General features: G+C 40.7%; 29 protein-coding genes and 2 pseudogenes. 23 read left to right on the top strand and 8 right to left on the bottom strand.

From position 1 onward, the window contains the following. Positions 1-400, bottom strand: a 400-nt coding sequence (locus tag HT723_RS06335; protein WP_172934859.1) for a helix-turn-helix domain-containing protein, incomplete at its 3' end; no start/stop codon positions are given. A gap of 382 nt (positions 401-782) precedes the next feature. Here HT723_RS06335 and HT723_RS06330 point away from each other — a divergent pair. Genes HT723_RS06330 through HT723_RS06320 form a run of 3 tightly spaced genes read left to right on the top strand, consistent with a single transcriptional unit; the run spans position 783 to position 3402 of the window. Then, positions 783-1841 carry an AAA family ATPase gene (locus HT723_RS06330; protein ID WP_000730556.1) on the top strand — a complete coding sequence of 353 codons (1059 nt, stop codon included), beginning with the start codon at positions 783-785 and terminating at the stop codon, positions 1839-1841. Between the two features lie 9 nt (positions 1842-1850). After that, positions 1851-2630: a nicotinamide riboside transporter PnuC gene (gene pnuC / locus HT723_RS06325; RefSeq protein WP_172934858.1), complete on the top strand. Its 780-nt coding sequence runs from the start codon at positions 1851-1853 to the stop codon at positions 2628-2630. A gap of 1 nt (position 2631) precedes the next feature. Further along, the gene (locus tag HT723_RS06320; protein ID WP_023936782.1) at positions 2632-3402 is read left to right on the top strand and encodes an NUDIX hydrolase; all 771 of its coding nucleotides are present in this window, start codon (positions 2632-2634) and stop codon (positions 3400-3402) included. A gap of 73 nt (positions 3403-3475) precedes the next feature. Here the strand turns inward: HT723_RS06320 and HT723_RS11590 are convergent. After that, positions 3476-3705: pseudogene (locus HT723_RS11590) on the bottom strand (hypothetical protein). 287 nt (positions 3706-3992) lie between these two features. Between HT723_RS11590 and HT723_RS06315 the strand changes: the two are divergent. Beyond that, positions 3993-4691, top strand: coding sequence for a hypothetical protein (locus tag HT723_RS06315; protein WP_050223153.1), 699 nt, complete (start codon positions 3993-3995; stop codon positions 4689-4691). Between the two features lie 70 nt (positions 4692-4761). On the opposite strand, the gene dusB is transcribed toward HT723_RS06315, so the two are convergent. Both dusB and hslO read right to left on the bottom strand, forming a co-directional pair. Beyond that, a complete protein-coding gene (gene dusB, locus HT723_RS06310) occupies positions 4762-5742 on the bottom strand; it encodes a tRNA dihydrouridine synthase DusB (protein WP_000183307.1) in 981 nt (326 codons plus the stop codon). Beyond that, on the bottom strand, positions 5729-6601 hold the full coding sequence (gene hslO / locus HT723_RS06305; protein WP_050223154.1) for an Hsp33 family molecular chaperone HslO: 873 nt from the start codon (positions 6599-6601) through the stop codon (positions 5729-5731). Before hslO ends, dusB begins: the two co-directional genes overlap by 14 nt. A 164-nt stretch (positions 6602-6765) precedes the next feature. On the opposite strand from hslO, the gene HT723_RS06300 reads away from it, so the two are divergent. After that, the gene (locus tag HT723_RS06300; protein ID WP_050223156.1) at positions 6766-8193 is read left to right on the top strand and encodes a helix-turn-helix domain-containing protein; all 1428 of its coding nucleotides are present in this window, start codon (positions 6766-6768) and stop codon (positions 8191-8193) included. A gap of 133 nt (positions 8194-8326) precedes the next feature. Here the strand turns inward: HT723_RS06300 and HT723_RS06295 are convergent, their stop codons facing one another. The 3 genes from HT723_RS06295 to HT723_RS06285 are packed head-to-tail and all read right to left on the bottom strand — an operon-like array spanning position 8327 to position 11456. Continuing rightward, the gene (locus HT723_RS06295) at positions 8327-9616 is read right to left on the bottom strand and encodes a DUF6161 domain-containing protein (RefSeq protein WP_023934039.1); all 1290 of its coding nucleotides are present in this window, start codon (positions 9614-9616) and stop codon (positions 8327-8329) included. Positions 9617-9625: 9 nt separating this feature from the next. Continuing rightward, on the bottom strand, positions 9626-10612 hold the full coding sequence (locus tag HT723_RS06290) for an adenine-specific methyltransferase EcoRI family protein (RefSeq protein WP_023936772.1): 987 nt from the start codon (positions 10610-10612) through the stop codon (positions 9626-9628). 4 nt (positions 10613-10616) lie between these two features. After that, positions 10617-11456 (bottom strand): EcoRI family type II restriction endonuclease, encoded by an 840-nt coding sequence (locus HT723_RS06285; RefSeq protein ID WP_023934038.1) that lies wholly within the window; start codon positions 11454-11456, stop codon positions 10617-10619. Positions 11457-11773: 317 nt separating this feature from the next. Between HT723_RS06285 and glpK the strand changes: the two genes are divergently transcribed. The 13 genes and pseudogenes from glpK (at position 11774) to HT723_RS06220 (ending at position 26013) form a co-directional block, all read left to right on the top strand. Continuing rightward, positions 11774-13282, top strand: coding sequence for a glycerol kinase GlpK (glpK, locus tag HT723_RS06280; RefSeq protein ID WP_023939036.1), 1509 nt, complete (start codon positions 11774-11776; stop codon positions 13280-13282). Positions 13283-13323: 41 nt separating this feature from the next. Continuing rightward, positions 13324-15150, top strand: coding sequence for a type 1 glycerol-3-phosphate oxidase (gene glpO, locus HT723_RS06275; protein ID WP_000395969.1), 1827 nt, complete (start codon positions 13324-13326; stop codon positions 15148-15150). A gap of 69 nt (positions 15151-15219) precedes the next feature. Next, on the top strand, positions 15220-15924 hold the full coding sequence (locus HT723_RS06270; RefSeq protein ID WP_023941164.1) for an MIP/aquaporin family protein: 705 nt from the start codon (positions 15220-15222) through the stop codon (positions 15922-15924). 332 nt (positions 15925-16256) lie between these two features. After that, complete coding sequence (locus tag HT723_RS06265) at positions 16257-16388, top strand: teichoic acid D-Ala incorporation-associated protein DltX (RefSeq protein WP_000813667.1); 132 nt, start codon at positions 16257-16259, stop codon at positions 16386-16388. A gap of 20 nt (positions 16389-16408) precedes the next feature. Beyond that, positions 16409-17959, top strand: coding sequence for a D-alanine--poly(phosphoribitol) ligase subunit DltA (gene dltA, locus HT723_RS06260; RefSeq protein ID WP_172934857.1), 1551 nt, complete (start codon positions 16409-16411; stop codon positions 17957-17959). After that, the gene (gene dltB / locus HT723_RS06255; protein ID WP_138705896.1) at positions 17956-19200 is read left to right on the top strand and encodes a D-alanyl-lipoteichoic acid biosynthesis protein DltB; all 1245 of its coding nucleotides are present in this window, start codon (positions 17956-17958) and stop codon (positions 19198-19200) included. The genes dltA and dltB overlap by 4 nt, the downstream gene beginning before the upstream one ends. Before the next feature lie 13 nt (positions 19201-19213). Next, complete coding sequence (dltC, locus tag HT723_RS06250) at positions 19214-19453, top strand: D-alanine--poly(phosphoribitol) ligase subunit DltC (RefSeq protein WP_000351967.1); 240 nt, start codon at positions 19214-19216, stop codon at positions 19451-19453. Beyond that, positions 19446-20714, top strand: a complete 1269-nt coding sequence (dltD, locus tag HT723_RS06245; protein ID WP_172934856.1) for a D-alanyl-lipoteichoic acid biosynthesis protein DltD — start codon at positions 19446-19448, stop codon at positions 20712-20714. The genes dltC and dltD overlap by 8 nt, the downstream gene beginning before the upstream one ends. Positions 20715-20867: 153 nt before the next feature. After that, a complete protein-coding gene (gene adcR, locus HT723_RS06240) occupies positions 20868-21308 on the top strand; it encodes a zinc-dependent transcriptional regulator AdcR (RefSeq protein ID WP_001249308.1) in 441 nt (146 codons plus the stop codon). Further along, on the top strand, positions 21308-22012 hold the full coding sequence (locus tag HT723_RS06235) for a metal ABC transporter ATP-binding protein (RefSeq protein ID WP_138700283.1): 705 nt from the start codon (positions 21308-21310) through the stop codon (positions 22010-22012). The genes adcR and HT723_RS06235 overlap by 1 nt, the downstream gene beginning before the upstream one ends. Next, positions 22005-22811: a metal ABC transporter permease gene (locus HT723_RS06230; RefSeq protein WP_000950038.1), complete on the top strand. Its 807-nt coding sequence runs from the start codon at positions 22005-22007 to the stop codon at positions 22809-22811. The genes HT723_RS06235 and HT723_RS06230 overlap by 8 nt, the downstream gene beginning before the upstream one ends. Positions 22812-22820: 9 nt before the next feature. Further along, positions 22821-24326: a zinc ABC transporter substrate-binding lipoprotein AdcA gene (gene adcA, locus HT723_RS06225; protein WP_016399376.1), complete on the top strand. Its 1506-nt coding sequence runs from the start codon at positions 22821-22823 to the stop codon at positions 24324-24326. Positions 24327-25047: 721 nt separating this feature from the next. Beyond that, positions 25048-26013, top strand: a pseudogene (locus tag HT723_RS06220) (DUF3644 domain-containing protein). Between the two features lie 1084 nt (positions 26014-27097). Here the strand turns inward: HT723_RS06220 and HT723_RS06215 are convergent. Then, positions 27098-27955, bottom strand: coding sequence for a 5'-nucleotidase, lipoprotein e(P4) family (locus tag HT723_RS06215; RefSeq protein ID WP_023937667.1), 858 nt, complete (start codon positions 27953-27955; stop codon positions 27098-27100). 241 nt (positions 27956-28196) lie between these two features. Here HT723_RS06215 and HT723_RS06210 point away from each other — a divergent pair, with 241 nt between their 5' ends. The 5 genes from HT723_RS06210 to HT723_RS06190 all read left to right on the top strand — a co-directional run. Beyond that, entirely contained in the window at positions 28197-29096 is a 900-nt protein-coding gene (locus HT723_RS06210; protein ID WP_000963957.1) for an SPFH domain-containing protein, read from the top strand. 275 nt (positions 29097-29371) lie between these two features. Further along, on the top strand, positions 29372-35632 hold the full coding sequence (locus HT723_RS06205) for a ZmpA/ZmpB/ZmpC family metallo-endopeptidase (RefSeq protein WP_172934855.1): 6261 nt from the start codon (positions 29372-29374) through the stop codon (positions 35630-35632). A 237-nt stretch (positions 35633-35869) separates the two neighbouring features. Further along, positions 35870-39658 (top strand): sugar-binding domain-containing protein, encoded by a 3789-nt coding sequence (locus HT723_RS06200; RefSeq protein WP_172934854.1) that lies wholly within the window; start codon positions 35870-35872, stop codon positions 39656-39658. A 1-nt stretch (position 39659) separates the two neighbouring features. Beyond that, a complete protein-coding gene (locus HT723_RS06195) occupies positions 39660-41348 on the top strand; it encodes an alpha-L-fucosidase (RefSeq protein ID WP_172934853.1) in 1689 nt (562 codons plus the stop codon). A 100-nt stretch (positions 41349-41448) separates the two neighbouring features. Continuing rightward, the coding region (locus tag HT723_RS06190; RefSeq protein WP_240154953.1) for an Rpn family recombination-promoting nuclease/putative transposase at positions 41449-42388 on the top strand (940 nt) is incomplete at its 3' end.

The raw sequence follows: 42388 nt of genomic DNA, 5'->3' as shown, positions 1-42388 counted from the left end.
ACAATCCTAATTTTCCATGATGGATCCAGTAGTAGATGGTAGAAATTCCCACGTTAACGCCCTTAGCCTTGACCATCATTTCAGGCGAAAATTTTTGGTTATGATAGTGGAGAATCTTTTCCTTCAGCTCCTTGTTCAATCTTGATTTCTTGACCGAGCGCTTGCGATTATTTTCATAAGACTGTTGAGCATAGTCGGCAGAATAAACCTCTTTAAAGCGTCCTTTTCCAAGACATTGTCGGACTGTCCCACGCTTGATTTCATTGTGAATGGTTTGAGGAGCTTTTCCAAGTAAAGAGGCGATTTCTCTATTTGATTTCCCTTCCTTTTTCCATCGTTCGATTAAACGACGGCTATCGATTGTCAAATGTTTGGCTTTTGTAGTATAATGGTTTTTCATCTCTGTGCCTTTCTTGTGTTTGTGATTGAACAACAAGTATAACACAGAGGTGTTTTCTTATGCCTAGAAGAGCTTTCATTTGACAAGAGGAACCCTTGAAGCAGTTTTGTCAGCTAAACCAAGGCTAATCTTAGCCTTGGCTTGTCAGCCTAACAGCATCAAGCCTCTTATCAAATGAAATCGAGGGCTAGCTATCAGCTAGTTGAACCATCTAATTTTTAGGAGGGCTGGGTGGCTAACTTCATTATAGAACTTTCACTTGGTTCTCTTTTTCGCAATGTTTTTATAAAAATGATAAAAACTATTGACAAAACAAAAATATAGTTTATAATAAAAACATAGATAATAAAAATATCAAAAACTATAAAAAGGCAATGCGTTTATGAAAAAGAAAACAGCAGTGATATTTGGGACATTTGCTCCGCTTCATCAGGGTCATATCGATCTGATCCAGCGAGCCAAGCGGCAGTGTGACCAGGTCTGGGTTGTCGTTTCAGGCTATGAGGGAGATAGAGGGGAGCAGGTAGGTTTAACGCTTCAAAAAAGATTTCGATATATCCGAGAGGCCTTTGGTGATGACGAGTTGACCTCGGTTTGTAAGTTAGATGAGACCAATCTTCCCCGTTACCCTATGGGTTGGCAGGAGTGGTTGGACAAAATGTTAGCGGAGATTTCTTATGATGAAACCCAACAAGAACTGATCTTCTTTGTGGGAGAAGCAGACTATCAGCAAGAATTATCAAATCGTGGCTTTGAGACTGTCTTGCAAGAAAGAAAGTTTGGTATCTCAGAGACTATGATTCGAGAAAACCCAAGCAAATATTGGAAATATATTGCTCAACCCTTCCGACGTCAGTTTACAAAGAAAGTGTTGATTATGGGAAGTGCTAGCAATGGGAAGACCACTCTGGCAAAGGATTTGGCTAGGTATTACGATGCACCAGTCAGCTTGGAATATGCACGTGAGTACCAGATCAAAAACAATGTCCGCGACGATGAATTGACTCCAAAGGATTACTATTATCTCCTGTTGTGGCAGTATGACCAGACCTCTAAGTTAATTGACAGTAATGCCAATAGGGGACTGGTGATAGCAGACACCAACTCCTTAGTAACCAAGGGCTACTATGATTATTACATGGAGTCAGAGGATCAAGGGGACTTATCGGGAGAGACTTTTGATAATCTCTTTGCCTCGATCTTGGCTAAGGAAAAATGGGACTTGATTTTCTTTGTGCAACCTATTGGCTCCTATGTCAATGACGGATTTAGAGATATGACTATGGCAGAAGACCATATTCGTCATAGTTTTTCCCAGCATTTGGACCAGATGAAGGAGCGCTACTTAGCAAACATTCCACTAGTTTATCTAGCTGAGGATTATCTAGGAAATTATGAAGCAGCAAAAGTGGCTATTGATACCATTTACCAAGCAGATTAGGAGAAACATATGAAAAAACTAACTGAAAAAATCACACAATTTATCGAAAACTTTAAAAATGTTCATGCAGAAGCTCGCAAAATCGGTTTTGCAGGAATCATGCACTTGCTCTGGAAAGATCTCTTTGTCGGTCGTAGCCTCTTCCAGTGGTTGTATCTCATCGCCTTGTCAAGTGTTCCCTTTATCTTGGAATTCACTCAAAATATAGATAGTCATGATTGGTTAAGCTTGTTTGCATCTTGGACTGGGATTGTCTGTGTTATCTTGGTAGCAGAAGGTCGTGCAAGCAATTATCTCTTTGGGGCTATTAACTCTGCTATCTATTTGATTTTGGCCATGGATGGGACTTTTTATGGCGAAGTCTTGACGACCGTTTACTTCTTTGTCATGCAGCCGATTGGCCTCTATGCTTGGCTGTCCAACCGTATTAATGACCAAGGAAAAGCAGAAGAATCGCATTTTGAAGCTAAGAAATTATCTATTTTTGATTGGCTCAAGTACTTGGCCTTGACTGCTATCATTTGGATTGGTATGGGCTTGGCTTATCAAAGTATCCATAGTGCTCGCCCTTTCCGTGATAGTGTTACCGATGCGACCAATGGTGTCGGTCAGCTCTTGATGATCCGTCTCTATCGTGAGCAATGGATTTTCTGGATTGCAACCAATCTCTTTAGTATTTATCTCTGGTGGGGTGAAAATATCCACATCCAAGGGATGTACTGGGTTTACACTCTCAATAGTCTAGTAGGTTGGTACCAATGGACCAAGGCAGTTCGTAAGGAGGCATAAAATGACGGACACGATGATTCCAGCAGGGATGGAAAAAGAATATTTTGAAATTCATGCAAGTCAGGAGGAGTTTTTAGATTGGTACTACAAGCAGGAACTCCCTCAATACGAAAAACCAAGTGTGACGGTGGATATGGTAGCCTACTGCTTTGTTGAAGGAAAAATCAAGCTCTTATTAATTCGCCGCAAGGCTCACCCTTATCAAAATTGTTTGGCTCTGGTTGGAGGATTTATGGACAAGGGCGAAGATGCTGCGCATGCCTGTCAGCGTGAGGTGAGAGAAGAAGTCAATCTCGATCTTCCTTTGGAAAAAATCGAGCAATTGATGACCGTATCGACCCCCGGCCGTGACCCACGGGGCTGGACAGTGACCATTGCCCACTTGGTTTATTTGCCTAGTCGTGTATTAGAACTTGTTCAAGCAGGAGACGATGCCAAGGATGTTGTTTTTGTAGATGTCGATTTTCAGACAGGCAAATGCTACCTAGAGGGAGTGGAGTTGGAGGAACAAGCCTTCGCTTTTGACCATTATGCCATTATTCAAGAGTCTATCAAACGAATCCAAGGCCGTCTCGACTGGAATCCGACCTTCCTTTATCTGCTGGAGGAGGAGTTCACTGTCTACGAAGGGACTGAACTGGTCAATCTCATCAACCCCGGTCGTCCAATCGTCAGCAATAACTTTCTCGTAAAATACGGAGAATATGTAGAAGAAGTTGGACTCAAACGAGTGCCTAAAAAGAAACCAAGAAAAACCTATCGATTGAAATAAAAAACGAGGTCGGGATAAAGTTCCTGACCTCTTTGTTTGCCTTTATTAGTTTGCTTTGCTGTTGCGACTGTTTTTAGGGATAGTTATCTTTCTTAGAATTGCTCAACATGTGAGTAAAAAGTCTTTGTATCGATACTTGAGATATTTTTCGTGTAGGAATAACAAAGCTATATAGAAAATCATAAAGACTGTGGTCAGATAGAAGATATCAAACGAAGTTTTGCCATAGTGAGTTGCGGATTTATAGGAACCAATTGCTCCCAAAATCAACCAAGGAAGATACTTGAAATACTTATTTAGTATAAGAGTGCACTTCCTATATTCTATTTCACTGTTATTATATTCCTTTGCAGCTAAATATGTAAGCGATTAAATAAGAGCGATTTAAAAAATTTTAAACAAAATAGGAATTTTTCTCTGTTTTTTCTATTAGATTACGAATAGAAGAGTAGGAGGAGTAAAGGTGTTTAAATTATGTGAGATTTTTAAAATAGTTTAAACAAATTATTGACATATTTAAATCTAAATGTTACAATTCCATTACAAAAAGATTTCTTTATATTTCTAAAATATTACAAAGGAGTAGAAAAATGAAAAAGAAAACCTATATCAAATTGATGGTAGCAACTGTATTGGCTTCTACCTTGCTACTGGGAGCTTGTGGAAATAAAAAGGAAACAACTCAAGCAAGCAGTTCTGCTAAGATAAGCCAGTCATCAAGCTCTAAAGCAGCCTCTTCTAGCAAAGAAAGCAAGACTCAGAAGTCCTCAACTTCAGCTTCATCTGAAAAGGCCAAGTCGTCTACTGATCAGTCTTCAGCAAGTGCAACACCATCACAAGCGATATCTGCACCAGAACAAAGACAAGGTCAAGAAGTGACTAATCAACAGGTAGCTAGTCAACAAACTCCTGCTCAGGCTCCTTCAACTCAACAAGCTCCTCAAGCTCAATCTAACCAATCAAGCTATGATCCTACAACTGATCGCAAACTTCAAGACAAACAAGCAGAGCAAAATAAACGCTACAAGGGTGTTTTAACCATGGTAGATGGTGATTTTTCAGCTGCAGCGGGCAATTGGAAGGGAGCCAATGGTGAAACCATTACAGTTTCATCAGGAGGTCAATTCACAGTAGAATCTTCTGATGGAAAGAAAGAAAATTACTCTATCAAAGGCTATTCTTATACTCTTGATGATGGTAAGTATAATGCCAAAATTGGTGGAGGAAAAGTCATCCAAATTACAACAGGAGCGGATGGCAAGGTTTCCAGTGTTGCTTTGAGTCAATAATAACTCGCAGTATTTGAATTTTTACAGTCAAAAACCCGTAACCTTTAAGAGAGTTACGGGTTTTGGTCTATTAAGCCTTATCCAATTGCAAGAGGGCTTCAATCTCTGCTAGGGTGCTAGCTTGCGAAATGGCTCCACGGAGTTTGGCAGCGCCAGATGTTCCACGGAGATAGTGAGGAGCGAGGCCACGGAATTCACGAACTGCGACGTTTTCTCCTTTGAGGTTAATCAATCGTTTCAAGTGTTCGTAGGCGATTTTCATCTTATCTTCAAAGGTCAAATCAGGTAGGATTTCTCCTGTTTCAAAGTAATGGTTGATTTGGTTGAAGAGGTAGGGATTTCCTATGGCAGCGCGGCCAATCATGACTGCATCAGCACCGACTTCTTCAATGCGTTGTTTGGCTTCTTGAACTGTACGGATGTCACCGTTGGCGATGAATGGAATCTTGGTCAGAGCTTGGGCAACCTTGTGCAGGGTCTCAAGGTCTGCGTGACCTGTATACATTTGCTCACGGGTACGGCCATGCATGGCGAGGGCAGAAACACCTGCTGCTTCAGCAGCGAGGGCATTTTCTACTGCAAGAGACGGGTCAGCCCAGCCGGTACGCATCTTGACAGTAAGTGGAATATCAAGGACAGATTGGACCTTGTTGATGATAGAGTAAATCTTATCTGGATCCTTGAGCCACATAGCGCCAGCTTCGTTCTTCACGATTTTATTAACTGGACAGCCCATGTTGATATCGACGATATCGGTCTTAGTGTTTTCTTGGATGAATTCTGCTGCGCGTGCGAGGCTGTCTTCATCGCTACCAAAAAGTTGGATAGAGACAGGGTTTTCGCCTTCATCGATATGAAGCATGTGCAGGGTTTTTTCGTTGTTGTATTGGATTCCCTTGTCAGAGACCATTTCCATGACAACGAGTCCAGCTCCGAGCTCTTTTGCGATGGTACGAAAGGCTGAGTTGGTGACACCAGCCATAGGTGCTAAAACGGTACGATTGGGAATCTCAACATTGCCAATCATAAAAGGTGTATTAAGATTTGTCACGAATGAGTTCCTCCAGGTCGTTTTCATCAAAGTTGTAAGTTGTCTGGCAGAATTGACAAGTGATTTCTGCCCCGTGGTCTTCCTCTTTCATTTCCTGCAAGTCTGAGCTTGGAAGGCTTGCAAGAGCGTTCATAAAGCGCTCATGGCTACAGTCACATTGGAAACGGATTTCTTCTTCAGAAAGACGCTTGTAGGCCTCGTCACCGTAGATAGCCTTGAGGAGGGCTTCGATATGGTCGTCGCTTTCGAGAAGAGTAGAGATAGCTGGCATTTCTTGGATGCGTTTTTCAAAGCGAGCAATCTCTTCTTCCTTGGCTCCTGGCAAGACTTGGACTAGGAAACCACCTGCAACCTTGACCTTGTCTTCCTCGTCCAAAAGGACATTGAGGCCGACTGCTGAAGGTGTCTGTTGGCTTTCTGTTAGGTAGAAAGCCAGGTCTTCCCCAATCTCTCCAGAGATGAGTGGGGTCAAGGAAGTATAAGGATTTCCAATGCCGTAGTCTGTGATAACGAGAAATTGACCATTTCCAACAAAAGGTCCGACTAGAACTTCACCAGTTGCAGTCTTTTTGATGTCGACACCGGGATTTTGAACGTAACCTTTGACATTCCCCTTGGTATCAGCGACCGTGATGATAGCACCTAGGGAGCTAGAACCCAGCACCTTAACTGTAAGTTTGGTATTTCCTTTTTCATTGGCTGCGAGAATCTGGCTAGCGATAAGAGTTCGACCAAGCGCTACAGTTGAGCTGGCTTGGGTTTGATGTTTTTCTTGAGCAGTGCGGACGGTTTCTGTGCTATCAAGGACAAAAGCACGAAAGGCTCCGCTTTCTGATATAGTTTTAATAATTTTATCCATAGCTACTATTTTAGCATAAAAATGCCCAAAGGGGGAGCCGTGTGTTTGCTGATTTTCAGGATAATGGACTAGGAAATCAGCAGGTAAATAAAAAGAGAAACAGATTATTTCAGCATTTGTAAGATTTATGCTATGCTTAAGGTAGAAAATGAAAGGGGTAACAAATGTATTTAGGAGATTTGATGGAGAAGGCCGAGTGTGGTCAATTTTCAATCCTTTCCTTTCTATTACAAGAGTCTCAGACGACTGTCAAGGCTGTAATAGAGGAGACAGGATTTTCAAAAGCAACCCTAACCAAATATGTCACCCTGCTCAATGACAAGGCTTTGGATAGTGGTTTAGAGCTGACTATTCACTTAGAAAATGAAAATCTGCGCCTGTCGATCGGTGAAGCTACCAAGGGGAGAGATATTCGGAGCTTGTTTTTGGAGAATGCTGTTAAATACCAGATTTTGGTTTATCTTCTCTACCACCAACAGTTTTTGGCCCATCAGCTGGCTCAAGAATTGATGATTAGTGAGGCTACGCTTGGTCGCCACTTGGCTGGTTTAAATCAGATTTTGTCAGAATTTGATTTATCCATCCAGAATGGACGTTGGCGAGGTCCAGAGCATCAGATTCGCTATTTCTATTTCTGTCTTTTTCGCAAGGTCTGGTCTAGTCAGGAATGGGAAGGTCACATGCAGAAATCAGAGAGAAAACAGGAAATTGCTACACTAGAAGAAATCTGCGGTGCAAGTTTGTCTTCGGGGCAGAAATTGGACTTGGTTCTCTGGGCTCACATCAGTCAACAACGTCTTCGGGTCAATGCCTGTCAGTTTCAAGTGATAGAAGAAAAAATGCGAGGGTATTTTGACAATATTTTCTACCTTCGTTTGCATCGAAAGACTCCGTCCTTTTTTGCTGGGCAACACCTTCCTCTAGGGACTGAAGATGGTGAGATGATGATTTTCTTCTCTTTCCTCCTATCTCATCGCATCCTTCCTCTTCATACTATGGAGTATATCCTTGGTTTTGGAGGGCAGTTGGTAGATTTGCTGACACAATTGATTCAAGAAATGAAGAAGGAGGAGCTGCTGGGGGACTACACAGAGGACCATGTCACCTATGAACTTAGCCAGCTTTGTGCTCAAGTCTATCTCTATAAGGGTTATATTTTACAGGATCGCTACAAGTATCAGTTAGAGAATCGTCATCCATATTTACTGATGGAACATGATTTTAAAGAGACAGCAGAGGAGATTTTTCATGCTCTACCTGCCTTTCAGCAGGGGACAGACTTAGATAAGAAAATTCTCTGGGAATGGCTGCAGTTAATCGAATATATGGCTGAAAATGGTGGCCAGCATATGCGGATTGGTCTGGATTTGACATCTGGTTTTCTTGTCTTTTCAAGGATGGCAGCCATTTTGAAACGGTATTTGGAATACAATCGTTTTATTACCATTGAAGCCTATGACCGAACTCGGCATTATGATTTGCTGGTTACCAATAACCCTATTTATAAGAAGGAGCAGACACCAGTTTATTATTTAAAAAACGACTTGGATATGGAAGATTTGGTAGCGATTCGCCAGTTATTGTTTAGTTAAAGAAGATGGCAAAAAAACTCAATTTTAGGAGAAAAAGAAGTAAAATTTTCTGCAATAAAACGCATATTATCGAGTCTTTTCAACACTTGACAATATGCGTTTGTTTGACTTTAAATTCTTTTTGCTCAGCCTTTTATTTTATATTCTTAGACAAAATTGCTAGAATTACCTCGTTATCATTTGTGTTATCTACTTTAATAAGACCTGTATCAATTCTACTAAATAATGAATTAATAATGATTAGTCTTTCCTCTTTATCAATATTTGTACCAGCATAAGTCAAAGATTGATAAAATCTAGTTAAAGCTGCTTTCTGTTTGTATTCGGTGGCTAAATGATGATTTGACATTACGATTTTTACCAGTATTCTAATTATATAGATAAAGAAAGAAATAACAGAAATAAATACGAATGATTCTGAAAGAAAAGGAATTTCTTTGATGATATCTAAAGAATAATTATGTATAACTGTAATTAATTTTGTCGAAGTAAAAATTAAAGCTAGTACAGTTACAATAAGGATGATAGTCCAATTTCTAGCCTGCTTTATATATTCTGTAGCACGTTTATTCCAGAGTTGTTCGGGTGCCTCCAATGATAGTTTATTCTTATAAGTCTCCTCTAAATGTTCAAGTTTATCTTTCTTTTCCTTTTGCCAACGATTTATTGAGCTTTGAAACTCTTTTAATTCTATGGCCTTATCATCAAATTGTTGTTGAATATCATTGTATCTGTTTTCGATAAAAGAGGTAATTTCTTTATATTGTTCATTAGAATTATCAGAAATTTCTTGTAACTTACTGGTTAATGGATATATAATATTTTTTTCAAAGTCGAATATATTTTCCCTAATATTAGAGAACTGTTTTCTAAGTAAATACAGAGCCGGATAGAATTGGTATGGATAAGAGCTTGAAAAATAATTGCCTATAGAACTTATATTCTTAGAGAGATAGATGTAACTTCTTATCGCTTCTGTAAGATTGTCTGTTGTTTGCTCTATATAGAATGAAACAAAACTCTTTATTTTTCGAATTTCTAAATCTTTATCAATAGGTGAATCAATTGATAGTATGTAAACAAGCTTCCCTTGCTCAGTAGTTTCACGACTACTTGACAAGTTATAATAAAGATAGTTATTTATAGTATCCGTATTTAAGTCGTCAATCTCAGAAAGAAATTTCCTTATGCCATTTATCTTATTATTCATGATTTGCCAATTTGAATAATAATTAGATGGTGCTTTTTCTGAAACAATCTTCCAATAGTCAAAATTAGTTTTTATTACTTTTTCAATTTGATCAAAAGTAAACATCGCTTCACGTTCGTTGAAGTTTATAGTATTGTTACTGTTAATTGTAAATCGAAATAAAATTTTATCATCCAAAAAATTAGATATTTGTTTGCTCGTAAAACTCATCATACTACCAGCCTATTTAGTCGTTTGAAACTTCTTATTTTTAATTAATATCCTAAAATAAGTGCTCTTACCATTTATTGATAAATCTTTTCCGTCATCTCCTTTTCGGAATCCAACAATTTCAAATTGATTTGGATTAAACTTATGAAGAAAAGTTATTGGAACTCCCATAACTCCTCGATAATCATAAGGAATATCTACTGTTTTATTGATATTGATACCGTTGTAATTATCGTAGGTTAAATATTGGTCTTCATTATTTTTATACTTTTTGGTAAGAATAATGTCCTCGTGCCTTTTGAAATTATCTAAATTTGTTAGCCATAAACAGTTATTAGGGGAAACAATTCTTTCACCACGTTCATTTATAGTGGTTTCTGTCCCATAGAGTTCATAGTGGTCTGGAACGATAAATCCAGAAATACCACGTCCCATATTTATCCCCATCCAAACTTTATTGTTTTCTATGAGTTTAAAAGTTTCTTTGTAAGTAATAGCATTAATATTGCCAATGATTAAAAATTGTTTATCATATTGAACAACTTGTGCAAGGAAGTCTCTGAAAAGTGAAAATGGTGGATTTGTTACCACTATATCTGCTTCTTTTAATAGTTTCATACTTTCCTCACTGCGGAAATCACCGTCACCTTTAAAAAATGTCACGTCATTTAGACTGGGAATAATGACCTCTTCTTTTTTCCCAGTGTATTCATAGTAAAAGCCATTTGAAATTTCTGAATTTAAGCTAAATAAATCAAATTGTTGTTCGATATAACAGGATGCAATCAGCTTTTTCAAACCAAGTTCATTAAAATTTTGAGCAAAATATCTATAAAAATTGCTAGTTCTGGGGTCATCACAATTGCAAAATATAATTTTGTTTTTGAAATGTACCTTGTAATGATGTAACTCCCTATCTATATCTTGTAGTTGAGTATAGAACTCATCATTTTTATTTTTTTTTGCCTTTCTTAAAAAATCATTTTCGTTTTTTCTCATTATCTTATTCCATACTCCTTGTTAATTGGTTAAAAATATCGCTTCCCAAAACTTTAAGAGACGTCTTAGCAACATCTAACATTATATTAAACATTTCCTGAGGATTCCAGTGACTTCCATCACCAGTTGTATAGATAGAGGTTGCTTGAAGCATTATTGATTTGTCTTTATTTTTTATAAATTTATTTTTGCACAAATTAGTATTGATTGGCATGCCGTAATTGGCAGCAGTTAGTCTGTCTAAGCGGTTTAGTATTCCTGAGTCATGTTCAAGTATAACAGATCGTCCGTCTGGCCGTATTACAGAGATAGTTTGCGTTAAAAAATTAGAACCTTCTAGAAAAATAATATAAGGGAAGTGTTCCTCGGATAGCATAAAATTTGCTATTTCAGCAATATTTTTATGTGAGCGTTCAATAGCATTTCCGGCAGCCATTAAATCTTGGTCGTTGTTTTTTCCTACTAGTTTACCTGATTTAATATTTTCAATATCTTTTCCTTGATGTTTAGCTTCTGTTACTAGAACTACACGCCAACTGCCTGAATCATCTTTTACCTCAATGATACCGCCGTCAGGAATAATACTTGCATTCTGTGTAAATAAAGTTTTTCCTAAATCTTTATCCAGCTTACTAAGATAATGATTAATCTCCTTTTTACTAACTGATTTTCTAAATCTAAACTCTAACATCGGATATAATTCCTCTAGTTTCGATTTTACTAGATGAGAGATAGTGCCTACGGCAATATCATGAGATTTTGCATCTTCTCCGAATATACCTACTACTCCTCTTGAATCTTTATGTTGGTTAGTTAGACGATTAGATTGATTCTTTTTAGCCATAAAATTCTCCCCTTTTTTATATTTTGAGGTGTTTTTAGTTATTAACAATATTATATCACACTATGAATGGGTATTAAATAATTGCATTATGTAAACTTTTCATATCGTAAATCTTAGCAAAAATACTCTTATTAGCTACTTCTTCATTAAAATAGGTTATTAAATCTAACTTTTGAGGCCTTTTTTGTGAAATTCACACAATCTCCTCACATTTTTTTAAAAATTAAAAAAAGTTGATAAACAAGAAAGCGCTTTATTTTGTATACTAGTAAGTGTAAAGAGGAAACACCTCAAGATCTTTATCAGGAGGACAGCACATGTCACAAGAAAAATACATCATGGCCATTGATCAGGGAACTACAAGTTCTCGTGCCATCATTTTCAACAAAAAAGGGGAAAAGGTTAGCTCGAGTCAAAAGGAATTTACGCAGATTTTCCCTCAGGCAGGTTGGGTAGAGCACAATGCCAATGAAATTTGGAATTCCGTCCAGTCTGTTATTGCTGGAGCTTTCATCGAAAGTGGTGTGAAACCAAGTCAGATTGAGGCAATCGGGATTACCAACCAACGTGAAACAACGGTCGTTTGGGATAAGAAAACAGGACTTCCTATCTACAATGCTATCGTTTGGCAATCACGTCAGACAGCTCCTCTGGCTGAACAGCTGAAAAGCCAAGGTTATGTGGAAAAATTCCATGAAAAGACTGGTTTGATTATCGATGCTTACTTCTCTGCTACTAAGGTTCGTTGGATTTTGGATCATGTAGAGGGCGCTCAAGAGCGAGCAGAAAAAGGGGAATTGCTCTTTGGTACTATCGATACTTGGTTGGTTTGGAAATTGACTGACGGTGCGGCTCACGTGACGGATTACTCAAATGCAGCTCGTACCATGCTTTATAACATTAAAGAACTCAAATGGGATGATGAGATTTTGGAAATTCTCAACATTCCGAAGGCTATGCTGCCAGAAGTTCGTTCTAACTCTGAAATCTACGGTCAAACAGCGCCATTCCATTTCTATGGTGGAGAAGTGCCAATCTCAGGTATGGCTGGTGACCAACAAGCAGCCCTCTTTGGACAGTTGGCCTTTGAACCTGGTATGGTCAAGAATACTTATGGAACAGGATCTTTCATCATCATGAATACTGGTGAAGAAATGCAGTTGTCTGAAAACAACCTCTTGACAACCATTGGTTACGGAATCAACGGTAAGGTTTATTATGCCTTGGAAGGTTCTATCTTCATCGCAGGAAGTGCTATTCAGTGGCTTCGTGATGGTCTTCGCATGGTTGAAAATTCACCAGAATCTGAAAAATATGCTCGTGATTCTCACAATGATGATGAAGTTTATGTCGTTCCAGCCTTTACAGGACTAGGAGCACCATACTGGAACCAAAATGCTCGCGGTTCTGTCTTTGGTTTGACTCGTGGAACAAGCAAAGAAGACTTTATCAAGGCAACTCTTCAATCAATTGCTTATCAAGTACGTGATATTATTGACACAATGCAGGTGGATGCTCAAACAGCTATTCAAGTATTGAAAGTGGATGGAGGTGCAGCCATGAATAACTTCCTCATGCAGTTCCAAGCTGATATTTTAGGCATTGACATTGCACGCGCTAAAAACTTGGAAACAACAGCTCTAGGAGCAGCCTTCCTAGCAGGTTTGTCAGTAGGTTACTGGAAAAACTTGGATGAGTTGAAACTTTTGAACGAGACAGGAGAACTCTTTGAACCATCGATGAACGAATCGCGCAAGGAACAACTCTACAAGGGCTGGAAGAAGGCTGTGAAAGCAACGCAAGTCTTTGCGGAAGTAGACGACTAATACTGGCAGAATAAAGCGATTTATTTAGAAGGTGTGTAAATATGGAATTTTCAAAGAAAACACGTGAATGGTCAATTAAAAAAATGCAGGAACGCACCCTGGATCTCTTGATTATCGGTGGAGGAATCACAGGGGCTGGTGTAGCCTTGCAGGCGGCAGCTAGCGGTCTTGAGACCGGTTTGATTGAAATGCAGGACTTCGCAGAAGGAACATCCAGCCGTTCAACAAAATTGGTTCACGGCGGTCTTCGCTACCTCAAACAATTCGACGTAGAAGTAGTATCAGATACGGTTTCAGAACGTGCAGTAGTACAACAAATTGCTCCACACATTCCAAAACCAGACCCAATGCTCTTACCAGTTTACGATGAAGATGGAGCGACCTTTAGCCTCTTCCGTCTTAAAGTAGCCATGGACTTGTACGACCTCTTGGCAGGTGTCAACAATACACCAGCTGCTAACAAGGTTTTGAGTAAGAATCAAGTCTTGGAACGCCAGCCAAACTTGAAGAAAGAAGGCTTGGTAGGAGGTGGAGTGTATCTTGACTTCCGTAACAACGATGCGCGTCTCGTGATTGAAAACATCAAACGTGCCAACCAAGACGGTGCCCTCATTGCCAACCACGTGAAGGCAGAAGGCTTCCTCTTTGACGAAAGTGGCAAGATTACAGGTGTTGTAGCTCGTGATCTCTTGACAGACCAAGTATTTGAAATCAAGGCCCGTCTGGTTATTAACACAACAGGTCCTTGGAGCGACAAGGTGCGCAATTTGTCTAATAAGGGAACCCAATTCTCACAAATGCGTCCAACTAAGGGAGTTCACTTGGTAGTGGATTCAAGCAAGATCAAGGTTTCACAGCCAGTTTACTTTGACACAGGTTTGGGTGATGGCCGTATGGTCTTTGTTCTCCCACGTGAAAACAAGACCTACTTTGGTACAACTGATACAGACTATACAGGTGATTTGGAGCATCCAAAAGTAACTCAAGAAGATGTAGATTACCTACTTGGTATTGTCAACAACCGCTTCCCAGAAGCGAATATTACAGTTGCTGACATTGAAAGTAGCTGGGCAGGTCTTCGTCCATTGATTGCAGGGAACAGTGCCTCTGACTATAATGGTGGAAATAACGGTACCATCAGTGATGAAAGCTTTGACAACTTGATTGCGACTGTTGAATCTTATCTCTCCAAAGAAAAAACACGTGAAGATGTTGAGTCTGCTGTCAGCAAGCTTGAAAGTAGCACATCTGAGAAACATTTGGATCCATCTGCAGTTTCTCGTGGGTCTAGCTTGGACCGTGATGATAATGGTCTCTTGACTCTTGCTGGTGGTAAAATCACAGACTACCGTAAGATGGCTGAAGGAGCTATGGAGCGCGTGGTTGATATCCTCAAAGCAGAATTTGACCGTAGCTTTAAACTCATCAACTCTAAGACCTACCCTGTTTCAGGTGGAGAATTGAATCCAGCAAATGTGGACTCAGAAATCGAAGCCTTTGCGCAACTTGGAGTTTCACGTGGCTTGGATAGCAAGGAAGCCCATTACCTAGCAAATCTTTACGGTTCAAATGCACCGAAAGTCTTTGCCCTTGCTCACAGCTTGGAACAAGCGCCAGGACTCAGTTTGGCAGATACTTTGTCCCTTCACTATGCAATGCGCAACGAGTTGACTCTTAGCCCGGTTGACTTCCTTCTTCGTCGTACCAACCATATGCTCTTTATGCGTGATAGTTTGGACAGCATCGTTGAGCCAGTTTTGGATGAAATGGGACGATTCTATGACTGGACAGAAGAAGAAAAAGCAACTTACCGTGCTGATGTAAAAGCAGCTCTTGCTAATAATGATTTAGCAGAATTAAAAAATTAAGAAAAAATAAAAGAGGTGGAGGGTAGGACTCCTTGTCGCCCGCCCCTTCTTTTTGATGGAGACAGAAAGATGATGAATGAATTATTTGGAGAATTTTTGGGAACTTTAATCCTGATTCTTCTAGGAAATGGTGTTGTTGCAGGTGTGGTTCTTCCAAAAACCAAGAGCAATAGCTCAGGTTGGATTGTGATTACTATGGGTTGGGGGATTGCAGTTGCGGTTGCAGTATTTGTATCTGGAAAACTTAGTCCAGCTCATTTAAACCCAGCTGTGACTATAGGTGTGGCCTTGAAAGGTGGCCTGCCTTGGGCTTCCGTTTTCCCATACATCCTAGCTCAGTTTGCAGGGGCTATGCTCGGTCAGATTTTGGTTTGGTTGCAATTCAAACCGCATTATGAGGCAGAAGAAAATGCAGGAAATATCCTGGCAACCTTCAGTACTGGGCCAGCCATCAAGGATACAGTTTCTAACTTGATCAGTGAAATCCTAGGAACCTTTGTTTTGGTCTTGACAATCTTTGCTTTGGGTCTTTATGACCTTCAAGCAGGAATCGGAACCTTCGCAGTGGGAACTTTGATTGTTGGTATCGGTCTATCACTAGGTGGGACAACAGGTTATGCCTTGAACCCTGCACGTGACCTTGGACCTCGTATCATGCATAGCATCTTGCCAATTTCAAACAAGGGAGACGGAGATTGGTCTTACGCTTGGATTCCTGTTGTGGGACCTATTATCGGTGCAGCCTTGGCCGTGCTTGTATTCTCACTTTTCTAGTTTATACTCTTCGAAAATCTCTTCAAACCACGTCAGCGTCGCCTTACCGTACTCAAGTACAGCTTGCGGCTAGCTTCCTAGTTTGCTCTTTGATTTTCATTGAGTATTAGAAAACAATTATTTTGATAGAGCTTGAGATGAGTATCTCAGGCTTTTTTCTTTTAAAATATACATAGAAAAAGCGCATAATCCTTAAAATAAGCTGAAATCTAGTGAAAATGTACGGTAAACAATTGAAAAACTAGTCTATAAAGTGGTACAATAGTAGAAAAATACTATAGTAAGAGTCTATCTTATTTAGCAAAAATTACAGAAATGAATGGTTTTTCTTGATGAAACAGAGAAAAGAATTGTACCTCTTTCTTGGTCGGACAGCCTTGTATTTTCTTATCTTTCTAGGGCTGCTTTACTTCTTTAGCTATCTTGGTCAGGGTCAAGGAAGCTTTATCTATAATGAATTTTAACTTGAAGGAGAATCCCTATTGTGTCAAATAAACCAATAGCAGATATGATTGAAACCATTGAGCATTTTGCTCAGACACAGCCTAACTATCCTGTTTACAATGTTTTGGGGCAGGAACATACTTATGGCGATTTAAAGGCTGATTCGGATAGTTTGGCTACAGCCATTGACCAACTAGGCTTGCCTGAGAAGTCTCCTGTGGTCGTTTTTGGTGGTCAAGAGTATGAAATGTTGGCAACTTTTGTAGCGCTGACTAAGTCAGGACATGCCTACATTCCAATTGATAGCCATTCAGCCTTGGAGCGAGTTTCGGCTATTTTAGAAGTGGCAGAGCCAAGCTTGATTATTGCTATCTCAGACTTTCCATTGGAGCAGGTTTCGACACCTATGATGAATCTAGCTCAGGTTCAAGAAGCCTTTGCCCAAGGGACTAGCTATGAGATCACGCATCCAGTCAAGGGCGATGATAATTACTACATCATCTTTACTTCTGGTACAACTGGTAAGCCTAAGGGAGTGCAGATTTCCCATGATAACCTCCTCAGCTTTACCAATTGGATGATTACGGACAAGGAATTTGCGACGCCAAGTCGTCCACAAATGCTGGCTCAGCCACCTTATTCTTTTGACCTGTCTGTCATGTACTGGGCACCGACCTTGGCACTGGGAGGTACGCTTTTCGCTCTTCCTTCAGCTATTACTCAGGACTTTAAGCAACTCTTTGCGACCATCTTTTCATTGCCAATCGCTATCTGGACATCAACGCCTTCTTTTGCGGATATGGCCATGTTGTCAGAAGACTTTAATAGTGAGAAAATGCCTGGAATCACGCATTTCTACTTTGATGGTGAAGAATTGACGGTTAAAACGGCTCAAAAACTACGTGAGCGTTTCCCACATGCCCGTATTATCAATGCCTACGGCCCAACAGAAGCGACAGTAGCCTTGTCAGCTGTTGCTGTGACAGACGAGATGCTAGCGACTCTCAAACGTCTACCAATCGGCTATACCAAGGCTGATTCTCCAACCTTTATCATTGACGAGGACGGAAATAAATTGCAAAATGGCGAACAGGGAGAAATCATTGTCTCTGGGCCAGCTGTTTCAAAAGGCTATATGAACAATCCTGAAAAAACAGCAGAAGCCTTCTTTGAGTTTGAAGGTCTGCCAGCCTATCACACAGGCGATGTGGGAACCATGACAGATGAAGGCTTACTTCTCTACGGCGGACGCATGGACTTCCAGATTAAGTTCAACGGTTACCGCATTGAGTTAGAAGATGTCTCTCAAAACCTCAACAAGTCTCGCTATATCGAGTCTGCTGTAGCTGTGCCACGTTATAATAAAGACCACAAGGTGCAAAATCTATTGGCTTATGTCATCTTGAAAGACGGTGTTCGTGAGCAGTTTGAGCGAGATATTGATATTACCAAGGCTATCAAGGAAGATTTAACAGATATCATGATGTCCTACATGATGCCGTCTAAATTCCTTTACCGAGACAGTTTGCCACTGACTCCAAATGGAAAGATTGACATCAAAGGATTGATTAACGAGGTGAATAAGAGATGATGGAGTTCTTTCAACAGCTTCCTCATTTAGAGCCATATGGGAATCCTCAGTATTTTGTCTATGTGATTGCTGCAACCTTGCCCATCTTTATCGGTCTCTTTTTCAAGAAACGCTTTGCCTGGTATGAAGTGCTGGTTAGCCTCTTCTTTATCGTCACCATGTTGGTAGGTGGGAAGACCAATCAGTTGATTGCCTTGGGTATTTACCTTTGCTGGGAAATATTGCTCCTGCTTTTCTACAAGCATTATCGAAAAAGCAAGGATGGCAAGTGGGTCTTCTACTTAGTTAGTTTTCTGTCCCTACTTCCGATTATCTTTGTCAAGGTGCAACCAGCTATCAATGGAACGCAGTCTTTGCTTGGATTTTTGGGAATTTCTTATCTGACCTTTCGTTCGGTTGGGATTATCATCGAGCTGAGAGATGGAGTGATTAAGGATTTTACCCTCTGGGAATTCCTCCGTTTCCTTCTCTTCATGCCGACTTTTTCAAGTGGTCCAATCGATCGCTTTAAGCGATTTAATGAAAATTATCAGGCCATTCCTGAGCGGGATGAGTTGATGGATATGCTGGATGAATCTGTTCGCTATATCATGTGGGGCTTTTTGTACAAGTTTATCCTAGCTCATGTTTTAGGAGAAACCTTGTTGCCTCCTTTGAAGAATCTAGCCTTGCAGTCAGGTGGCTTCTTTAACCTCTATGCCTTGGCAGTTATGTATACATTTGGTCTGGAACTCTTCTTTGACTTTGCAGGTTATTCTATGTTTGCTTTAGCCATTTCAAATTTGATGGGAATTCGTAGCCCTATCAACTTTAACAAACCTTTTTTATCAAGGGATTTAAAGGAATTTTGGAATCGCTGGCATATGAGTCTGTCCTTCTGGTTCCGTGACTTTGTCTTTATGCGAATGGTCATGGTGTTAACCAGAAAGAAGGTCTTTAAAAATCGTAATGTAACCTCAAGTGTGGCCTATATTGTAAATATGCTGATTATGGGATTTTGGCACGGTGTGACCTGGTACTATATCGCCTATGGACTCTTTCATGGGATTGGACTGGTTATCAATGACGCTTGGATTCGCAAGAAAAAAACGCTCAATAAGGAACGGAAAAAAGCAGGGAAGCCTGCTCTACCTGAGAATCGCTGGATTCAGTTGCTTGGCATGGTTGGCACCTTCCATGTCGTCATGCTGTCATTCTTAATCTTTTCTGGATTCTTGAATGATTTATGGTTTAAAAAATAAAAGGAAATAAAATATGGATATCAAATCAGAAGTTATCGAAATTATTGATGAGTTGTTTATGGAAGATGTTTCTGACATGATGGATGAAGATCTTTTTGATGCAGGTGTCTTGGATAGTATGGGAACGGTTGAATTGATTGTGGAGATTGAGAACCGTTTTGACATTCGTGTCCCTGTAACAGAGTTTGGTCGCGACGACTGGAATACAGCTAATAAAATCATAGCTGGTATTGTGGAGCTACAAAATGCTTAAACGCTTATGGATGATCTTCGGACCGGTATTGATAGCTGGTTTGTTGGTTTTTCTGCTCATTTTCTTTTATCCTACTGAGATGCGTCATAATCTAGGAGCTGAAAAGCGTTCAGCAGTGGCTACTACTATCGATAGTTTTAAGGAGCGAAGTCAAAAGGTCAGAGCACTATCTGATCCAAATACACGTTTTGTTCCCTTCTTTGGCTCTAGTGAATGGCTTCGTTTTGACGGTGCTCATCCTGCGGTATTAGCTGAGAAATACAATCGCTCCTACCGTCCTTATCTTTTAGGACAGAGGGGAGCTGCATCGCTTAACCAGTATTTTGGAATGCAACAGATGTTGCCACAACTGGAGAATAAACAAGTTGTGTATGTTATCTCACCTCAGTGGTTCAGTAAAAATGGCTATGAGCCAGCAGCCTTCCAGCAGTATTTTAATGGAGACCAGTTGACCAGTTTTCTGGAACATCAATCTGGAGATCAGGCTAGCCAATATGCGGCGACTCGCTTACTACAGCAGTTTCCCAACGTAGCTATGAAGGATTTGGTTCAGAAGTTGGCAAGCAAAGAAGAATTGTCGACGGCAGACAATGAGACGATTGAATTATTGGCTCGGTTTAATGAACGCCAGGCTTCCTTTTTTGGACAGTTTTCAGTTAGAGGTTATGTCAATTATGATAAGCATGTAGTTAAGTATTTAAAGACCTTGCCAGACCAGTTTTCTTATCAAGCCATAGAGGATGTTGTCAAAGCAGATGCTGAAAAGAATACTTCCAATAATGATCTGGGAATGGAAAATGATTTCTATAATAAGCAGATCAAGAAGGATTTGAAGAAATTAAAGGATTCTCAGAAAAACTTTACCTACCTCAAATCACCGGAGTATAATGACCTGCAGTTGGTGTTAACCCAGTTTTCTAAATCTAAGGTAAACCCGATTTTTATCATTCCACCTGTAAATAAAAAATGGATGGACTACGCTGGTTTACGAGAGGATATGTACCAACAAACGGTGCAGAAGATTCGCTACCAGTTAGAGAGTCAAGGTTTTACCAATATAGCGGATTTTTCTAAGGATGGTGGGGAGCCTTTCTTTATGAAGGACACCATTCACCTTGGTTGGTTGGGGTGGTTGGCTTTTGACAAGGCAGTTGATCCTTTCCTATCCAATCCCACACCAGCTCCGACTTATCATCTGAATGAGCGCTTTTTCAGCAAAGACTGGGCGACATACGATGGAGATGTCAAGGAATTTCAATAGATCATAATATAGAAGAGTTCAAGAATGAAGCCTATTTTTACGTTTTTTCTTGACTCTTTTTTTGCTTGTGATATAATTAACTGGTAAATAAAATTCTACAGAATAGTATTTTTCTCTTAAAAATGGAGAAATCTAAAAGGAAAGGAGTCAGATATGAGACAGCTAGCGAAGGATATCGATGCTTTTTTGAATGAGGTGATTTTACAGGCGGAAAACCAGCATGAAATCCTAATAGGTCATTGCACTAGTGAGGTGGCCCTGACAAATACCCAGGAGCATATCCTCATGCTCTTGTCGGAGGAATCTTTAACAAATTCAGAGTTGGCTCGTCGTCTCAATGTCAGTCAGGCGGCAGTTACCAAGGCCATTAAGTCTTTGGTCAAGGAAGGAATGTTGGAAACATCTAAAGATCCTAAGGATGCGCGTGTGATTTTTTATCAGTTGACTGATTTGGCTCGTCCAATCGCTGAGGAGCACCATCATCATCATGAGCACACACTTTTAACCTATGAACAAGTGGCGACTCAGTTTACTCCAAATGAACAAAAAGTGATTCAGCGGTTTTTGACTGCTTTAGTAGGAGAAATCAAATAATGAGATATATTACGGTAGAGGATTTATCCTTCTATTATGATAAGGAGCCTGTTCTTGAACATATCAATTATAGTGTTGATAGTGGGGAATTTGTTACCTTGACAGGGGAGAATGGGGCAGCTAAGACGACACTGATCAAGGCCAGTCTTGGAATTCTCCAACCACGCATTGGTAGGGTGACCATTTCAAAGACAAATACGCAGGGTAAGAAATTGAGAATAGCCTACCTTCCTCAACAGATTGCCAGTTTTAATGCTGGTTTTCCAAGTACGGTCTATGAATTTGTCAAATCTGGTCGTTATCCGCGAAAAAGTTGGTTCCGTCGCTTGAATGCTCATGATGAGGAGCATATCAAGGCTAGTCTGGACTCAGTTGGTATGTGGGAACACCGAGACAAACGCTTGGGGTCTCTATCTGGGGGACAAAAGCAGCGAGCGGTGATTGCGCGTATGTTTGCTTCTGACCCAGATGTGTTTATCTTAGATGAGCCGACAACAGGGATGGATGCAGGGAGTAAAAATGAATTTTACGAACTTATGCACCACAGCGCCCATCATCATGGCAAGGCTGTTTTGATGATTACCCATGACCCTGAAGAAGTTAAGGACTATGCGGATCGCAATATTCATCTAGTTCGTAACCAAGATTCGCCATGGCGTTGTTTCAACGTTCATGAGAATGATCAGGAGGTGGGCCATGCTTAGTTTGTTATCTTATGACTTTATGCAGCGTGCCTTTCTGGCCGTTATTGCCATGAGTCTTTTCTCGCCGGTATTGGGGACCTTCCTTATCTTGCGCCGTCAGAGTTTGATGAGTGATACTCTTAGCCACGTCTCACTTTCGGGTGTAGCCTTTGGGTTGGTTTTGGGGATTTCTCCGACAGTTTCTACGATTGCCATTGTCTTGATTGCGGCGGTCTTCCTGGAGTATCTCCGTACGGTTTACAAGAGCTTTATGGAAATCGGGACAGCTATCCTCATGTCAACAGGTCTGGCTGTTTCTCTGATTGTCATGAGCAAGGGTAAAAGCTCTAGTTCTATGAGTTTGGACCAGTACCTTTTTGGTTCAATCGTGACTATTAGCGAAGAACAGGTCATTTCCCTCTTCGTCATTGCGGCGGTTGTTTTGATCTTGACCTTCCTCTTCCTTCGACCAATGTATATCCTGACCTTTGATGAGGATACGGCCTTTGTGGATGGCTTGCCCGTTCGTACCATGTCCATTCTTTTTAACATGGTGACAGGGGTGGCCATTGCCCTTATGATTCCAGCTGCGGGAGCTCTTCTGGTATCGACTATCATGGTCTTGCCAGCTAGTATTGCCCTGCGTCTGGGGAAAAACTTTAAATCGGTTATGCTGCTTGCCAGTGCTATTGGATTTTTGGGAATGGTAGCAGGGCTTTACATTTCCTACTATGCAGAAACACCTGCAAGTGCAAGTATTACCATTATTTTTGTAACTGTTTTCTTGCTCATTAGTTTAGTAAGACGTTTTATCAAATAGGAGAATATCATGAAAAAAATTAGCTTATTGCTAGCCAGTCTATGTGCCTTGTTTTTAGTGGCTTGTTCCAATCAAAAGCAGGCAGATGGCAAACTAAATATCGTGACAACCTTTTACCCTGTCTATGAATTTACCAAGCAAGTTGCAGGAGATACTGCTAATGTAGAACTCCTAATCGGTGCTGGTACAGAACCCCATGAATATGAACCGTCTGCCAAGGCAGTTGCCAAAATCCAAGACGCAGACACCTTTGTTTATGAAAATGAAAACATGGAAACATGGGTACCTAAATTGCTAGATACTTTGGATAAGAAAAAGGTCAAAACCATCAAGGCAACAGGGGATATGTTGCTCTTACCAGGTGGTGAGGAAGAAGAGGGAGACCATGACCATGGAGAAGAAGGCCATCACCATGAGTTCGATCCCCATGTTTGGTTATCACCAGTTCGTGCCATTAAACTAGTAGAGCATATCCGTGATAGCTTGTCAGCAGATTATCCTGATAAAAAAGAGACCTTTGAGAAGAATGCTGCTGCCTATATTGAAAAATTGCAAGCCTTGGATAAGGCTTATGCAGAAGGCTTGTTTCAAGCCAAACAAAAGAGCTTTGTGACTCAACACGCAGCCTTTAACTACCTTGCCTTAGACTATGGACTCAAACAAGTCGCAATTTCAGGCCTCTCTCCAGATGCAGAGCCATCAGCTGCTCGCTTGGCGGAATTGACAGAGTACGTCAAGAAAAATAAGATTGCCTATATCTACTTTGAAGAAAATGCTTCACAAGCCCTTGCTAACACACTTTCAAAAGAAGCAGGTGTCAAAACAGATGTCCTCAATCCTTTGGAAAGTCTGACAGAAGAGGATACCAAGGCTGGCGAAAACTACATTTCCGTGATGGAGAAAAACCTCAAGGCTCTGAAACAAACAACGGACCAAGAAGGCCCAGCAATCGAGCCTGAAAAGGCAGAGGATACCAAGACAGTTCAAAATGGTTACTTTGAGGATGCAGCTGTCAAGGATCGCACCTTGAGTGACTATGTAGGTAACTGGCAATCAGTTTATCCTTTCCTTGAAGATGGCACGTTTGACCAAGTCTTTGACTACAAGGCTAAGTTGACTGGTAAGATGACCCAGGCTGAGTACAAGGCTTACTATACAAAAGGCTATCAGACAGATGTGACTAAGATTAATATTACTGATAATACTATGGAATTTGTTCAAGGTGGACAAAGCAAGAAATTCACCTACAAGTATGTTGGTAAGAAAATCTTGACTTACAAGAAAGGCAATCGTGGTGTTCGCTTCCTCTTTGAAGCCACAGATGCTGACGCTGGACAATTCAAATATGTTCAGTTTAGTGACCACAATATCGCCCCAGTTAAGGCAGAACATTTCCATATCTTCTTTGGAGGCACAAGCCAAGAAGCCCTCTTTGAAGAAATGGATAACTGGCCAACCTACTATCCAGATAACCTATCTGGCCAAGAAATCGCTCAAGAAATGTTGGCACATTGATGAGAAACCGACTAGTTCATAGGAGCTGGTCGGTTTTTGGGGTACTAGATGGTAATACTCTTCGAAAATCTCTTCAAGTCGCGTCAACGTCGCCTTGCCGTATAGATGTTACTGACTTCGTCAGTTCTATCTGCAACCTCAAAACAGTGCTTTGAGCAGCCTGCGGCTAGCTTCTTAGTTTGCTCTTTGATTTTCATTGAGTATAACGTCATTATAGACTTTTCAGACACCTAAGGAATTTCAAAAATATCAAAATCAAATAAAACTCTTGAAATATCTGGGCCTGTATGTTAGAATAATTTTATCGGATAAGGTTCATTAGAACACCAAAGCCCCTAACTAGTGCGATAGTTAAGGGGTGTTTTGGTATATTCTACAGGAATATATAATCCTAGTTTTCTAATTTGCTCTTTGATTTTTGTTGAGTATAAACATTTTAACAAAAAAGTTAGTCTTTAATAAAAGAAGCGATATAGTGATATTAGAAATTCTCTTGTAATTCTGATATGTCTGCGTATTTTTCGTAAGTTACCTGTTTAGTAATCAGATGTCAGTTAAGGGCTTGATGTTTTATAAAAGAAAATTATGGAGGAAGGGAAATCCGACTTTATAAACTAAACTGTAAAAAACGGCAAATTTGACAAATGAATAAGAAAAAAATAAAAAGCAACTGTTTTTATTAAAAAGATTGCTTAATAGTTAGATTGGAGGGAAGAAAAATATGAAAAATTTAAGTCAACGACTTGTTGATAAAAGTGTTGAGGCCTTTATTATGGGGCTGGAAATTTACAACAAGCCTACAATCAAATATCGTATTGAAGGATTCAGTTTTTTCATATGTAATGCTTAGGAGTTGATGTTGAAGTCTGAAATGCTAAATAGAAATCTATCAATCTATTTTAAGGATAATCCAGATAGAACTCTCAGCCTTGAAAATGTTATCAAGAAAATTTATTCCGATGATAGTACACGAATTCGACTAAATCTGGAGCGTATTATTGAGCTTAGAAATATCAGCACACATTATATTACAGAGGATTACGAACTAAAGTACGCTCCACTATTTCAAGCGTGTGTACTTAACTATGTCAATGAACTTCAGAGATTTCATGGTAGAGACATCACTGAGACCATTGCACAAAATTTCCTAACTATATCAGCAAGTTATGAGCCTCTGACAAATGAACAAATCAGACTAAAATACCCAGCGGAAATTGCAGAAAAGTTTATTCAGCAAGCAAATGCTATAGATGTTCTTGTTTCTGAGTATAATTCAGATAAATTTGCAATCGGTGTAAAACAAAACCTATACATCACAAAGAAAAAGTCTGAAGCTGACTTCGTTGTCTCAATTGCAAATCAATCTCCCTCTCAAGTAGCAATAGTAAAAGATTTAAAAGATCCATCAGAGACTCACAAATATTCATACGGGAATATCATCTCAGTTGTAAATGATCGATTAAACAAGAAGAATATCAAATTAAATTATAAATCTGGTTTCAATCAATATGTTCTAACCTTAATCATTGATTTCTATTCAATAAAAACTGACGAGAAATTTGCATATTGCCATAAAATAGGTAAGTCTGAGCACTATACCTATTCACAGCAATTTGTTGACTTTATCATTACAGAAATAGAAAAAGACCCTCTAAACTTTGTAGAGAGCCTTAAAAAATCAAAATAAAAAGATAACCCCAGGCACATAGGAATGCTCAACCTTTCAGTCTACCCCATTCTGGGACCCAGCGTTTATCCTTCACAAGTTATCTTATTGAGTTCATTATATCATACTTATGGAAAATGTAAAGAAATTTGTATAGTATTTTTAAATGAATTGATGAAAAATCAAATACCTTTCAGAACTAAGGAACTTTAAATAATAAATAAAACTCTTGAAATATCTGGGCTTATATGCTAGAATGTAGTTAATGGATAAGGTTCATTAGAACACCAAATCCCCTAACTAGTGCCATAGTTAAGGGCTTTTTTGACGTATCTTAGCGATTTAACGGGTGTTGATAGGCTAGTCAGTCGGTCTACTTCTTACCATCTAGCCATTTGCAAACGAAATACAAGATGATTCCAGCTATGACGTCTGCTATAATAGTAAGAGCGAGCTCTGGGATAAGGCTCATTAGTTTCACCTCCTCTCACGAACCCATAGGAACGTAATCGGTAACCGATGACAAAAATAGTATACCACAATAAATTTATATCATCAAGGTCACTTAATGCTTGAACTATTGTAGATTATATGCTAAAATGTAGTTAGTTGATAAGGTTCATTAGAACACCAAAGCCCTTAACTATTGCCGTAGTTAAGGGCTTTTTTGACGTATCTTAGCGATTTAACGGGTGTTTATAGGCTAGTCACTCGGTCTACCCCTTACTATCTAGCCATCTGCAGACGAAATACAAGATAATTCCAGCTATAACATCCGCTATAATAGTAAGAGCGAGCTCTATGATAAGGCTCATTAGTTTCACCTCCTCTCACGAACCCATAGGAACGTAATCGGTAACCGATGACAAAAATAGTATACCACAATAAATTTATATCATCAAGGTCACTTAATGCTTGAAATATAGGGTCTAGGCGACAAAGTCTTTAAAATCAGAAAAACGTATAGTATCAGATGTATAAAAGCTTGATGTTATATCAATTAAAAAAGTGGATAGGAAAGTTTTCTGATTATCAGAATTCCTTCCTATCCACTTTTTGAAGATTGTAAGTTAACCTTAGTTTATATAGAATCAGCTTATTTGTTTTATTTATTAAAACCTTGCAAAGCCTTTTGGCGTTCTTCCACTTGACCTTTAGCATCCAATTTATTGCCAGCGTAGACAGCTGTTTCCCATGATCCGTACATTGGATTTGGGAAGATGATGAATTTTTCACCGAATTCTTTTTGCAATTCTTCAAGTTGTTTATCACGGTCAGATTCAGAAATCTTCGAAAAATCTGCAAAGTCTACGAGGTTATCACCAAATAGTAATACTAGATTAGTTTTCTCTTGAACTGCTTGGCGACGCCCTTCTTTGGATTTTACACCACTTTCTAAGAGCATGAGGTGATCACGCCCTTGTACAGGGATTCCTTCGTTTTCTAGATTTTTAATCGTAGCATCTATTTGATTAACTGAGCGGTCAGAAATATAGTAAATTTGGATGCCGTTTTGATTGGCAAATTGAAGAAACTTCTTGGCTCCTGGGACGGCTTTTGCTGCAGCTTTTTGAACCCAAATATCCCAATTTTCAGGTGTGAATGCTGTTCCGTCTTTGATATTTTGAACTTGATAAGGACTATTATCTAAGACTGTTTCATCTAAGTCCAAAATGATTGAATAAGGCTTGTCTGATTCTGTTTTCAGTAATTCCTTTAGACGATCTGTGGCAACATTATAACCTTGTAGATACAAGGCTTTGGTTTCAGCTGATTTTTGATACCAAAGGGTTGACATAGTATTTTCTCTTGACCGTAGTTGGTCATATGTCATTGTAATCTGATTATCAGATGAGCTCTTATTGCTTGTCTGTGTTTCTGTAGACTTTGTTGCACAACTAGATAATAAGACGACAGATGCAAGTGCAGAAAGGATTGTAACAGTAGTTTTTGCTGATTTCATGAAATATCTCCTATTCATTAATTTCATAAATAGTATATCACGAGAGAAAAGTTAAGGCAAGTCATTCTCTGACTATGGATGAAGATTCTATAGAAGTTAATGCAGTGAAAAAAAGAGATTACTAACTTGAAATGCAGTTTCACCTCTAATTATTGACATTTCAGGAAAAATCGCAGTAAAAACGGCACAGCCTTCTTTAAATGTGATATAATACTAGAAAAATACTTGTGGAGGTTCCATTATGGCAATATTTTTCATGATTTTTCTGATTGTTTGTGTGCTCCTATTGGTGATAGTCACACTGAGTACAGTTTATGTGGTTCGTCAGCAGTCGGTGGCGATTATTGAACGCTTTGGGAAATACCAAAAGGTTTCCAACAGCGGTATTCATATTCGCTTGCCTTTTGGGATTGACTCGATTGCAGCACGCATTCAGTTGCGCTTGCTGCAAAGTGATATTGTGGTTGAGACCAAGACCAAGGACAATGTGTTCGTGATGATGAATGTAGCGACTCAGTACCGTGTCAATGAGCAGAGCGTGACAGATGCCTACTATAAACTCATGCGTCCAGAATCTCAGATTAAATCTTATATCGAAGATGCCCTTCGCTCTTCTGTTCCAAAATTAACCTTGGATGAATTGTTTGAGAAAAAAGATGAGATTGCCCTTGAAGTTCAACACCAAGTAGCAGAAGAAATGACCACTTACGGCTACATTATCGTGAAAACCTTGATTACTAAGGTGGAGCCAGATGCAGAAGTTAAGCAATCCATGAATGAAATCAATGCGGCGCAACGCAAACGGGTCGCAGCGCAAGAATTGGCAGAAGCCGATAAGATTAAAATTGTCACTGCAGCTGAAGCCGAAGCAGAAAAAGACCGCCTTCATGGTGTGGGGATTGCCCAACAACGTAAGGCGATTGTGGATGGATTGGCAGAATCTATCACCGAACTCAAGGAAGCCAATGTTGGCATGACAGAAGAACAAATCATGTCCATCCTTTTGACCAACCAGTATTTGGATACCTTGAATACCTTTGCCTCTAAAGGAAATCAAACCATCTTTTTACCAAATACTCCAAATGGTGTGGATGATATCCGTACACAAATCTTGTCAGCTCTTCGCGCTGAGAAGAAATAATAGACTAAAGAGCTTGGCAACAGGCTCTTTTTGCATTGCGTTTATTAAGAAAAACAAAAAATATTGATATACATTTATACTCAATGAAANNAACCATACCTACGGCAAGGCGACGCTGACGTGGTTTGAAGAGATTTTCGAAGAGTATTAAATAAAAATTATTGTATGTTGTTGCCCTTAACTTGGAATGATAAGGGAATAACTAGAAAGATTTGAGAATATAGACTATTTCTGATATACTAAATATACAGTAATAATGAATGATGGGAGATGGGATGAAAGAATTTCAATTTGAGAGAAAGCAGCGTTTTTCTTTGAGGAAATATGCAATAGGAGCTTGCTCGGTCTTGCTAGGAACGAGTTTATTTTTTGCTGGTATGGGTGCTCAACCTGTACAGGCTACCGAAACGACTTCAACACTAATTTCAAGTCATTATTTGGATGAGCAGGATTTACCTGAAAAGCTAAAATCTGAGTTGCAATGGTTTGAAGAAAATAAAATTGAGGTAAAAGAGGGAAAAGAATACTATTTTGTCTATCGAAAATTGGCTACAAGATTACCAGAAACAGGTCTTTTTTCTAATGATGGGATGTTTATCTTGGGAGCAGGATTATTATTGCTTTCCTTCACTTTAATCAAGAGAAAAAAGGGAGCGTCTTACTTCCTTGTGACCGTCTTTGCTGTTGGTGGTTGGGTAGCATCCATCTCTGCTTTAGAAAATTTGGTAGAATTGCAACCAGCCCTTGTTAAGAGAGTAGAAGGTCAGTTTCTACCAAGTCCTGAAAGAGTCCAAGGATACGAATTTACGGGATATTATTTGGTAAGAGATAGTGCTAGTAAGGAACTTTCTGTTGATAAGGTAGAGTCGCCAGCATTATCTCAAAAGGAGGAAAGTTCAGAACCTCAATCTAAGAAGATTGTACCACAGACTGCATCTCATTTTAGCTCGACTGAAGACCTTGTGCAATCTCCTCAACCATCCTACGCAGTTGAGAAAATTGTTGAAGCTCCTGATGAAATGGTGCCTATAGGGCCTAAGGAAGAAGTTGCAGGAAATCCCAAAGTAGAACAACCGAAAGCAGAAGATAATAGTGATTATAAAACAAGTCCTGAGGAAGGTGTGTTAAATGCCACAGTAGAGAAACCAGAATTGCTAATCACTACAGAGGAGGTTGTTTTCCAAACGATAGAACAAGAAGATGCAACCTTAGCTAAAGGGCAAACTAAAGTTGTTCAAGAAGGTGTTGTTGGTGAACGCACCATCTATACGGAAGTCACTATCGTTAATGGGGAAAAATCTAGCAAAGTTATAGAAAATATAGTCACAAAAGAGCCGGTGGACAAGGTGATTGCAGTTGGGACTAAGGAAGAAGTTGAACCCAAATCTGAGGAAAGTAGACCAGTTCAACCTGAAAAAACTCCAATAGTAGAGAATGAAACAGAGAAAAAACCAGCTGATGGAATAGGACAATCAAGACCAGGAGCAGAAGAAACGCCGGGTACAGAAGCAAGACCGGGCGAGAAACAAACACCTGACAAACCAGAATCCGAGCTGAAGCAACCAGATCCAGCAACCTCAGCCATGGAATCAGGGGGCGAGGAGAATCAAACTCATGCCCCACAAGGTACTGAGTCTAATCATCCATCTAAAGCAACTGCTGAGACCAAAGATTCTGAGCCAGAAAGCCCAGCCATGGAATCAGGGGGCGAGGAGAATCAAACTCATGCCCCACAAGGTACTGAGTCTAATCAACCATCTAAAGAAACTGCTGAGACCAAAGATTCTGAACCAGCAATCCCAGCCGTGGAATCAGGGGGCGAGGAGAATCAAACTCATGTCCAACAAGGTACTGAGTCTAAGCTACCATCTAAAGAAACTGCTGAGACCAAAGATTCTGAACCAGCAACCCCAGCCGTGGAATCAGGACGCGAAGAAGATCAATCTCTTGCGGAACAAAAGGGTGAGGAGAAACAGCTGGAGAATTCAGTTGAGGGGGTAAAAGATGTTGGTGAGTCTGCCCCACAAGGTACTGAGTCTAATCATCCATCTAAAGCAACTGCTGAGACCAAAGATTCTGAATCAGAAACCCCAGTCGTGGAATCAGGGGGCGAGGAGAATCAAACTCATGCCCCACAAGGTACTGAGTCCCAGCCACCATCTAAAGTAGCTGCTGAGACCAAAGATTCTGAGCCAGAAAGCCCAGCCATGGAATCAGGGGGCGAGGAAAATCAAACTCTTGCCCCACAAGGTACTGAGTCCCAGCCACCATCTAAAGTAGCTGCTGAGACCAAAGATTCTGAGCCAGAAAGCCCAGCCATGGAATCAGGGGGCGAGGAGAATCAAACTCTTGCCCCACAAGGTACTGAGTCTAATCATCCATCTAAAGCAACTGCTGAGACCAAAGATTCTGAACCAGCAAGCCCAGCCGTGGAATCAGGGGGTGAGGAAAATCAAACTCATGCCCCACAAGGTACTGAGTCTAAGCAACCCTCTAAAGAAACTGCTGAGACCAAAGATTCTGAACCAGCAACCCCAGCCATGGAATCAGGACGCGAAGAAGATCAATCTCCAGAGGTCAACCCAAGTCAAGGAAACGAACCAGCTCCAGCTGTTCAGCCTGAACCCTCAGCTCCCCAAGAGCAACCAACTGTCCCAAGTCCAGTAATGAAAGAAAAAGTACTGGACTATAAAACAATCTATACAGCATCGCCAGCTTTAAATTACAAAGAGCAACGAGTAGAAGTAGCAGGCGAAAATGGTAAGGAAGTGACAACTACTTCTTACAGTTTTGATGAAAGTACTAGGAAAATAGTAGAAAACACTTCAACAAAGATAGAAAAACATCCAGTAGATAGAGTTGTTAAGGTTGGAAATGTAGAAGAAACAACCTCAACAACCAAAAGAGGTGAACAGTTTGTTGCGGATGAGTCACTTGATAAAGGTGTCAAAGAAGTCAGAAATCAAGGTCAGGACGAAGAAACGACAACAATAAAAGTTTACAAAGTAAATGAACAAACAGGAGACTTGACTGAGCCAGATGTAACGACAAAAGTCGCTAAGCCAATGCAAGCGAAAATAACGGCAGTAGGAACTAAGTCTAAGGTTGAAATAAAGGATACTCCGTTTGAAACACGATATGTAGCAGATGAGACGCTAAGTTATAAGGAAAAAGTAGAAACACCAGGTGAAAAAGGGCGTACAGTATCAACTACAACATACACAGTAAATCAAGAAACAGGAGCTATCTCAGAAGAAACTACAACAGAAAACACTCCAGCTAAAGACAAAATAGTAAAAGTTGGAAATGTAGAAAAGATCGTGTCACCTATAGAAATCACCGAGTTGAGAAAAGATAACCCTGAACTTCCAAAAGGAAAAGAAGAGGTTGAAGATGCAGGTGAGCAAGGGGAAACAACCGTCACTAAAACTTATGAAGTTAATCCGGAGACAGGAGAGTTAACAAATCCAATTGAGAAAACTGAAATAACTAAAGCTATGCGACAAAAAGTAATCTTGGTTGGTACTAAAGAAGACACTCAAATTCCTCAGACCAAAGTAGAGACCAAAGCTGTTCCTTATGAAACCATTTATGAAAAGAATGAAGCGCTAGACCACGGCGTTACAAGAGTAAAAATTTCGGGTGTTGAGGGACAAGAACAAGTTACTACTACCTATACCAAAGATCAAGCAAGTGGCAATATTTCTGAGAGTAAAACTGTCAAAATAGTAGCCAACAAAGTTGATCAAGTTGTAGAAGTTGGAACTAAACCGAGTGTTGAAACCACTGTCCTATCTCATAAAATGATCTACCAGGTGAATCCTGCTTTGGAGTTCAGACAAGAGGAAGTAGCGGTTGCAGGGCGTGATGGTTCGGTGGAAACTAGGACGACTTATCAACTAGACCAGGCAACAGGTCAGGTGACGGTATCTGACACCACTAGACAAGTAAATCCAGCAGTCGATAAAGTGATTCAAGTTGGTAATGTGGAAAAAGTAATACAACCGATTGCTGTTACTGAGGAACGAAGAGAGGATTCTTCTCTTGCTAAAAAGATGGAAAAGGTAGCCTCTGAAGGAGAAGTTGGTGAGAATACACTGACCAGAACCTACGCTATCAATGAACAAACTGGTGAATTGGTTAATCCTCGAGAAGTGAGTCAAATAACAAAACCAATGAAACCGAGAGTTGTTTTAGTTGGTAGTCAGGAGGATAAACCACACATCCTTCCAACAAATAGTGAGAGAGAAGATGCTGTGGATGTGTCTGCTCTGACCACAAGCGCGAGGTCAGTAGACTTCTTACATGACAGTAAACTAAAAGCACAGTTAGAGCCTACCTATGATCCTCGAGATATTACCCTGCGTAAAATCTTTCTCAGAAAAACACAACCAAATATTACTGACCAAGAGGTCAAAGATATGTTGCGCATAGAGTATCTTCAAAAACTGTCAATCCAAGAAAGCTTTGATCAGACGAAGAGGCAAGCTGAGTCAAGTTTCAAAAAGATTGCCTCGCATACATTAGGAATTATAGGAGATACCCCTAAAAATCGCAGCAAGGTCAAACAAGAGCTGGAGCAATACAAAGAGCAGATTTTGTTGGGACTGTCTTATATCAATCGTTTTTATAATATTCAATTTGGGGACACGAATATTCGTGATATTCTGGCCTTTAATCCAAGTTCATTTGGCAATAAGACAATGACAGCCTTGGCTAGTTTGAAAAAATTAGGATCCATGTCTTATGAAGAGATGAAATTGACCAATAGTCCTCAAACATTTACAAAATATTTATCGACTATCACCGGTAAGGCTAGCTTGAAGGAATTTTTAGACAGCAATCGCCAACTCTTTATGTCAGATGATGCGGATACCTGGCTTAAAAAATCTAGCCAAGCTATGATTGTTGAAAAACCATCTAAGGAAAATCCTTCAGCGCATGTCGGGCTGTATAGCAAGTTGACAGCTGGGGAAAAGGATCCTCGTAAACAAGAGGCTAATATGGCTGCTATTTTGGGACTTTTGAATGTGAAAGAACCAAATGTTTACGTGATTAGTAATATGGCGACGATTACTTACGGTAATATTGGTTCCTATATAGATACTTCTCTCGCCCAGTCTAATCCAACTAAGTACCAGGCTGAGCTTGCTAGAGTCAAGTCTTTAATTGAAAAGGCGGCTGTACAACAAGCCAACTATGTTGATACTCTTTATCGTATAACAAAACCAGAAAATCGTGATAAGTTGCTGACAAATCGCTTGATTATTGATACGATGAAGAAATATACAAGTAATCCGAATGCCCAGATTGATAGCACTTGGTCACCAGCTGCTGGTAGTGGAGCTGATAAGGGGGTCGACCAGTTTATGACTCCTATGAATTACTATTCTCCAGTAAGTAAGGTGGGAGCTGAGGCTAATGGATTAGGTGTCCGTTACTTTATAGATAGAGTTCTGGATGATAGAGGTTCAGCGACTTATTCTCATGAAATGACGCACTTACTAGATAGAACGGTCTTGTTTAATAATCACGGTCGTCGAGATGGTACAGCCGCAGAGTTTTATGCGCGTGGTATTTTTGAAAACTCCTATAATCCAGAAAAGGATACTTATTTCAATCTCAACTTTGTATATGATGAGAGTGATAAGGATGGATTTTACAATAAGACACCTGATCGATTTAAAACGGCAGAAGATTTGCAATCTTACATGAAGGGAAGTTTTGATGTCCTTTATACTCTAGATTATCTAGAAGCTGAGGCAACGAAAAATCTAACTGATGAAGAAAAAACTAAATATTTCAAGAAAATAGTTCTGATTAGTTCACCATTTAGAAGATGGATAGATTATCGTAATACAGTAATTCCAGCAACTCATAAGAGTGAGGAGATTCAAGCTCTGACCTTAGAAGATGCCAAAAACTTGACAGATATTGATAGTTTAATTGACAATCATATCCTGGTCAATCGTTATATCATTGCTGGCTTTAAGGATAAAGGTAAAATTGCACCAAATGGTTACTATACCGTTGATATGTTTGATACCATTTATGGTGTTAGTCAAAATGACTCTGGTATGAGTGGGGACATCACCTTTAGAAAACAAGCCTTTGAATTGATGGCTGCTTTGGGCTACTATGAAGGATTTGTTCCTTATGTATCAAATCAGTTTAAAGAAGAAGCTGAAGCAGAGGGAGTACCGTTATCAGATAAATATATTTTTGATAAAATTCTAGGAAAAACATATGCTGAGTTCAAAAAAGAGCAAATAAATGAGCGTGTTGAGAAATTAGGTAAGTTAACACCAATTACTATAAATTACAACGGAAAAGAAGAAGTGATTGATAGTAAAGAAAAATTACAAGAGCTTATGAATAAAGCTGTTAAAGAGGAACTTGCTCAAATAAAAGCAGGAAACACAACAGCTCAGAAATTTATGTTTATCGAAACACCCGTTCAAAAACTGAAAAAAGCGATTTATAAAGCTTATCTCAAAGATTCAGATGACTTTAGACAGTCGATTTATAATAGCTAAGACAAAAGGAACATCTCTCTGGAATGAACATTCAGAGAGGTGTTTTTTGCGCTCTTGTAAGGTTTGACCTTGTTTCTTGAAAATGACAGTTTATATGAACATGGAGTGATTTTCAGACTTTTCCACAAATTATAGAATCTTTTCTGAGGATTTAGGGAGTGATAGAGGAAATCTTGAAAGCGCTTTTGTTTTGTGCTATAGTCAAGTAAATCGAGTCGTTTAAAGAGGAATGCTTGTATGAGAAGAGAAGAAGTTTTACGAAATCACTGGTTTTTTAGTCAAGAGGTGGGGAAAGAAGATGCCTTGGCGCCGGATTTTCAGAGGGAAAATTGGCAGGCCATTAAAGTACCACATGACTGGAGTATTTACAATGATTTTGACCAGTACTCGCCAGCGCAAAATGAGGGTGGCCAGCTAAATGGGGGTCAGGCATGGTACCGGACGCAGTTTTACTTGGAAGAAGATGCCAGTCTTGTTTCTGTGCGTTTGCTCTTTGATGGGGTTTACATGAATGCCCAAGTCTATATCAACGGGCAAGTGCTGGGCTATTATCCCAATGGCTATACACCCTTTTCTTATGATATCACCCCTTATCTAAGAAATGATGGGACGGCCAACCAGCTTGCGGTTTTTGTGGAAAATAAGCAACCTAGCAGTCGTTGGTACTCTGGTAGCGGTATTTATCGAGAAGTAAAATTATTGATGACAGATTCGGTGCATCTGGATTTGTATGGGATTACGATAGCAAGTCCTAAGCTAAAGGAACAAAGAGATGAATGGGTGGAAACTCAGCTTACAAGTAAGGTTTCAAATGATGGGCCTCAGTCCGTGTCGGTGTATTTGGAACAGAGTATCTGGTATGATGGCCAACAGCTGTCAGACTGGCAGGCGACAGACTCTCTAGTGATTGAAGCTGGGGACAAATATTCTTTCCAACAAGCCATATCAATTTTCCAACCTTTGCTTTGGGATATTGATCATCCCCACATTTACCAATTGAAGACTCGCCTTTACAAAAATGGCATTTTGGTTGATGAAGAAGAGGAGACTTTTGGTTACCGTTATATGGATTGGCAAGCGGATAAGGGTTTCTTTCTAAATGGTCGCTGGTTGAAGATTCATGGGGTTTGTTTGCACCATGACTACGGAGCGCTGGGAGCTGTGGAAAACAGGTCAGCTGCCGAGAGACGCTTGCGCCAGATGAAGGAAATGGGCGTCAATGCTATTCGAATCACGCATAATCCAGCCAGTAGCATTTTACTGGCTCTAGCTGCCAAAATGGGGCTACTCATCCAAGAAGAAGCCTTTGATACCTGGTATGGAGGCAAGAAAGAATATGACTATGGTCGCTTTTTTGAAGAAGAAGCGACTCATCCAGAAGCGAAAGCAGGCGATTTCTGGTCAGATTATGATTTGCGTACCATGATTGAGCGTGGCAAGAACAATCCAGCGATTTTTATGTGGTCCTTGGGAAATGAAGTCAGCGAAGCAAATGGCGATGCTCATTCATTGAAGACGATCAAACGCTTGCTGGGAAGGGTTAAGGAAGTGGATGATAGCCGTTTTGTGACCATGGGAATGGACCAGTTTCGCTTTGGAGATGGGTCTGGGGGCCATGAAAAGATAGCCGATTTGCTGGATGTGGTAGGCTTGAATTACTCGGAAGACAATATTGACGCGATTCGTAAAAGACATCCCAAGTGGCGACTTTACGGGTCTGAAACCTCATCGGCTACAAGGACGCGTGACAGCTATTTTCGCCCAGATAAGGAATGGGTTGGGGATAATCGCCGCGTGCGGAATTTTGAACAGTCAGACTATGGCAATGATCGAGTTCCTTGGGGGAAGACAGCGACGGCTTCTTGGATAGCAGATCGAAATCGGCTAGACTATGCGGGTCAGTTTATCTGGACAGGAGTGGATTATATTGGTGAGCCCACTCCTTGGCACAATCAAAATGACATGCCTGTAAAGAGTTCCTATTTTGGGCTTGTGGATACGGCAGGGATTCCTAAAAATGACTATTATTTCTATCAAAGTCAGTGGTTGGACCTAGATCAGTATCCCATGGTTCATATCCTACCCCATTGGAATTGGGAAATCCACAAGAGTTATCAACAAGTTGTGGATAAGTATGGGGATATCCCTGTTCGAGTGTATTCAAATGCCCGTTCTGTAGAGCTATTTCTCAATGGAAAATCCCAAGGTAGGAAGACCTTTCAGGAAAAATGGACTTCAGACGGTCGAAGATACCAGGAGGGACAAGGTTCTGACCAGCTCTATCTAGAATGGCGATTGGCTTATCAACCGGGAGAATTGCGTGCTGTGGCCTATGACCGTCAAGGTCAGCTTGTGGCAGAAGATAGGGTGGTGACTGCAGGTAAGCCAGCCAAAATCGGGCTACATGCTGAGAAGACAAAACTGGAGCCAGATGGGCAAGACCTCCTCTATCTCTATTTTGATGTATTGGACAAGGATGGAAATTGGGTGCCGACTGCTTCCAATCAGCTTCATTTTGAAATTGGAGGCCCTGCTCTTATTGTAGGTGTGGATAATGGTAGGCAGGCCAGTCGTGAACGTTACCAAGCCCAGAAAAATGGTCGGTTTAAGCGGAAAGCCTTTCATGGCAGAGGTGTCCTCTTAGTTCAGAGCTTGGAGCGGGTAGGTCAAGTGAGAGTAAAGGCCAGTGCCAGAGGGCTAGAGCCGGCAAGTTTCGATCTCTTAGTGGGAGAGGCTTTGGCTACCCAACCAGTGAAAAATCAGCGCTTGTTTGAGATTCGAGTGAACAAGCAGGCAGAATTACAAGAAGGGGATTCCCCAGCCATTGGACTTTATCCACAAACTGTGGATAACCCTGTGAACAAGGTGGGGAATAGTGAAGTGATTTGGGAGATGAGTGGCAGTGCCCACGCCATTATCAAGCAGGGAGTGCTTCATTGCTTGTCTGCAGGCGACTTGGTTATCAGTGCTATTTATCAAGGGAAAACCTATCAAACTCATTTGCAGGTGGCAGAAAATACCTCACTAGGGCAAGCAGTTTCTGTACGACCACTTCGCTTATATACAGATAGGGGAACTTATCCACAGCTTCCATCTTCAGTCTTGGTGGACTATGAGTCTGGTAGTGCAAAACGAGTCAATGTTGTTTGGGAGGCAATCTCCGAAGAAGATATAGCAAGCTTTCATGAGTTTACGATATCTGGCCAGCTTGAAGGGCTGGATTTAAGGGCTTCTGCTCAGGTTTGTGTCCAAGGGATTTGTGCTATTGAGTCTGAAAGGGTTTGGACTCTTGTCAAGGAAGCCCCACACTTACCAGACCGAGTCAAGCTAGTCTTATCAGATGGCAGACGAGATACGGTCAAGGTGACTTGGGATGAACTCGATCCTCAAGTCTATGTTCAGGTAGGAGAATGCGTTCTCACAGGGCAGGTAGCGGGCTGTGAGTTGCCAGCAACAGTCACCATTCATGTGACAGATGCCAGTGTAGATGGGGAAGTCATTTCCAATCAATGGACAGGATCCAACCTACCTCTGGTCTTTGCTTCCCATTCAGAGCCGAATCACCCAGCCTCATATCTCAATGACAAGGTTATTACTCGGAAGAAATCGATAGCCAATACTTGGATTGTCAAGTCAGAGCAAGCCAGCGTGGGCATTCTTTTTGGAGATGCAGGGATTTTAAAACAGCGATTTGTAGATAACGTGACCTTGTATTATGTTGAAAATCAAGAATATGTGGCTGTTGAGCCGACCTTTATTGATTATTACATAGGGAATGAGCCTACTTTACCTCGGACTCCCAACCATTTGGATAAGGATTCCCTGCTCAAGCAAGAGGAAAATTGGCGGCCTGTATCAGCTATCCGAAAAGTGTCAAGCGACAAGGATGAGGAGCTTCGTTTTGAATTTGACAAGGTGGAAACCTATGCCCTGCGTCTTCGATTTGAAGGCTTGGCAAGCCCTCTAGCCTTAACAGAATTGCAAGTACATGCCAAAAAAGTAAAGAAAAATGTAGATAGGAAGTAGTATGGTAAGAGAAATAAAACCGCATGGGCCCTTGCCTAGTCAGGCTCAACTAGCCTATTTAGAGGATGAACTAGCAGCCTTTATCCATTTTGGGCCTAATACCTTATATAACCAGGAATGGGGGACAGGTCAGGAGGATCCTGAACGCTTTAACCCGACACAGTTAGACGCACGTGAGTGGGTTCGCGTGCTCAAGGAAACGGACTTTAAAAAGTTAATTTTGGTGGTCAAGCACCACGACGGCTTTGTCCTCTATCCGACGGCTCATACAGATTATTCGGTTAAGGCTAGTCCTTGGAGGAATGGAGAGGGGGACTTGCTCCTTGAAGTATCCCAAGCTGCCACAGAGTTTGATATGGATATGGGGGTCTACCTATCACCCTGGGATGCCCACAGCCCCCTCTATCATGTGGACCGAGAAGCGGACTACAATGCCTATTACCTGGCACAGCTGAAGGAGATTTTATCAAATCCTGCCTATGGAAATGGAGGGAAATTTGCTGAGGTCTGGATGGATGGTGCCAGAGGAGAGGGCGCTCAAAAGGTCAATTATGAATTTGAAAAATGGTTTGAAACCATTCGTGAACTGCAGGGCGATTGCTTAATTTTTTCAACAGAAGGTGCTAGTATCCGCTGGATTGGCAATGAACGAGGGTATGCAGGTGATCCACTATGGCAAAAGGTGAATCCTGATAAACTAGGAACAGAAGCAGAGCTGGACTATCTTCAGCACGGAGATCCCTCGGGCACGATTTTTTCAATCGGTGAGGCAGATGTTTCCATCCGGCCGGGCTGGTTTTACCATGAAGAGCAGGATCCTAAGTCACTTGAGGAGTTGGTCGAAATCTACTTTCACTCGGTGGGGCGAGGAACTCCACTCTTGCTTAATATTCCGCCGAATCAAGATGGGCTCTTTGATGCAAAGGATATTGAACGTCTCTATGAATTTGCGGCCTATCGCAATGAGCTCTATAAAGAAGATTTGGCTCTGGGAGCTAAGGTATCTGGTCCAGCTCTTTCCGCAGACTTTGCTTGTCATCATCTGACAGATGGCCTTGAGACCAGTTCTTGGGCAAGCGATGTAGGCTTGCCTATCCAGTTAGAACTCGACTTGGGAGCGCCTAAAACTTTTGATGTAATTGAGTTAAGAGAAGATTTGAAGCTAGGGCAACGAATCGCTGCTTTTCATGTGCAAGTAGAGGTGGATGGTGTCTGGCAGGAGTTTGGCAGGGGCTTCACAGTTGCTCATAAGCGCCTCTTGCGAGGGCCGATAGTAGAGGCACAGAAGGTGCGCGTGATGATTACAGAGACACAGGATTTACCTGTACTGACCAAGATTTCCCTCTATAAAACTCCTAGCTTATCAAAAAAAGAAGTTGTTCAGGGATTAGCATTTGCAGAAAAAAGCCTAGCTGTGGCAAAGGGAGAGACTCTTCATTTTAGGATTGAACGTATCGAAAGTAGTACTCCTTTGGAAGCTAAGATTTCGATTCAACCGGGGACAGGTGTCCATGGTGTCGTCTATCAGGACGAGATTCAAGTCCTTCAATTCCAAGCTGGGGAAAGCAAAAAAGATTTGACCATACCAACCCTGTATTTTGCTGCCGATAAGACCTTGGATTTCTATCTGAATCTGACTGTTGATGGACAGCTGATTGATCAAGCTCATATTTTAGTTGAAACGAGATAAAATATCTTAACAACTCATTTCTTTTCCGAATAAATAGATAGTAGCAGTGAATCTAGTAAACCTAGATTTAAAAATGTGCTATAATGAAAGGAGAAGAAATATGACATTACGTCATCCGGGCATTAGCCCAACTAATGACTTGGTTGCTAAGAAAATTTTCAGCAACCCAGAAATCACTTGTCAGTTTATTCGCGATATGCTGGACTTGCCAGCCAAAAATGTGACCATTTTGGAGGGAAGCAACATTCACGTCTTGCCTTCCCTGCCGTACTCGGCACAGGATTTCTATACCAGTATAGATGTTTTAGCTGAACTAGATAATGGCACTCAAGTAATCATTGAGATTCAAGTCCATCATCAGAATTTTTTCATCAATCGCCTGTGGGCTTATTTGTGTAGTCAGGTCAATCAAAACCTAGAAAAAATTCGCCAACGTGAAGGTGACACCCACCAGAGTTACAAACACATTGCACCAGTATACGCTATCGCAATTGTGGACAGCAATTACTTTTCAGATGACCTAGCTTTTCATAGTTTTAGTATGCGCGAGGATACGACAGGTGAGGTTTTAACCATCACCAATAATGGACAAGAAAATCATCTGGTTAAGATGGCGTTCTTGGAACTAAAAAAATACAGAGAAACCAGCAAAGACGAGGTTCGCAAGCCGTGGTTGGAGTTTTTTGGTAATAAGCCCTTTACTCAGGAACCCGAGCGAGCCATCAGCCAAGCAGATCAACTGCTGGACTACAAGAGCTGGTCCGAGGAGGACAGGGAGATGTTTAGTGAACAACGCAGACGCGAAGAACAAGCCTTGCTAGCGCAGGACTATGCCTTGGAACAAGCTGAAGAAAAAGGGTTGGAGAGAGGTCGTGCAGAAGGTCTTGAACGTGGTCGAGCTGAGGGGATTGAACAGGGCATCGAAAAGGGTTTAGAGCGTGGACTTGAACGTGGTCGTGCAGAGGGGATTGAACAGGGCATCGAAAAAGGTTTAGAGCGTGGACTTGAACGTGGTCGAGCTGAGGGGATTGAACAGGGCA

The organism is Streptococcus sp. 2106 (genome assembly GCF_013277315.1).
GTDB lineage: Bacteria > Bacillota > Bacilli > Lactobacillales > Streptococcaceae > Streptococcus > Streptococcus pseudopneumoniae.
The sequence above is the reverse complement of the archived record's forward strand: the minus strand, read 5'-3'. Positions and strand labels throughout refer to the sequence as shown.

Excerpts from the sequence above, each read along its gene's own strand:
- HT723_RS06330 (WP_000730556.1), top strand. The coding sequence starts at position 783 with ATGAAAAAGAAAACAGCAGTGATATTTGGGACATTTGCTCCGCTTCAT.
- pnuC (WP_172934858.1), top strand. The coding sequence starts at position 1,851 with ATGAAAAAACTAACTGAAAAAATCACACAATTTATCGAAAACTTTAAA.
- HT723_RS06320 (WP_023936782.1), top strand. The coding sequence starts at position 2,632 with ATGACGGACACGATGATTCCAGCAGGGATGGAAAAAGAATATTTTGAA.
- HT723_RS06315 (WP_050223153.1), top strand. The coding sequence starts at position 3,993 with ATGAAAAAGAAAACCTATATCAAATTGATGGTAGCAACTGTATTGGCT.
- hslO (WP_050223154.1), bottom strand. The coding sequence starts at position 6,601 with ATGGATAAAATTATTAAAACTATATCAGAAAGCGGAGCCTTTCGTGCT.
- HT723_RS06300 (WP_050223156.1), top strand. The coding sequence starts at position 6,766 with ATGTATTTAGGAGATTTGATGGAGAAGGCCGAGTGTGGTCAATTTTCA.
- HT723_RS06295 (WP_023934039.1), bottom strand. The coding sequence starts at position 9,616 with ATGATGAGTTTTACGAGCAAACAAATATCTAATTTTTTGGATGATAAA.
- HT723_RS06290 (WP_023936772.1), bottom strand. The coding sequence starts at position 10,612 with ATGAGAAAAAACGAAAATGATTTTTTAAGAAAGGCAAAAAAAAATAAA.
- HT723_RS06285 (WP_023934038.1), bottom strand. The coding sequence starts at position 11,456 with ATGGCTAAAAAGAATCAATCTAATCGTCTAACTAACCAACATAAAGAT.
- glpK (WP_023939036.1), top strand. The coding sequence starts at position 11,774 with ATGTCACAAGAAAAATACATCATGGCCATTGATCAGGGAACTACAAGT.
- glpO (WP_000395969.1), top strand. The coding sequence starts at position 13,324 with ATGGAATTTTCAAAGAAAACACGTGAATGGTCAATTAAAAAAATGCAG.
- HT723_RS06270 (WP_023941164.1), top strand. The coding sequence starts at position 15,220 with ATGATGAATGAATTATTTGGAGAATTTTTGGGAACTTTAATCCTGATT.
- HT723_RS06265 (WP_000813667.1), top strand. The coding sequence starts at position 16,257 with ATGAAACAGAGAAAAGAATTGTACCTCTTTCTTGGTCGGACAGCCTTG.
- dltB (WP_138705896.1), top strand. The coding sequence starts at position 17,956 with ATGATGGAGTTCTTTCAACAGCTTCCTCATTTAGAGCCATATGGGAAT.
- dltC (WP_000351967.1), top strand. The coding sequence starts at position 19,214 with ATGGATATCAAATCAGAAGTTATCGAAATTATTGATGAGTTGTTTATG.
- dltD (WP_172934856.1), top strand. The coding sequence starts at position 19,446 with ATGCTTAAACGCTTATGGATGATCTTCGGACCGGTATTGATAGCTGGT.
- adcR (WP_001249308.1), top strand. The coding sequence starts at position 20,868 with ATGAGACAGCTAGCGAAGGATATCGATGCTTTTTTGAATGAGGTGATT.
- HT723_RS06235 (WP_138700283.1), top strand. The coding sequence starts at position 21,308 with ATGAGATATATTACGGTAGAGGATTTATCCTTCTATTATGATAAGGAG.
- HT723_RS06230 (WP_000950038.1), top strand. The coding sequence starts at position 22,005 with ATGCTTAGTTTGTTATCTTATGACTTTATGCAGCGTGCCTTTCTGGCC.
- adcA (WP_016399376.1), top strand. The coding sequence starts at position 22,821 with ATGAAAAAAATTAGCTTATTGCTAGCCAGTCTATGTGCCTTGTTTTTA.
- HT723_RS06215 (WP_023937667.1), bottom strand. The coding sequence starts at position 27,955 with ATGAAATCAGCAAAAACTACTGTTACAATCCTTTCTGCACTTGCATCT.
- HT723_RS06210 (WP_000963957.1), top strand. The coding sequence starts at position 28,197 with ATGGCAATATTTTTCATGATTTTTCTGATTGTTTGTGTGCTCCTATTG.
- HT723_RS06205 (WP_172934855.1), top strand. The coding sequence starts at position 29,372 with ATGAAAGAATTTCAATTTGAGAGAAAGCAGCGTTTTTCTTTGAGGAAA.
- HT723_RS06200 (WP_172934854.1), top strand. The coding sequence starts at position 35,870 with ATGAGAAGAGAAGAAGTTTTACGAAATCACTGGTTTTTTAGTCAAGAG.
- HT723_RS06195 (WP_172934853.1), top strand. The coding sequence starts at position 39,660 with ATGGTAAGAGAAATAAAACCGCATGGGCCCTTGCCTAGTCAGGCTCAA.